Genomic DNA, 56,972 nt, shown 5'->3' on the forward strand with positions numbered 1-56,972 from the left:
TCGACTTCGACGCCCTGGACTGGGACCCGGAGCAGGAGGCCGAATTCCTCGACGGGGTGCTCGGCAACCTGTATCTGCTGACCCTCTCGGAGGCCGGCCCCGACGCCGGCCCCGTGCCGCTGCCCGCCCTCGCCGCGTCCATGGTGGTGCCCGACGACATGGGGGAGCCCACCGACGACGTCCTGGAGCAGGTGTCCGAGGCGATGATGCGGCTGGACGACCAGTTCCGGGTCCTCGAACCCATCGGGATCGTCGAATACCGGCCCGTGGACGAGACGTTGCTGACCGAGGAGGGCGAGGAGGCGACGCCGCCCGCCGACGACGAGGACGTCACCCGCTACGGCATGGTCAAGCTGACACCGCTCGGTCTCTACGGCATCCGGGAGCGGATGCTGGAGGCCGGCGTGGAGGCACCCGCCGTCGGTGACCTCGCCGACAAGGGGGCGGACGTCCTCCTCGACGGCATCGCCTACTACCCCGAGGAGGCCGCGCGTACCGAGGTCGGTCTCTGGCTCGGCCGGCGCGGGGCCGAAGGAGCGCAGGCCGCCGCCGCCGAGCTCCTGGGCGCGGCGCGCGGCGCCGACCGGCGGGCCCCACTGCGCAGGCTCCACTGCCAGCAGGCACTCGCCCTGGTCGGGCAGGAGGCCGAGCCCGAGGTGCGGGCGGTGCTCGACGATCCCGAGCTCGGCGGGCTGGCGCGGGTCTGGCTCGCGGAGCGCGGCGCGGCGGACGTGCCTGCGCCGCCGGAGTCGATGATCTTCTGGCTCGCCGTGGACACGATCGCCGCGCAACTTGACGCCGACGGCGAACTGGACGAGCTCCAGGAGCTGGTCGAGGGGCTCGCCGGCCAGCACAGCGGCTTCTTCGACGAGGCCTGGCGGGTGGAGCACCCCGCCACCGCCGAGGTCCTCGACGCGATGGGCCGACTCCACAGCGACCGCGGCGCCGCGAAGGCCGCCCGTAAGGCCGCCTACAAGGCGCGGTCGCGGCAGAAGGACTGAGGCGGGCACGGGGCGGCGTCGCGGCGTGAGGGCTGCCGCGGCCCGCCCCGGTCGACGGTGAAGCTCCTGAATTTCGCCGTCCGTTCACCCGGCGGACCGTTGGCCATGGCTCACGGCTGCGAGCATCCGGTTCTCAGTGAACCGAACCGGAGGAACGATGCTCCCGAAGAGAACGTGTGCCGCACTCGCGGTTCTGGCCGTGACCGCGGGCACCCTTGTGGGCGCGGGTGCGGCGACCGCGGGTCCGTCGCACGGCGACCACGGGCGGAGCCCGGCGGCCTTCGAACGTACCGCCGTCTACCCGGTCTTCCAGAACCGGCCGGCCGGTGAGGACGCCGCGACGCAGACGGCCGCCGAGATCTCCGCGACCAGCGAGGACGGCCGTACCCTCGTCCACACCGACGCCGCCGCCAAGCGGATCGGCTTCCTCGACATCAGCGACGCCGACCGGCCCGAGGGGCTCGGCACGCTCTCCCTGGCCGAACTGGGTGACGCCGAGGACGAGCCGACCTCGGTGTCGGTCGTGGGCCAGTACGTGCTGGTCGTCGTGAACACCAGCGCGAGCTACACCGAGCCCTCCGGCCGCCTCGACGTCATCTCGCTGCGCACCCGGAAGCGGGTGGCCAGCCACGATCTGGGCGGCCAGCCCGACTCGATCGCGATCAGCAAGGACAAGCGGTACGCCGCCATCGCCATCGAGAACGAGCGGGACGAGGAAGCCACCCCGCCGGGCGGCGACGAGGGCGACCTCCCGCAGGCCCCCGCCGGATTCGTCCAGATCGTCGACCTGAAGTCCTCCTCACCCGCCCGCTGGACCACCCGCGCGGTGCCGCTGACCGGGAAGGACGGGGCCGCGCTGCCCGCACTGGTGGCCGCCGGCATCACCGAGCCCACCGACCCGGAGCCGGAGTACGTCTCCGTCAACAGCCGTGGCCTGCTCGCCGTGACCCTCCAGGAGAACAACGGCGTCGTCCTGATCGACCTCGCGTCGGGGCGCCTCACCAAGGCGTTCACTGCCGGCACGGCCTCCGTCGACGGCATCGACACCGTCGAGGACGGCGTCATCGACCAGACCGGGTCGATCACCCACGTGCCACGCGAACCGGACGCACTCGGCTGGATAGACGACCGCTATCTGGCCACCGCCAACGAGGGCGACTGGAAGGGCGGCACCCGTGGCTGGAGCGTCTTCGACAGCCGCACCGGCAAGGTGGTCCGGGACGCGGGCAACAGCTTCGAGCACCTGGCAGCGAGCCACGGCCTGCTCGACGACGGCCGCTCCGAGAAGAAGGGCACCGAGCCCGAAGGCCTGGCGGTCGCCACCTACGACGGTGTCCGCTACGCCTTCGTCGGCTCCGAGCGCAGCAACTTCGTCGCCGTCTACGACGTCAGCAAGCCCACCCGGCCGGTCTTCCGCCAGGTGCTGCCGACCACCAACGGCCCCGAGGGCATCCTGCCGATCCCCTCGCGCGGACTGCTCGCGGTCTCCAGCGAGGAGGACGACGCCGATGCGGGGGTACGGGCGTCGGTGAGCCTGTTCCGGCTCGGCAGGGGCAAGCCGTCCACCCCCTCGCTCGTCTCGGCCCCCGACTCCAAGGGCACCCCCATCGGCTGGGGCGCGCTCGGCGCGCTGTCGGCCGTGCCGGGACGCGACGACGAGGTGTACACCGTCACCGACGCCGCGTACGACACCACGCGCATCCTCACGATCGACACGAGCGCCGAGCCCGCCGTCATCAGGCGTGAGCTGGCCGTCAAGGACGCCTCGGGCAAGCCCGTGGGTTACGACGCCGAGGGCATCCACGCCCGCCCGCAGGGCGGCTTCTGGCTGGCGGCCGAGGGCGCGACGGGCGCCGGCAACCAGCTGGTGCGCCTGGACCGCCACGGAGTCACCCAGCAGGTCGTGCCGCTCCCCTCGGACGTCGCCGACGGCCTCGGCGCCCAGGGCTTCGAAGGCGTCACGGCCGGCACAGGACGCGACGGCCGCGAGATCGTCTGGGCGGCGCTCCAGCGCGAGGCCGAGGGCGACCCGGACGGCGTGGTCCGCATCGGCCGCTACGACGTCAGGGCGGGCACCTGGAGCTGGTACGGCTACCGGCTCGGCACCACCACCACGGACGGCGACTGGGTCGGGCTGTCCGAGATCACCGTGGTCGGTGACAAGCTCGCCGTCATCGAGCGCGACAAGCTGAACGGCCCGGCCGCGAAGGTCAAGCGGATCTACACCGTCGACCTGCCCAGGGACGCCGCCCCCGGCGGTGAGCTCACCGTGCTGCCCAAGACCCTCGCCCACGACGTGCTGCCCGACCTGCGGGCCACGAAGGGCTGGACGCAGGAGAAGCTGGAAGGTCTCACGGTGGCCGGTGACGGCCATGTCTACGCAGTCACCGACAACGACGGTCTGGAGGACTCCACGGGGGAGACGGTCTTCCTCGACCTGGGAACCGCGCGCAAGGTCTTCGGCCGCCACTGACCGCCCCTCCCGAGGTGGCGCCGCCTCGCCCCGGGGGGAGCGAGAAGCGCCACACCTTCGGGGGGCTTTCCGGGGCGGCGCTCCCGCTCGCCGCCCTTGCGGGAAGCGGGCGGGAGCGCGGACCATGGCCTGGAACCGCTGATTACGAATGCGGCACTACTGCCCGCCCGGAAGCGGTCGGGCATGGCGTCGGGGGCTTACAGGGCGCATACTCGACCGTAATGAAACAGTCAGCCGGTTCCCGGCGTCACCTGCCTTCCAGTCCCTTCAACCGCCCGGCCCAGGCGGCCCCACCGGTCGAGTGCTTCGATGTGGGCGACAGGGTGTCGCACGACCAGTTCGGACTCGGCCGAGTCCTCGCTGTCGAGGGCGACAACGACGCAGTGCTCATCGACTTCTCGGGGCGACAGGGGAGGATCCTGAGCCCGTATTCCAAGCTGACCAAGCTCTGAGGGAGCGAACGAGCACGCACCGCGTCCACCGGAGAGTCTCCGGATCCGGGGCACCTGAGGGGAGAGAACCCGCGGGTGCCCCGGAAGCCGTTCCTGGGGCCGGTGGTGCTACAGGGCCTTCGCGGCGGGCTTGACCATGCCGCGGACGGTCCGCGACTTCACGAACTCGCCGATCGCGGTCATCTCCCACTCGCCGGAGAACTGCCTGATCAGCTTGGCCATCATCACGCCGGTCTGCGGCTCGGCGCCGGTCAGGTCGAAGCGGACCAGCTCCTCGTCGGTGGCCGCGTCGACCAGCCTGCAGTAGGCCTTGGCGACCTCGGTGAACTTCTGCCCGGTGAAGGAGTTGACCGTGAAGACCAGGCCGGTGGCCTCGGCGGGGATCCGGCCGAGATCCACGACGATCACCTCGTCGTCACCCGCGCCCTCGCCTGTGAGGTTGTCGCCGGAGTGCTTGATCGCGCCGTTCAGGATGGAGAGCTTGCCGAAGTAGCAGCTGTCCAGGTGATCCCGGCCGGCGCCGAAGGCGACCACGGAGGCGTCGAGGTCGATGTCCTTGCCGCGGAACGCGGGCTCCCAGCCGAGCCCCATCTTGACCTGCGAGAGCAGCGGCCTGCCGCCCTTGACCAGGGACACGGTCTGATTCTTCTGGAGGCTGACGCGGCCCTTGTCCAGGTTGACCTTGCCGGAGCCGGCGGGGGCCGGCGGCGCGGGAGGCGCAGCGGGTGCCACCGGGGCAGCGGGAGCCACCGGGGCCGGAGGCGCGATCCGGGGGTCGAGCGGCGCGGCGGTCGGCGGCGGCGGGGGAGCGACGGGCGGTGCGAGCGGTGCGGCCGCAGGGGGCGGCGGCGCGGCGGCGGCAGGCTCCTCCACCGACACGCCGAAGTCCGTGGCGATGCCGGCCAGCCCGTTCGCATAGCCCTGGCCGACCGCGCGGGCCTTCCAGGCGCCGTTGCGCAGGTAGATCTCGATGACCACGAGCGCGGTCTCGCTGCCCAGCTGCGGCGGGGTGAAGGTGGCGAGCGCGCTGCCGTCGTCCGCGTTGCGCACGGTGGCGGTGGGCTCGACGCCCTGGAAGGTCTGGCCCGCGGCGTCGGGGCTCGCCGTGACCACGATCTTCTCGATGCCCGGGGGCACGGCCGCGGTGTCCACCACGATCGCGTCGGGCGCCGACCCACCGCCCGAGCGGTAGGTCACCCCGGGGCCCGAGGGCTGGTTGTAGAAGATGAAGTCGTCGTCGGAGCGCACCTTGCCGTCAGCGGTGAGCAGCAGGCCCGAGACGTCGAGCCGCACCGGGGCGGCGACGTCCACCGCCACACGGGCGGCGGAGAGAGGGATGTTCGAGCCGGGGGTCATTGCGGTCATGCACGGAGTAACGAACGACCCGGCTTTGCCGTTCCCTTACCTTTGAAGGCTTGCCCCGTACGGGCGTACGGGACAAGAGGGCCCTCAGTAGGGCCAGATGGGCGGGTTCGTGACGAAGTGGCCGCCGATGCGGGCCTGCTCGGGATTGGCCGGGTCCAGCTCGCCGTGCTCGGCGACGAGCTTCTCGGCGTACTGCTCGGAGTCGTCCTGCGGCTCGTAGCCGAGGGAGCGGGCCGTCGTCAGGTCCCACCACAGCCGGGTGTTGTCGGAGGAGCCGTAGACCACGGTGTGCCCCACGCCATCGGCGGTGAGGGCCGCGTGGAAGAGGCGGGCCCCGTCGCCGGGGCTCATCCACATGGACAGCATCCGCACCGACGTCGGCTCCATGAAGCAGGAGCCGATCCGCACGGAGACGGTCTCCATGCCGTGCTTCTCCCAGTAGAGCTGGGCCAGGTCCTCGCCGAAGGACTTCGAAAGGCCGTAGAAGGTGTCGGGGCGGCGGGGGGTCTCGACCGGGATCAGCGGGTCGCCGTCGCGTGGGTACGGGGTGTAGCCGACGGCGTGGTTGGACGAGGCGAACACGATGCGCCCGACGCCCTCCTCGCGCGCGGCCTCGTAGAGGTTGTACGTGCCCTCGATGTTGGAGTGCAGGATCTTGTCGAACGAGGCCTCGAGGGAGATGCCCGCGAGGTGGATGACCGCGTCCACGCCACGCACCGCTTCCCGCAGCGCGGCCTTGTCGCCGAGGTCGGCGGTGACGGCGTCCGGTTCGCCGTCGATCGGGGTGAGGTCGAGGAGCCGGAGGTCGTAGCCGTACGCGGGAAGCAGCCCCCGCATCAGGGTGCCGAGGCCGCCGGCGGCGCCGGTGAGAAGGACGGTGCGCGGAGCTGGCATACGGGGATCTCCTCGGTGCGGGCGCGGGGGCACGTCTGTGTCGCACGGCCGCCCGACGCGTCAAAGCCATGGGCAGCATTCACATGCGTGGACACGCTAAGAAGTTGCGACGGACCGCGTCAAGTGTCGCTCGGGGTCGGCCGGTTCGCTCCGAGTTCGGATGCTCGTGCCTTGACCGACGCTGCGAGCCTGGCTTAGCGTGGCATCGTTCATAAATATGGACGCCGATCATAATTGTGCACGCCGTACGCGCCGTGCAACGCCCGCATCGCTCAGGGAGCGCCCGTGACCTCAGCCCCCCTAGCCGCCCGACTCACCGACGTCGCCGGGCCGCTCTTCTTCCCCGTCACCGCCTACGGTCCGGACGGCACCATCGATCTCGACGCATTCCGCGCACATGTGCGCAAGGGTGTGGACGCCGGTGCGGCAGCCGTCTTCGCCTGCTGCGGCACCGGTGAGTTCCACGCCCTTGCCCCGGAGGAGTTCCGGCGCGTCGTCGGGGCGGCCGTCGAGGAGACCGCCGGACAGGTGCCCGTGGTCGCCGGCGCCGGCTACGGCACGGCGCTCGCCATCCAGTACGCGAAGCTCGCCGAGGACGCCGGCGCGGACGGGCTCCTCGCCATGCCGCCCTACCTCGTCGTCGCCGGTCAGGAAGGGCTCCTGGCCCACTACGCGGCCCTCGCCGCCGCCACCTCCCTGGAGACGGTCGTCTATCAGCGGGACAACGCGGTCTTCACCCCGGAGACGGTCCTCGCGCTGGCGCGGACCCCGGGGATCATCGGCCTCAAGGACGGCTACGGCGACCTCGACCTGATGCAGCGCATCGTCAGCGCCGTACGCACCGGGCTGCCCGGTGAGGAGTTCCTGTACTTCAACGGGCTGCCCACGGCCGAGCTCACCGGGCTCGCCTACCGGGGCATCGGTGTCGCGCTCTACTCCTCCGCCGTCTTCGCCTTCGCCCCCGACATCGCCATGGCCTTCTACCGGGCGCTGGACACCGGCGACGACGTCCTGGTCAACGCGCTGCTCGACCACTTCTACCGGCCGTTCGTCGAGCTGCGGGCCAAGGGCCGCGGCTACGCGGTCTCGCTCGTGAAGGCGGGCGTCCGGCTGGAGGGCCTGGACGTCGGACCGGTGCGCACCCCGCTCACCGAGCCCCCGGCCGCGCACATCGAGGAGCTGACCTCGATCGTCGCCGACGGCCGCGCGCTGCTGGAGAAGCACCGTGCGGGGGAGGCGAAATGAAGGCATCGGCATTCCTGTACCCCTGGGACGTCGTGGGGGACCCGGACGCCCCGGCACGCCTCGCGGGCCTCGGTGTCCAGCAGGTGACGCTCGCGGCGGCCTACCACTCCACCCGGGCCCTCACCCCACGCCACCCCGGCCACCGGATCGTGACGGCCGAGCACGCGGCGGTGCTCTACCCGCCCGACGCCACGCGCTGGGCGGGGCGTGAACCGCGCCCCTACGCGCAGACCTGGGTGACGGGGGACGACCCGTACGCCGAGGCGGCCGAGGCCCTCGCGGCCGCCGGGCTCCAGGTGCACTCCTGGGTGGTCCTCGCGCACAACTCGCGCCTGGGCGCGGAGCATCCGGACACCTCCGTGGTCAACGCCTACGGCGACCGCTACCCCTGGGCGCCGTGCATCGCGCAGCCCGCCGTCCACGCGTATCTGGTGGACCTGGCGGCCGAGGCCGCCGTGCGCCCCGGGGCGGCGGGCACCGAGCTGGAGTCCTGCGGCTGGTACGGCTTCGCCCATCTGCACGCCCACGACAAGACCTCCGGGGTCGCGCTCGGGGACGCCGCGCAGTATCTGATGTCCCTCTGCTTCTGCGCCGACTGCCGGGCCGGCTACGCCACCGTGGGGCTGGACGCCGAGGAGCTGCGTACCGCCGTACGCCGCGCCCTGGAACCGGTGTTCGCCGGATCCGGATCCGGCGAACAGGGCTGGGCCGCCGTCGAGAAGCTGCTCGGCGCCGGCCTCGCCGACGCCACCCTGCGGTGGCGCGTGCAGGTCGCCAAGGGCCTCCAGGAGGCGGCCGTCGCCGCTGTGCGGGCCGCGGCAGCACCGGACTTCCAGGTCCTGCTGCACGCCGACCCCGCCTCCTACCGCACGGGCGCCAACGTCGGGACCGATCCCGCCCACATCCTGTCGACCGCGGACGGCGTAGTGCTGCCCTGCACCGGCGGCGAGCAGGCGCGCGAGGCCGTACTCGGGCCGTTCGCGGGGCTGTCCGGAGTGCTGGCGGCGAACTTCAACGTGGTGAGCGCGATGGGCGGCAGCCCCGCGACGCTGGCACAGGACGCCGCGCACGCCGCCTCGCTCGGCGCGAACGAACTGCGCCTCTACCACGCGGGCCTGGCCTCGGGGCCGGACCTGAGCGCCGTCACGAACGCGCTCTCCGCCGTCCGCGGCGGCTGACCCCGGGGCGTCAAAGGCCCCCCTTGAAGTGCGGGTCCCCGGTGTGCGGCCGGGGACCTGCGCCATGTTCGGCGAACTTCTTCTGTCAGAAGCGTTGACGAAACATTCCCACCGCTCTAGCTTCATCGCGTCGTACTTCGTACGTCATATATGAGACGCGATACGCGAGATGTGAGAGCTCTTCACCCATGACCTTTGCGCCTGCCCCGATTCCGTCCAGGACCCAGTACGTGCTGGAGGCGATCAAGCACGCCATCCTCACCGCGCAGCTGAAACCGGGACAAGCGCTCGTGGAGACCGAACTCGCCGCGCAGTTCGGGGTGTCGAAGACGCCCGTACGCGAGGCCCTGAAGACGCTCGCGGGCACCGGACTCGTCGTCATGAGCCAGTACAAGGGTGCCACCGTGCGGCTCGTCGACGCGACCATGGCCCGCGAGGTGTACGACGTGCGACTGCTCCTCGAACCGGAGGCGCTGCGCCGCTCCATCACCCGCAAGGCCTCTCTCGAGGCGGCCCAGGAGGCCCTGGAGCGCGCCGACTCGGCGATCGACAAGGCGGACAGGTCGCTCGCCAACCGGGACTTCCACCGGGCGCTCTACGTCCCCTGCGGGAACCCGTTGCTGGCCCGGATGCTCGACGAGATCCGCGACCAGGCCGCACTCGTGTCGACCGTGGCCTGGTCCGCGATCCCCACCTGGGAGCGCGAGGCGGCCGAACACCGCGAGATCCTGCGGCTCGCCCTCGCCGACGACGCGGCAGCCGCAGCGGCCGCTCTGCACGACCACATCGCATCGTTCGTGCGCCGTGCCTTCCCCGACGACGAAGACGGGGGTGACACGGCGTGAAACACCAGCACCTCGACGAAAGGCCAGTCCGCATGGACCTCTCCCCGCTGAAGGCGGCCCTCGCAGACGTTGTGGCGATCCCGGTGACCCCGTTCACACAGGACGGGAGCATCGACATCCCGGCGCACCGCGCGCTGCTGCGGCGGCTCCTCGACGGCGGTGTCCGCATCGTCACCCCGAACGGCAACACCGGTGAGTTCTACGCACTCACCCCCGACGAGCGGCGCACCGTCACCGAACTCACCGTCGAGGAGGCGGGCGGCCGTGCCACCGTGGTGGTGGGGGTCGGCCACGACGTGCCGACCGCCGTGGCCGCCGCCGAGCACGCCAGGGACATCGGGGCCGAGATGGTGATGGTGCACCAGCCGGTGCACCCCTACGTCTCGCAGGACGGCTGGGTCGACTACCACCGCGCCATCGCCGAGGCCGTCCCCGGGCTCGGGATCGTGCCGTACGTCCGTAACCCGCTGCTCGCGGGCGAGCGTCTCGCCGAGCTCGCGGACAGCTGCCCCAACGTCATCGGCGTGAAGTACGCCGTCCCGGACGCCGCCCGCTTCGGCGCGTTCGCCCGGGACGCGGGCCTGGAACGGTTCGTATGGGTCGCCGGTCTCGCCGAGCTGTACGCCCCCTCCTACTTCGCGACCGGCGCCACCGGATTCACCTCCGGACTCGTCAACGTCGCGCCCGGTGTCTCGCTCGCCATGCTGGAGGCACTGCGGGCGGGCGACTACGTCGCGGCCATGAAGGTCTGGGAGCAGATCCGCCGCTTCGAGGACCTGCGCGCCGACCGGCAGTCCGCCAACAACGTCACGGTCGTCAAGGAGGCCCTGGCCTCGCTCGGACTCTGCCGGCGCGACGTACGTCCGCCGAGCCGGGCCCTGCCCGAGCCGCAGCGCGCCGAGGTCGCCCGTCTGGTCGCCGGGTGGTCGATATGAGCGACACCGGCGCGGGGGGAGGCGGCCGCATCGCCCCCGAGGAGCTGCGCAGCCACCAGTGGTACGGCACGGACGGGCTCCGCTCGTTCAGCCACCGCGCCCGCACCCGGCAGCTCGGCTACCTCCCCGACGAGCACCTGGGCAAGCCGGTCATCGCGATCCTCAACACCTGGTCCGACATCAACCCCTGCCATGTACACCTGCGTGAGCGTGCACAGGCGGTCAAGCGGGGCGTCTGGCAGGCGGGCGGCTTCCCTCTCGAATTCCCGGTCTCCACCCTCTCGGAGACCTTCCAGAAGCCCACCCCGATGCTCTACCGCAACATGCTGGCGATGGAGACGGAGGAGCTGCTGCGCTCCTACCCCGTCGACGGCGCCGTGCTGCTGGGCGGCTGCGACAAGTCCACGCCCGCCCTGCTGATGGGCGCCGCGTCCGTCGACCTGCCGACGGTCTTCGTGCCCGCGGGACCGATGCTGCCGGGGCACTGGCGCAACGAGGTCCTGGGCTCCGGCACGGACATGTGGAAGTACTGGGACGACAAGCGGGCCGGTCTGATCGGCGACTGCGAGATGGCCGAGCTGGAGAACGGGCTCGCCCGCTCACCCGGCCACTGCATGACGATGGGCACCGCCTCGACCCTGACGGCCGCGGCCGAGGCGCTGGGCGTCACCGTGCCGGGTGCCTCGTCGATCCCGGCCGTCGACTCCGGGCACGACCGGATGGCGGCACAGTCCGGGATCCGGATCGTCGAGCTGGTGTGGCGGCAGCTGAAGCTGTCGCGCATCCTCACGGCGGACGCGTACGAGGACGCGGTCGCCACCGTCCTGGCGCTCGGCGGCTCCACCAACGCCGTCATCCATCTGATAGCGATGGCGGGCCGTTCCGGGGTGAAGCTCACCCTGGACGACTTCGACCGTATCGCCCGCACCGTGCCCGTCCTCGCCAACCTCCGCCCCGGCGGGAAGTACCTGATGGAGGACTTCCACTTCGCCGGGGGGCTGCCCGGATTCCTGGCGCGGCTCACCGACGTACTCCACCTGGACCGGCCCACCGTCGCGCACGACACCCTGCGTGAACAGCTCGACGGAGCGCTCGTCCACAACGCCGACGTCATCCGGGAACGCGAGGACCCGCTGGCCGACGAGGGCGGTGTGGCGGTCCTGCGCGGCAACCTCTGTCCCGACGGCGCGGTCATCAAGCACATCGCCGCCGAGCCGCATCTCCTGCGCCACACCGGGCCCGCGGTCGTCTTCGACGACTACAAGGAGATGCAGCGCACCATCAACGACCCGGCCCTGGCCCTCACCCCGGACCATGTGCTGGTGCTCCGCAACGCCGGCCCCAAGGGCGGCCCCGGTATGCCCGAGTACGGCATGCTGCCGATCCCCGACTACCTGCTGAAGCAGGGCGTACGCGACATGGTGCGGCTCTCCGACGCCCGGATGAGCGGCACCAGTTACGGCGCCTGCGTCCTGCACATCGCCCCCGAGTCCTTCGTCGGCGGGCCGCTCGCCCTGGTCCGCACCGGTGATCCGATCACGCTGGACGTCGAGGCGCGGCTGCTGCACCTCGACGTGTCCGACGAGGAGCTGGAGCTGCGCAGGGCCGCGTGGACCGAGCCGCCCGCCCGCTACGGACGCGGCTACGGGGCGCTCTACCAGGACCAGATCACCCAGGCCGACACCGGCTGCGACTTCGAGTTCCTGGCCAGGCAGGGAGAAGTGCCCGACCCCTACGCGGGCTGAACCCGGGCTGAACCCGGGCGAAGAGAATTCCGCGCATCGCCCCGTCCGGAATATCGAACGGCATGCGGTAAGCGCTTGCACCATGCACCGAAAGAACGGCACATCCAGCTCATCCAGAGATCGGAGACGCGTCATGGCCCAATCCGCAGCCGTGGCCACACCACCCCCCAAGGGGAAGGCGTCCAGGCGCCGCTCGGCCACCCCCCGCCGACTGCCGTATCTGCTGATCGCGCCGGCCGGCCTGCTGATGCTGGGCTTCATCGCCTATCCGGTGATCAGCGTCTTCTACTACAGCCTGCAGAACTACAACGTCACCAAGCCGTGGCGGAACGGCTTCGCCGGCCTCGACAACTTCACCCGGATCTTCACCGACGACGACAAGTTCTGGCCGACGCTCGGCTTCAGCGCCCAGTGGGTCTTCACCCAGGTGACCCTGCAGCTCGTCCTCGGCCTCGCGCTCGCCCTGATCGTCAACCAGAGCTTCATCGGCCGCGGCATATCCCGCGCCATGGTCTTCTCGCCCTGGGCCGTCTCCGGCGTCCTGACCAGCACCATCTGGATCCTGCTCTACAACTCCTCGACCGGCTTCAGCCGCTACCTCGCGGACGCCGGGATCGGTGAGTACGGCACCTCGGTCCTCTCCGACACCGGGACCGTCTTCTGGGCGGCGACCGTCTCCGAACTCTGGCGCGGAGTGCCCTTCTTCGCCATCCTCATCCTCGCCGACCTGCAGTCCGTCTCCAAGGAGCTGTACGAGGCGGCGTCGGTGGACGGAGCGGGCCGGATGCGGCAGTTCTTCCACATCACGCTGCCGCACCTGCGCGACGCGATCATCCTGGCCACCCTGCTGCGCGGGGTCTGGGAGTTCAACAACGTCGACCTGCTCTACACCCTCACCGGCGGCGGACCCGCGGGCGAGACCACCACACTCCCGCTCTACGTCGCCAACACAGGCATCGAGGGCCACGACTTCGGATACGCCTCCGCGCTCACCACCGTCGCCTTCGTGATCCTCCTGTTCTGCTCGATCGTCTATCTGCGCCTGAGCAAGTTCGGAGGCGACAAGAAGTGACCGCCGCACTCGTGGAGAAGAAGAACGGCGCCCGAACGCCGGGCCCCGACCGGGACGACGCCGCCCCGCCGCCCTCCCCGCCCCGCCGCCCCAAGCGCGAGCGAGCCTTCGACGACGTACCGCGCTGGCAGATCTATGTGCCGCTCGGGATCTACCTGCTCTTCACGCTCATCCCGTTCTACTGGATGCTCCTTTTCGCCGTACGGCCCGCAGGATCCACCTCGCTGGTGCCCTGGCCGATGACGGCGGACCACTTCTCCAAGGTCTGGAACGAGCGCAGCTTCGCCCTCTTCTTCCAGAACAGCATGATCGTCGGGGTCGCGACGCTGATCGCCACGACCCTGGTCGCGCTGGCCGGCGGCTACGCCCTGGCCCGCTTCGACTTCAAGATCAAGGGCGCCTTCATGCTGGCGCTGCTCTGCTCGCAGTTCATCCCGGGCGCCCTGATGCTCGTGCCGCTCTTCGAGATCTTCAAGAACCTCCAGATGATCAACTCCCTGGGGAGTGTCGTCATCGCGGAGACCGTCTTCCAGCTCCCCCTCTCGATCATCCTGATCAGCGGCTTCATCAAGAACGTGCCGGTCTCGCTCGAAGAGGCCGCCTGGGTGGACGGCTGCTCGCGCTTCAAGGCGTTCTGCGCCGTGGTCCTGCCGCTGCTGCGCCCCGGACTGATCGCGGTCGGCTCCTTCGCCTTCGTCCACAGCTGGAACCACTTCCTGTTCGCCCTGATGTTCCTCAGCGAACAGGACAAGCAGACGATCCCGGTCGGCCTCAACACTCTGATCGGCGCCGACAGCGTCGACCTCGGAGCGCTGGCCGCGGGCGGGGTGATCGCCGCCGTGCCCGTGGTGATCGTCTTCGCCTTCATCCAGAAGTGGCTCATCACCGGCTTCAGCGCCGGTGCGGTGAAGGGATGACGGACATGACCCGGACGCACCACCCGACGCGTGCGACCACCCCGGTGCCCCTCGTCCTGGCCGGAGCCCGCGGCCACGGCCGCTGGCACCTCGCCAACATCCGGCGCCTCCAGCACCAGGGCCTGGTCAGGCTGGCCGGGATATGCGAACTGAACCCGCTGACCGAGGACGAACTCGACCAGTTCGCCGGGGAGATGCCCGAGCAGTCCGATGACTTCGGGGCGCTCCTCGACTCCACCGGCGCCCGCGGCGCCGTCATCTGCACCCCCATCCCGACCCACACCGCGCTGGCGCTGACCGCGGCGGCCCGTGGTGTCCATCTCCTCCTGGAGAAGCCGCCGGCCGCGACCTGGGACGACTACGCCCGCATGGCCGAGGGGGTGCGGGAGGCGGGCATCGCCTGCCAGATCGGCTTCCAGTCCTTCGGCTCGCACGCCGTGGGGGCCGTCAAGGACCTCGTACGCTCCGGGGCGATCGGCACGGTCAGGGGCGTCGGCGCCGCCGGTGCCTGGGTCCGCGACGACGCCTACTTCCGGCGGGCGCCCTGGGCCGGGCGCCGCCGGATGGGCGGGACCGACGTGGTCGACGGGGTGCTCACCAACCCCCTCGCGCACGCCGTCGCCACCGCGCTCGAACTCGCCGGCCGGGGGACGGCCAAGGACGTGGCGTCCATCGAGACCGAGCTGTTCAGGGCCCACGACATCGAGTCCGACGACACCAGCTGCGTCCGGGTCACCACCACCGACGGGCTGCCGGTGACCATCGCCGTCACCCTCTGCGCGGAGGAGGCCGACGAACCGTATGTGATCGTCCACGGCGACCGCGGACGCATCACCTTCTGGTACAAGCAGGACCGGATCCTCGTCCAGCGTTCCGGACACGGCCCCGAGGAGACCGTCCACGGACGGACCGACCTCCTGGAGAACCTGCTCGACCACCTGGAGCACGGCACCGAGCTCCTCGTACCGCCCGAGCGGACCGGTGCCTTCATGCGGGTCCTGGACGCCGTACGCACCGCACCCGAGCCCACCGCGCTGCCGGCCACCGCCTGGCACAGCAGGCCCGCCGACCACGGCGACGGCGTACGGCGCATCGTGCGCGGCATCGACGGCACCGTCGCCGCCGCGGCCGACACCCTCACCCTCTTCTCCGAACTAGGCGCCTCCTGGGCGCGACCAAGCGAGGTGAGCACAGCATGACCACCGCACTCCTGAGCTGCGCCGGGCGCCCCGTCGGCCGCTACAGCTACCGGCCCGAGACGGACAGCCGCCCCTATCTGCACCCCGTCACCACGCTCGCCGGCATCCCCGTCACCGAGGAGCGGCCGGCCGACCACCTGCACCACCTGGGCGCCTCGGTCGCGGTGCCCGACGTGGCGGGACACAACTTCTGGGGCGGGCGCACCTTCGTCCGCGACCAGGGCCCCACCGCGCTCGACAACCACGGGACGCAGCGCCACATCGGCTGGAAGCTGCGCGACCCGGACGGCTTCGTGGAGGAGCTCAGCTGGGAGGCCGACGGCGCCGAGCTGCTGCGCGAGCACCGCACGGTCGCCGTCGGCGGGATCTCCGCGACCGCCTGGGCGCTGGACTTCTCCTTCTCCCTCTCCAACCGGAGCGGCAACGACCTGTCCATCGGCAGCCCCGCCACCAACGGCCGCCCCGGCGCCGGATACGGCGGCTTCTTCTGGCGTGCGCCCAAGGAGGACGTCCCGCCCGCCGTCTTCAGCGGAACGCTCGACGGCGAGGAAGCCGTGCACGGCAGGACCGCCGACTGGCTGGCCCTCGCAGGGGACGGCTGGACGCTCGTCTTCGCCGGTGCGACCGACGAGACCCGGCGCGACCCCTGGTTCGTACGGACCACCTCGTACCCGGGGGTCGGCTCCTCCCTGGCCGCCGACCGCCGGCTCCCCGTCGCCGCCGGAGCCACCGTCGTGCGCCGGGTCGTCACCGTCGTCGCCGACGGACGCCTCGACCGGGACGCCGCGGCGGCCCACGTCCGCAAGGCGGTCGCCGCATGACGATGCCCTGGAGACCCGACCTCGGTAACGGCACCTACCGCAACCCGGTCCTGAACTCCGACTGGTCCGACCCCGACGTCGTACGCGTCGGAGACGACTTCTACCTCACCGCCTCCAGCTTCGGCCGCGTACCGGGACTGCCCCTGCTGCACTCCCGCGACCTCGTCAACTGGACGCTGGTGGGTCACGCGCTCGAACGGCTCTCACCGGACGCCGACTTCGCCGTGCCCCGCCACGACTGCGGGGTGTGGGCGCCCTCGCTGCGCCACCACGCCGGGCGCTTCTGGATCTTCTGGGGCGACCCCGACCACGGTATCCAGCAGATCAACGCCGAGGACATCCGCGGCCCCTGGAGCGCCCCGCACCTCGTCAAGTCGGGCAAGGGCCTCATCGACGCGTGCCCCCTGTGGGACGAGGAGACAGGCGAGGCCTATCTGGTGCACGCCTGGGCGAAGTCACGCTCCGGCATCAAGAACCGCCTCACCGGCCACCGGATGAGCCCCGACGGACGTGAGCTCCTCGACGCGGGCACGACCCTCGTCGACGCCGACACGATCCCGGGCTGGTTCACCCTTGAGGGACCCAAGCTCCACCGGCACGACGGCTGGTTCTGGATCTTCGCCCCGGCCGGGGGAGTGGAGACCGGCTGGCAGGGGGCCTTCCGCTCGCGGACGTTCGAGGGGCCCTACGAGGAGCGGGTCGTACTCGCCCAGGGCAGCACCGAGGTCAACGGCCCGCACCAGGGCAGCTGGGTCAGGACCGCCGCGGGCGAGGACTGGTTCCTGCACTTCCAGTCCCGCGGAGCGTACGGCCGTGTGGTGCACCTCCAGCCGATGCGCTGGGAGGGAGGCTGGCCGGTCATCGGTGACGAGGGGGAACCCGTCCTCGTGCACCGCAGCCCCGAGGCCCCTGAGCAGCCCGCAGAAGCGCCGGCCTCCGCCGACGACTTCCCCGGCGGCCGGTACGGCAGGCAGTGGCAGTGGACCGCCAACCCGCGGCCCGGCTGGACGGTCCGGCACGGCGGCGACGGGCTGCGCCTCAGCTGCGTGCGGACCGCGTACGCCCACGACCTGCGCGCCCTGCCCAACGTCCTGGTGCAGCGGCTGCCCGCCGAGGAGTTCACCGCCGAGACCTCCCTCACGCTCGACTCCCGCGAACCGGGGGCCAAGGCCGGGCTCGCCGTGCTCGGGGACGCCTTCTCCTGGATCGGTCTCGAGGCCGGGCCCGACGGGACGGCCAGGCTCGTACACCGCTACGCCGAGGCCGTCGCCGAGCACGAGCGGGACGCCGAACACCCCCGCCCCGCACCCGGGGCCGCCGTCCGCGTCCGTATCGAGGTCACCCGGGGCGCCCGCTGCCGCTTCTACGCCGACACCGGCGACGGGACCGGCTTTCAGGCCTCCGGACAGGTCTTCGCGGCGGCCCCCTGGCGCTGGGTCGGCGCGCTGCTGGGCCTCTTCGCCACCGCGCCGGCCGGGACCGAGCCGTCAGGAACGGCCGGCTTCACCTCGTTCCGCACCACCGGAACTCCTCGCACCGTCTGACCCCGCACCGTCTGACCCGCACCGCTGTAGGAGCCGCGATGACGCACCTGCGTACCACCGACCTCCCCCCACGCACGTGTACAGATTCCGAGAGAGACGAGCTGACATGAACATCTCGAAGGCGTTCCGGGGGCGTGCCGCGACCGCGGTGTCCCTCACGGCGGTCCTGGCCCTCGGAGCCACTGCCTGTGGTGACGACGGCAGCAGCTCAGGCACGGAGGGCAGCGGAAAGGGCGAGATCACCTTCTGGGACAACAACGGCGGTCCACGCACCGCCGTCTGGACCGAGATCATCAAGGACTTCGAGAAGAAGAACCCGGACATCAAGGTCAAGTACGTCCCGATCCCGATCGCCGACGTCCAGTCCAAGTACGACACGGCCATCGCCGGCGGCGGGCTCCCCGACGTGGGCGGCGTCGGCACCGCGTTCCTGGCCGGGATGGTCTCCCAGGAGGCACTGGAGCCGGTCAACGACCGGCTGGAGAAGTCGTCGCTGAAGGGCAAGCTCGTCGACAACATGGTCGAGAGCGTCAGAGCCGCGGCCGGACGGGGCGACGACGTCTACGCCGTGCCGACCTCCGCGAACAACGGCGCGCTCTGGTACCGCACCGACCTGTTCAAGGCGGCGGGCCTGGACGCGCCCTCCACCTGGCCCAAGTTCTACGAGGCCGCGGACAAGCTCACCGACGCGAAGAACAACAAGTTCGGCTACACCATCCGCGGCGGCGCGGGCTCCATCGCGCAGGCCCTGGACGCGATCTACGGCCAGACCGGCATCACGGACTTCTGGGACGGCGACACGACGACCCTGAACGACCCGAAGAACGTCGAGGCGCTGGAGAAGTACGCCGCCCTTTTCAAGAAGACGACGCCGGCCGCCGACGTCAACAACGACTTCACCAAGATGGTCGCCCAGTGGGACACCGGCACCATCGGGATGCTCAGCCACAACCTCGGCTCCTACCAGGACCACCTGAAGGCGCTGGGCGAGGGCAAGTTCGCCGGGATACCCGCCCCGATCGGGGAGGGCGGCACACGCGTCCAGGTCTCCAACCCCGTCGACGGCCTCGGCCTCTTCCGTACCAGCAAGAACAAGACCGCGGCCTGGAAGTTCATCGAGTTCGCGGCCTCCCACGAGTCCAACAGCAAGTGGAACGAGTCCGCGGGCGCCATCCCGGCCAACACCGAGGCGGCCAAGGACCCCTGGATCTCCGAGGCGGAGCCCACCGAGCTCGCCGCGAAGGCCCTCACCGACGGCTCCACCAAGATCGTCGACCTGCCGTACTACCTGCCCGACTGGAACAACATCAGCAAGGCGGACAACGAGCCGGACTTCCAGAAGCTGCTCCTCGGCAAGATCACGGCCAAGGCGTTCCTGGACAAGGTGGCCGGTGAGCTGAACGCCGCCCAGAAGGAGTGGAAGGAACTGGGCAACGGCTGACCTGCCGTCCAGCGAGCCGCCACCCCCGATGACCGGGACCGGCGGCGGTCCGGGTCGCACCCCGCCGCCGGTCCCTCCTCCCCGCGCATCCCTCATGTGTGTTCTCCGAGAGAGGCAGTCATCCTGTGTCACTCACCCGTAGACGGACGGCAGCCGCGCTTCTCGCGCTGCCCCTCGCTCTCAGCGCCACCCCCGTGTCGGCGCACGGTGGCGGTGGCGGGAGCAGACCCCGGCCCCGCACACTCCATATCGCGGGCGACTCCACCGCGGCCCAGAAATACGCCGACGCCGCGCCCGAGACCGGCTGGGGCATGGCCCTGCCCTTCTTCCTCGGTGGTGCGCTCACCATCGCCAACCATGCGGTGAACGGCCGGAGTTCGAAGAGCTTCGTCGAGGAGGGCCGCCTCGCGGCCCTCCTCGACGGTGTCCGCCCCGGCGACCTCGTCCTCATCCAGTTCGGGCACAACGACGAGAAGACCGAGGACCCGGACCGGGGCACCGACCCGTACACCACCTACCAGGACTATCTGCGCCAGTACGTCAAGGGCGCCCGGGACCGGCGCGCCGAGCCCGTGCTGATCACCCCGGTCGAGCGCCGTAGCTTCACCGAGGAGGGCGCCGCCCGGCCCACCCACGGCGAGTACCCCGCCGCGATGCGCGCCCTGGCATCCGACGAGGGCGTCACCCTGCTCGACGTCCAGGCGCTCTCGCTCGCCCGCTGGCAGGAGCTCGGACCCGAGGGAACCGAGGCCCTCTTCAACTGGCTGGTGCCCGGGGAGTCGCCGAACTATCCCGAGGGACAGCAGGACAACACGCACTTCCGGCCCGAGGGTGCCGTCGAAGTGGCCAGGACGACCGCCCGCGCCCTGCTGGACGCGCGCGTGCTCGCGGCGCGCGACGTACGCCGTCTCGACGAGCCGGTGCCCGGTGCGTGGATCACCTGGCCGCAGAGCTGACGCGTCTCTTCTCTTCTTCCTCTCCTCCTTGCCACTTGCCCCTCTTTTCCACACACGACAGTCAAGGATTCGGCATGCCCGCACGCATGAGAAACGTCCGCGCCATCGCTGTGGTGATGGGCTGCGCCTCGCTCGCCCTCGCCGTGAGCCTCCCCGCCCAGGCCTCCTCCCCCCACAGCAGGGGGATCGAGCGCGCCGTACTTCCCTCGGGTGACGGCTGGGCCTCGGCCGACGGCTCCACCACGGGGGGCGCACAGGCCACCCCCGACCACGTCTACACCGTCACCGACCGGGCCGAGCTCATCGCCGCGTTCGAGGACGCCGGGGACGCGCCGAAGATCATCAAGATCGCCGGGACCGTCCACGGCAACGCCGACGAGACCGGCACCCCGATCGGCTGCGAGGCCTACCAGCAGGACGGCTACACCCTGGAGAAGTACCTCGCCGCCTACGACCCGGAGGTCTGGGGCACCGACGAGGTGCCGTCGGGCCCGCTGGAGGACGCCCGCGTCGCGTCAGCGAAGCTGCAGGCCGCCGCGGTCAACGTGAACGTCCCGTCCAACACCACGATCATCGGCGTGGGCAAGGATCCGACGGTCATCGGCGCCAGCCTCCAGGTGAAGAACGTCTCCAACGTCATCATCCGCAACCTCTCCTTCGAGGACACCTACGACTGCTTCCCCCTGTGGGACCCGACCGACGGCGACACAGGGCACTGGAACTCCGAGTACGACAACCTCGTCGTGTACGGCTCCGACCACGTCTGGGTCGACCACAACACCTTCAGCGACGGTGACCGGCCCGACGCCGACCAGCCCAGCTACTTCAACGAGGTGTTCCAGCAGCACGACGGGCTCTTCGACATCGTCCGGGGCGCCGACCTGGTCACCGTCTCCTGGAACGTCCTCAGGGACCACGACAAGACGATGCTCATCGGCAACAGCGACAGCGCCGGGGACGACGACCGGGGCAAGCTCCGTGTGACGCTGCACCACAACCTCTTCAAGGACGTCAACGAGCGCGCGCCCCGGGTGCGCTTCGGACAGGTCGACTCGTACAACAACCACTTCGTCGCGTCCAAGGGCGCCGCCTACGGCTACTCGTACGGCATCGGAGCCGAGTCCCAGCTCGTCGCCGAGCACAACGCGTTCACCGTGCCCAAGGGCTTCGACAAGGCGACCATCCTCAAGAAGTGGTCCGAGTCCTCCCTCTCGGCCGGGGACAACTACGTCAACGGACGCCGGACCGATCTGATCGCCGTGCACAACGCGGGTGTGCCCGAGGAGCAGCTCACCGAGGGCGCCGGCTGGACCCCGGCGCTGCGGGCGAAGGTCGACCACCCGCTGGCCGTCCCGCTGCTCGTCGGCCTCGGCGCGGGCGCGGGCAGGGCCTCGCTCCGCTGACCCACCCCCCCCGAACGGCCGGAGCGGCACCGCACGCTCTCCATCACCCCGGAGAGCGCCGCTCCGGCCCCATCCGTCCCCTCCGGACCTGTCCCCTCCGGACCCGTCCCCTCCGGACCCGTCCCCTTCGGACCTGTCCCCTCCCGCCTTGCCCCTTCCGGCAGACCCCGTCCAAAGGAGTACCGCCATGCCCAGCAGACGCCGTGCGCTGACCCTGCTCGCGGGCGCGGGCACCGCCCTCACCCTCGGCGCGCCCGCAGCCCTGGCCGGGCCCGCGCGCCCGCGCCCCTTCGGCCGCTACGGTGCGCCGTCCCGGCGGCTCGACGCCCTGACGCTGTACGTCGACCCTCGCGGCAGGGGCGACCACACCGACGTACAGTCCGCCGTCGACGCCGCGTCCGGACCCGGGCACACCCTGGTGCTCGCCCCGGGCACCTACCGAGGCCCTGTCCTCGTCACCGCCGACCGGGCGGAGCTCACCCTGATCGGCGCGAGCGGCGACCCGCGCGACACCGTCATCGTCCACGACAACGCGGCAGGGACGCCGAAGCCCGACGGGTCCGGCACCTACGGCACGAGCGGATCGGCCACCGTCACTGTCGCGGCCGCAGGTTTCACCGCCCGCGACGTGACCTTCGCCAACGACTGGCTGCGCTCCGACAACCCGGAGTACACCGACACACAGGCCGTCGCGATCAAGGTGCAGGGCGACCGATCGGCGTTCCACGGCTGCCGCTTCCTCGGCCACCAGGACACCCTGTACGCCGACTCCCTCGCCCTCACCGACTTCGCCCGCCAGTACTACCGCGACTGCTACGTGGAGGGGGACGTCGACTTCGTCTTCGGCCGCGCCACCGCCGTCTACGACCGCTGCCACTTCCGCACCCTGACCCGCACCGACCTGGCCTCCGCGCCGTACGGCTTCGTCTTCGCACCCAGCACCGCCGGAGCCAACCCGCGCGGCTACCTGGTCCTGGGCTCCCGGGTCACCAGCACCGCCCCTGACGCGTACTACAAGCTGGCCCGCCCCTGGGTGCCCTCGTCGGACCTCACCGCACACCCGATGCTGACCGTCCGCGACAGCCATCTCGGCGCGGGCATCGACGCGGTCACGCCGTACGGCACGATGTCCTCGGGCTTCCCGTGGCAGGACCAGCGCTTCGCCGAGTACCGCAACACCGGCCCCGGCGCACGCGTCACCGTCCCCGGCCCCGGCAACCGGCCCCAGCTGACCGCATCCGAGGCCCGCGCGCACACGGCGGCCCGGTACCTCGGCGACTGGCGTCCCTACGCGTGAACCTGGGGATCACCGGGCGGGTCCTTCCCGCCTTCTACGAGCGGCTGAGGGACGAACTCACCTTCCCGCTCTCCTGGGAGAGGTCCGTGGCCCATGACTTCCCGGCCTGGCGCGCGGAGGCGCGCGCCGTGGTCGGGGAGTCGCTGCTGCAGCCGACGGGCTCCCGGCCCCGAGCCCTTCGGCCCCGAGCCCTTCGACCCCGTGACCGTCGAGGAGCGTGACGCGGGGACGTACACCGCGCGCACGAGCGCATCGAATCGACTCCGGTGTTCGGGAAGATCACGCTGCATCCCTGATGTGCGGGCCCGGACCGCGGTGCGACCGCGGTCCGGGCCCAGCGTGATCCGGACGAGAGGCCCTAGTCGTAGCTGATGTCGGACTCCGAGTAGAGGCAGTACGTGCCGTCGGGGCCGCTGCCCACCTCGTCCGGCTCGTCACCGGTGTCGTTGCCCTCGTAGCGGACGCACGGCTTGATCTTCTTGCTGCTGTCGCCGTGGATCCTGATCGAGCTCAGCGTGGCGGTGTCCCCGTAGTTGCTGTTGATGCCGACCAGGGACTTGCCGGGTGCCGTGACGTCGACGTCCTTCACGACGATGTCGCGCTTGTACATCGTGGAGCAGTTGCCGCAGGACCGGACGAGCTTGCCGAAGTCCTCGACCTGGAACCCCGAGACGGTCAGCGTGCCCGTGCCGTTGAACTGGAACACCTTGTCCTCGGCACCCTTGGCGCCGCCGCCCTTCACCGTGTACACGGAGCTCGACGACTTGCCCTTGAACGTGGCGGCGTCCTCGCCGACGTCGGTCCACCAGACGTTCTCAAGGGTGCAGCTGCCGGAACAGTGGACGCCGTCGGCGGCGGGGGAGCCCAGGACGACGTTCTTGAGGGTCGCGCCGTCGGCCAGTTCGAACAGCGGGTCCTGGCCCTCGTCCTGACCGTCGCCGCCGAGGTCTCCCTCGCCGTAGAACTCCTTGAGACCGCCGTCGTAGCTGCCCGAGACCTCGATGGTCTCCGAGACGGCCTCGCTGCCGCTGGGGGTGGGCCATTCGGCCACCGCGGCGGCTGTCGCGTCCGCCGGTGCCGCGCCTGCGGGCTGGAGCATCATGTTCGTGGCCAGGGCGGCGCCGGTGAGGCCCAGGGCCGCGGTCAGCGCGGTGGCCATGCGGCGCTTGCCGACGCGGCGGCGGTGTGTGTGCGCTCGTTCACTCATGTCGATCGATCCCGTTCTGGAAGGTGGGGGGAGCGTCCTGCACTCCTCCAGTCGCCGCCGTCCACGGAACGGTTGCCGGGGTTCCGGATTGTTCTCGCTCAGCGCCCGGTGCCGAAGTCGCCGCCCACCGAGGTCAGTTCACCCGCCGCACGCCCCCGCGCCGTGTAGTCGTCCCGCCCGATGTCGCGGGTGCCCTCCGCGTGGTTGTACTGCCCCGCGAAGGTGTGCGTCCCGGCCGGTACGCTCCGCCCCTGCTTCAGGGTCCAGCGGTAGACGAGGTGGCCGTCCTCCTCGCGCGCCGACACCACGAAGTCCTTCTCGGGCAGCGAGCGCCAGGAACCGGTGCTGTTCACCCCGCCGTTCAGCGCGATCCGCAGTTCGACGGTGAGCGTGGACAGTGTCCGGGCCGTCGTGACCGTCACCTCGCTCTGCGCCCAGTAGTCGTTGCTGTCCGGATTCAGCGAACCCTTCGACGTCAGCGGTCCGTCCTCGGCGGGCAGCACACCGCCCCGGCCAGGGGGCGGTGTCGCGGAGGCGGACGTCGAGGGCTCGGCGGCCACCCGCTGCCCGCCCGCAGGCTGCTCACGGCCGGCCGTCGATGTGACCGCGAACGCCCCGGCCGTCAGCACCCCGCACACCGCCGCCGTCGCGCCGACGACCCGCAGCCACGGCATCGGCGTACGAGGCGGGCGGGCGGGACGGGCCGGTGGCTCCTGCGCCATGCCGCGCTCGACCCTGGCCAGCATCCGTGCCCGGTCGGGGCGGTGCGAAGCGGCGGCTGCGCGCAGCCGCTCCCGCAGGTCCTCGTCCATCAGTGCCTTCCTCCGGTGCGCTGTCCGGCGGCGGCCACCTGCACCTGTGCCGCCGGGGCCTCGGGGCCGAGCAGCCGCTGGAGTTCCGCCACACCGCGCGAGGTCTGGCTCTTCACCGTACCCACCGAGATCCCGAGGACCAGAGCGGTGTCGCGTTCGGACAGATCGAAGGCGTGCCGCAGAACCACGCACGCACGCTTACGGAACGGCAGTCTGCGCAGTGCCCCTTGGACGTCCACCACGGCCGGCACATCGGGCCCGTCCGCCGCATAGCCGTCCCCGGCGCCGCGCGGAGCCCAGAACAGCGCGATTCTTCGGCGCTCCCGGACCGCGCTGCGGATGCGCGTACGGGCCAGGTTGGCGACGACCCCCCTGGCGTACGCCACCGGGTGGTCGGCACCCCTGACGCGGTCCCAGCGGTGCCAGAGCGCCATGAGCGCGTCGGCCGCCAGATCGTCCGCCGCATCCGCCTCACCCGTCAGCAGATGGGCGAGCCGGGCGAGTTCGGCGTAATGCGCCTCGAAGAACGCGTGGAACTCGGCGGCAGCGGCATCATCCACGACGGTGCCCACGTGTACCCCTTCTCCGGCACTGGATCCCTGCGCGCTCGGACGGACTGTGTACGTTCCCAAGTCCGTTCGCGGGGCGAGAGCGTACCAATGAGGACCCCGGAAGCGCTTCGACGTGTGCGATTCCCAGTAAGGCGCAACACGGGGGAAACGTGAAGCCCTGGTGCCGAAGAAACCGCCGCACAGGGCGATCAGCCCGTTGCTGAGAGCGGAGGTGTGCGGCCCCGCTCGCTCCCTCAGTCCGCCAGGGCCGCCTTCATCATCTTCTGTGCGATCGGCGCCGCCAGGCCGTTGCCGCTGACCTCGGAGCGGGCCGCGCCGGAGTCCTCGACGACCACCGCGACCGCGACCTGCTTCCCTGTGGAGTCGTCCTTCGCGTACGAGGTGAACCAGGCGTACGGGGTGTTGCTGTTGTCCACGCCGTTCTGCGCGGTTCCCGTCTTGCCGCCGACCTCGGCGCCGTCGATCTTCGCGTTGCTGCCGGTGCCCTTCTCCACGACGGTGACCATCGCGCTGCGGAGCTGCTCGGCGGTGGACGCCTTCACGACCTGCTCGGTGTCACCGTCCGGATACTCCTGCAGCGTGGAGCCGTCGGCGTCCGTCACCTTGGAGACCATGTGCGGCGAGGCCAGCTCGCCGTCGTTGGAGAGGGCGGCCGAGACCATGGCCATCTGCATCGGGGTCGCGGTCACCTCGAACTGACCGATGCCGGTCAGCGCGGTCTGTGCCTTGTCCATGCCCTTCGGGTACACGCTCTGCGAGGCCCGCACCGGCACGTCCAGCTTCTCGGTGTCGAAGCCGAAGGCGTCGGCCATCGCCTTCAGCTTGTCCTGGCCGAGATCGGCCGCCACCTTCGCGAAGACGTTGTTGCAGGAGTACTGGAGGGCCGTGCGCAGTGTGGCGTTCTTGCAGGGGGCCGAAGGGTTCTCGTTGGACAGGGGCGTGGTCGTGTTCGGCAGGGTGTACGGGTCGGGGCTGTCCGTGGGGTCGTCGACCGAGTCGTACAGGCCGTTCTCCAGCGCCGCCGACGCGACCACCAGCTTGAACGTCGAGCCGGGCGGCAGCGGCTGCCGCAGTGCCCGGTTGACCAGCGGCTTGCTCGTGTCGTCCAGCAGCTTCTGCCAGGTGTCGCCGTCCGCCGTCCCGCTGATGTCGGAGGGGTCGTAGGAGGGGGACGAGACCATGCCCAGGATCTGCCCGGTCTCCGGGTCCATCGCGACCGCGGCTCCCCGGTCGTCACCGAGCGCCTCGTAGGCGGCCTTCTGCACGCTCGGGTCGATCGTCGTCAGGACGTTGCCGGGGGCGGTCTGCTTCCCGGTGATCACGTCGGTGGGATTCTTCAGCCGGTCGTCGGTGCCGTCGAGGACATCGCTGTAGATGCCCTCCAGCTGGGTGGCGCCGTAGGCCTGCGAGCTGTAGCCGGTGACCGACGCGTACAGCTCACCCTGGGTGTAGGTGCGCTTGTACCGGAGGTCGTCGCCGTCCGTCTCCTTCGAACCGGTGACCGGGGAGCCGGCCACGATGATGTCACCGAGCGGCTGCGCGTACTGCGCGATCGTGTTCCGCCGGTTGTGTTCGTCGTCTGCGAGCGCCCGTGCCTCGTACGCCTGCACCCAGGTCGCCCGCACCAGCAGTGCGAGAACCATCAGCAGGCAGAAGACCGAAGCGCGCCTGATCGTCTTGTTCATCCCGCTTGAGGGACGAACGGGGGCGCCGGAGACGTTCCCGTCCGTGTTCCTTCTCACCGGTTTCTCAGGCGCACCGCTCCGGTGCCTCTCCCGCTCCGGGCGCTCAGAGCCTGCGGGTCGCCAGGGTGAGCCGGTCGCGGGCGTCGAACAGTGCGTCCTTGACCATCTGCTCGTGCGCCGGCGTGAGCCGGGCGACCGGCACCGAGCAGCTGATCGCGTCGCGCGCCGGAGTGCGGTACGGGATCGCGACGCCGAAGCAGCGCAGCCCCAGGGTGTTCTCCTCGCGGTCCACCGCGTAACCCTGCTCGCGGATGAGGTGCAGCTCCTCGATCAGCTTCTCGCGGTCGGTGAGGGTGTGCTCCGTCAGCCCCGGCAGCGTCTCGGGCAGCATCTTGCGGACCTGCTCGTCGCTGTGGGTCGCCAGCAGCGCCTTGCCGAGCGAGGTGGAGTGCGCGGGCAGCCGGCGGCCGACCCGGGTGAAGGGGCGCAGATAGTGCTGGGACTGCCGGGTGGCGAGGTATACCACGTTCGTCCCGTCCAGCCGGGCCAGGTGGATGGTCTCCGTGGTGTCGTCGGAGAGCCGGTCCAGGGTGGGGCGCGCGGCGGCGACGACCTCGTCACCGTCGATGTACGAGGTGCCGACGAGCAGGGCGCGGACGCCGATCCCGTACCGCGTGCCCGTGGCGTCGGTCTCCACCCAGCCGAGCTCCACCAGCGTGCGCAGCAGCATGTAGAGGCTGGACTTGGGGTAGCCGACGGCCTCCTGCACCGCGGCCAGGGAGTGCATACCGGGCCGCCCCGCGAAGTACTCGAGGAGTTCCACCGTCCTCACAGCGGACTTGACCTGCGCCCCACCGGACTCGCCAACCGACATGCCTCATGCCCCTTCCACCCTGCTTGTACGACCCTGCAACTTCTTGCCAACACTGAGCGCCCGGAAATAGAGTTCCTGTGTATTCACGATCAGGAACGCTGTTCAGAATACCGAACAACTTCTCCTGTGTGGCAGTGGACCGGAAGGAATCACGGTGGCAGCAGCACCAGTCTGGAGCGTCGACCCCCGAACGGGGAACCCGCGTGAGCAGGTTGCGGTGGAGGCGACAGCGGAAGAGGTCGACCGTGCGGTCCGGGCGGCGCACGCCGCGCGCGGGGCGCTGGCCGACCGCACCGTACGCGCCGCGTTCCTCCGTACCGCGGCCGACCTGCTCGCCGGGGCCGAGGAACACGTCATCGAGGCGGCCGACGCGGAGTCCGCGCTCGGCCCGGCCCGGCTGACCGGCGAACTCGCCCGTACGGCGGCCCAGTTGCGGGCCTTCGCTGAGGTCGTCGACGAGGGCGCCTACCTCGACATCCACATCGACCACGAGGACGGCAGCAGGACCCCGCCCTGGCCTGACCTGCGCCGCTACAAGATCCCGCTCGGCGTCGTCGCCGTCTACGCCGCCAGCAACTTCCCGCTCGCCTTCTCCGTCCCCGGCGGCGACACCGCGAGCGCGCTCGCCGCGGGCTGCCCCGTCGTCGTCAAGGCGCACCCCGACCACCCCGCGACCTCGGAGCTCTGCGCCTCGCTCCTGCGCAGGGCCGCGGCGCAGCACGGCCTGCCCGAGGACGTCCTGACCGTGGTCCACGGCTTCGAGGCGGGTGTGGAGCTGGTGAAGCACCCGCTCGTCTCCGCCGCCGGTTTCACCGGCTCGGTCCGTGGCGGCCGCGCCCTGTTCGACGCCGCGGCCGCCCGGCCCACCCCGATCCCCTTCCACGGCGAGCTCGGTTCGCTCAACCCGGTCGTGATCACGGAGGCCGCAGCCGCCGAGCGCGGTGAGCAGATCGGTGCCGGGCTCGGCGGTTCGATGACCATGGGCGTCGGGCAGTTCTGCACCAAGCCCGGCTTCGTGTTCGCCCCGTCAGGTCCGGCGGGCGACCAGCTGCTGAAGTCGCTGACCGAGACAGTGAGCGGCACGGGCTCCGGGGTCATGCTCGACCACCGGATGCGCGACGCCTTCGTCCAGGGGGTGGCCGAGCGGGCCGCGCTCCCGGACGTGGATGCCCCGGTCACCCCGGGCGCGGGCGGCGAGCACACGGTCTCGGCCGGTTTCCTGACCGTACCGGCGGGGCGGCTGGCCCAGGAGGGACCGCACGACGCGCTCCTGGAGGAGTGCTTCGGCCCCGTCACCGTCGTCGCGCGCTACGACTCCGCCGACGAGATCACAGCCGTGCTGTCCCGTCTGCCGGGCAACCTCACCGCCACCCTCCAGATCGCCACGGATGAGGCCGCGGGCGGCGCAGCGGGCCTGCTGGCCGAGCTCACCCCGGTGGCCGGCCGTGTCCTGGTCAACGGCTGGCCGACCGGTGTCGCCGTCGCTCCCGCCCAGCACCACGGCGGGCCCTACCCGGCGACCACCTCCACCTCCACCTCGGTCGGCGCCACCGCGATCGAGCGCTGGCTGCGTCCGGTGAGCTACCAGTCGACCCCCGAGGCGCTGCTGCCGCCCGAGCTCCGCGAGGACAACCCGCAGCACCTGCCGCGACGGGTCGACGGGCGGCGCGCATGACGACCGTGCGACTCCCCGAGCTCCCCTTCCCTCTGGAGCCCGCCGGGCCCGAGGGCGGATGGGCGTACGGAGAAGGTGTGCTGACCGGCACGGCAGGGGCGGAGCAGGACCGTTTCGTCCCGCCCGGCGGCGGCCTGGAGCCCGCCACCGACGCACCGCGTCTGCTGGGCCCGGCCCCGGAGGGCGACTTCCAGCTGATCGCCCGGGTTCGCGTCGGCTTCGCCGCCCCCTTCGACGCGGGGGTGCTCTACCTCCATGTCGGCGAGCGGGAGTGGGCCAAGCTCTGCCTCGAGCTCTCCCCGGAGCACCCGACGATCTGCACCGTCGTCACCCGGGGCCACTCCGACGACGTGAACTCCGCCGTGGTGGAAGGGGACAGCCACTGGCTGCGGCTCAGCCGCATCGGCAGCTCCTTCGCCTTCCACGCCTCGCCGGACGGTGAGCACTGGACCTTCGTCCGGCTGTTCACCCTCGGCACGGACGAGGCACGGGCGGCGGCCCGTATCGGTTTCCTCGCCCAGTCGCCCACCGGCGACGGCTGCACGGTGACATTCGACCGGATCGCCTTCAGGCCCATCGGCCTCGGCGACCTGCGCGACGGCAGCTGACGACCCCGTACACCCACGAAGGGCCCGGATCCGAGAGGATTCCGGGCCCTTCGTCCGTGGAGCCCCGGTCTGCCGCGTGCCGCCTGGTGTTCATCCGTATGTCACCCAGGATCCTCCTGCAATCAACCCGTGTTTCTCACGGCTTCCTCATGCGCCCTTGATTGCGTGTCCGTGCCGGCCAGGTCCGGCACTCAGACGCAAGGAGGCGCAAGGTGTCGCGACCCGACACGGCCGCACCCCGTGGGTCCCGGGACGGCGACGCCCCGGCCCCCGAGGGCGACCAGCCGCTGCACGTGGCGAGCAGGCTGCACGCGTTCAACCGGTTCGAGCTGAAGTACCTCGTGCCCGTGGAACAGGCCGCCGGGATCCGGGAGGAGCTCGGCGAGCGGATGGACCGCGACCTGAACAGCCCGGTGGGCGGTTACGGGGTCTGGAGCCTGTACTACGACAGCCCCGAGCTGCGGTTCTACTGGGAGAAGATCGAAGGCCTGAAGTTCCGGCGCAAGCTGCGGATCCGGCATTACGGAGACCTCGACGGTGTCACCGAGGAGTCACCGGTGTGCGTGGAGATCAAGCAGCGCGTGAACCGGGTGACGCAGAAGCGCCGCATCACCCTGCCGTACGCCACCGCCAGAAGGCTGTGCGACGCACGGGAGATGGTGGAGCACTCGCCCCAGGAGGGGCCCTTCATCCAGGAGGTGCTGGACCTCGTCATCCGGCTGAACCTCCGCCCGACGGCGATCACCGGATACCAGCGAGAGGCGCTGGTCGGCCGAGCGTCCGACACCGGGCTGCGAGTCACCTTCGACCGGCGGATCCGGGGCCGTGACCGCGATTTCCACTTCGGGACCGAGACACCGGAGAACAGGTTCACCATCCCGCCCCACATGACGGTGATGGAGATCAAGGTCAACGAGCGCACACCGTACTGGATCACGGACCTGGCCGCGCGCCGGAACCTGAGCCTGGTGCGGGTCAGCAAGTACGTGCAGTCCATCGAAGCGTTCGGCCTGGCGCCCAGGTCGGTCTTCCACGTGGCCGAGGCGGACTGTCCGCCCCCCACCCCCCACACCCGACTGCCGCTGGGGCAGCCGGCGGCGCCGCACGCGCCGGTGAAAGCAGGAGCACAATGAACTTCGATCTGCAGGAACTCAGCGGGACGTTCAGCGTCGCCGACGTGGTCGCCGCCATGGCGCTGTCGTTCATCCTGAGCACGGTGATCGGTTACACCTACCGGTACACGCACCGCAACGTCTCGTACAGCCAGTCCTACGTCCAGACGCTGGTCATCGTCGGCATGATCGTCGCCCTGATCATGCTGGTCGTCGGCTCGAACCTGGCACGGGCGTTCTCCCTGGTCGGCGCCTTGTCCGTCGTCCGCTTCCGGAACGCGGTGAAGGAGACGAGGGACGTCGGCTTCATCTTCCTGGCGATGGCCATCGGGATGGCCTGCGGCGCCCGCTTCTACACGCTGGCCGCCGTCGGCGCCGTCGTGATCTGCGTCGTGATCCTCGTGATGTTCAAGTTCAACTGGTTCGCACTGAACGTCCAGCGCCAGGTCGTCAAGGTCCAGGTCCCCGCGGGCGAGGACTACACGCCGGCCATCCGTGACGTGCTGATCAAGTACACCAGCGAGTTCGAGCTGGTCAGCACCGAGACGATCCGCGGCGGAGCGCTCAACGAGGTGTTCTACACGGTCCGGATGAAGAAGGGCACCGAACCCGGTGACCTCGTCACGGCCCTGCAGGAGCGCACCTCGGGGCAGCGGGTGACGGTACTGACCGGTTACGACACGACCGACCTGTGATGAGCGGCGGTACGACGCCGGTGCGCCGCAGGCGGCTGAAGGACCGCCTCCCGGTGCGGCTGCGGCATCACTGGAAACCGGCCGGAGCGCTGTGCGTGGGCCTCGCCGTCATGGTGTACGCCTTCGGTGACGCCCGCATCTCGCCCTACGTCACCTCGGCCTCGCAGGTGGAGGCCAACACGATCACCGACGACGTCAAGGGCTCGGTCGACCTCTACGACACCACCGTCAAGCACTCGATCCATCTGTCGTACGAGCAGACCGACTTCGACAAGATGATGAAGGAGTTCAAGGACGACGGGACCAAGGACCCCATCAAGGCGGACGTCACCATCGACGGGGTCTACCTCCAGGACGTGGGGATCCGGCTGAAGGGGAACTCCACGCTGATGTCCCTGCGCGGCAACAAGGGCGGCGCAGGCGGCGGAATGCCGGGCGGAGCGGGGCAGGGCCGCGGACAGGAACGCGGCCAGGCCGCGGGTGGCGGTGACAAGGCCGCCGGCGGTGCCGGTGGTGCGGGTGCCGCTGGTGGTGCCGGAGCTGCGGGTGGTGACAAGGCCGCGGGTGCTGCCGGAGCTGCGGGTGGCGACAAGGCCGCGGGTGGTGGCGGAGCTGCGGGTGGCGACAAGGCCGGGGCTGGTGACGCCGCCGCCGGTGGTGACAAGGCAGCTGCCGGTGGCGCCGGGCGCGGCGGCGGGATGACGCAGTACGACCTCTCCGCCGACAAGCCGGAAGAGCTCCCCCTGCTCATCAAGATCGACGAATTCGTCGAGGGCCGCGCCTACCAGGGCGAGCGGGAGATCTCGCTGCGCCCGGGACCCGACGAGCAGGTTCCGCTCAACGAGGCGCTGGCGCTGTCGCTGACGGACGAGAGCGGGGAGAAGGCCGAGCGGTACGGCTTCACGACGGTGACCGTCAACGACCGTCCGGCCGTCACCCGGCTCATGGTCGAGAATCCCGACACCGAGTACGCCGAGGACGTCGACGGCAACGGGGTGCTGTACAAGGCCCGGGCGGGCGGCAGCTTCGCCTACAAGGGCGACGACCCCTCCGGCTACGAGACGTCGTTCCGGCAGCTCAACAAGGTCGGAAGCCAGGACCTCGAACCCGTCATGAAGTTCATCAAGTGGGTCGACGAGGCGTCCGACAAGGAGTTCGCCGCGGACCTCGACAAGCACGTCGACGTGGAATCGTTCGCCAAGTACGTCGCCACGCAGAACCTGCTGATGAACTTCGACGACATGGCAGGGCCGGGTAAGAACTACCTGCTCTGGTACGACCTGGACACGAAGAAGTTCTCCGTACTCGGCTGGGACTACAACCTCACCTTCAGCGGAGACACCGACGCGGGGCCCGACGACCAGATGAGCATGGGCGGCGGCGGCCGGCCCGGCCAGGCGACCGAGGGCCAGGACGAAGGCGGTCAGGCCACCGGCGGCCAGGCCGCCGGCGGGCAGGACGCCGGCGGCCGGCAGGACGGTCCGCCGCAGGGCATGCCCGAACTGCCGGAGGGCATGGAGCTGCCCGACGGCATGGAGCCTCCGGACGGCGCCGGGATGCCGGGCGGAGGCGAGGGCGGCCCCGGTGGCGCCGGCGGTGGCATGGGCGGCCACGCCCTCAAGGAGCGCTTCCTGAAGCTGGACGCGTTCGACGGCGTCTACAGGAAGGCGTACAGCGAGCTGTACGAGAAGTACTTCGGCTCGGGCGCCGCGACCAAGGCGTTGGACGACATCGCCGGACAGGCCGAGAAGGCCGGTGGCGACGCGACGGCCCTGAAGAAGGCCGTGGCCACGCTGCGTACGACCGTCACCGCGCGCACCGAGGCACTGGCGAAGAACAAGGAGGTCACCGGCTGACCACCGGCGCCCCGGACCCGGATGTGCCCGACCCGGTCCGGGGCGCCACCACGCCCACGTATCCGCAGGTCGCGGCGGGCGCCCAGTACGGTGGAAGCCGTACCGCGCGCCCCCGCCCGGCCGACGCATGAACCGCCCGTACCACCCGAGGTGAACCAGCCGTGACGGCCGCATCAGCCCGGCACACCGTTCTGGTCGTCGAGGACGACCCGAGCATCCGCACCCTGCTCACCTCCGCCCTGCACGCCGCCGGGTACGCCGTCACATCGGCCGGAACCGGGCAGGACGCCCTGTCCGAGACCGGCCGGGGCGGGCCTGACCTGATCGTGCTGGACGTGATGCTCCCCGACACCGACGGCTTCACCGTGACGCGCGAACTGCGCGCCCGGGGCGTCTACACCCCGGTCCTCTTCCTCACCGCGCGCACCGAGGTCGAGGACCGCATCATCGGCCTCAGCTCGGGCGGGGACGACTACGTCACCAAGCCGTTCCACGTCCAGGAGATCCTGCTGCGGGTGCGCGCCATCCTCCGCCGCAGTGCCGGACCGCACGCACCGCCGCCGGCCGAGCGCCCACCGCTGCGCTACGCCGACCTCACCCTCGACGAAGAGGCCCACGAGGTGCACCGTGCCGGGCAGCGGGTGCCGCTGTCACCGACGGAGTTCCGGCTGCTGGCCTGCCTCATCGCACAGCCGGAGAAGGTGCTGGAGAAGCAGCAGATCCTGCAGAAGGTCTGGCACCACGACTTCGCCGGTGACACGCGCATCGTCGACACGTACATCAAGAACCTGCGCCGCAAGATCGACCGCACGGAGCCGCTGCTCATCCACACCGTGCGTGGCGTCGGTTACTGCCTGCGCCTGCCACGGGACACGACGGCGTGAGGGGAGTACCGAGGCGTCTGCGCCCCCGTTCTCTGCGCCCCCGCTCCCTCCGTACGCGCCTGGTCCTGATCGCCACGGTCCTCGCCACCGCGGCGGTCCTGGTGTGCCAGGCCACCGGGCTGACCCTGATGCGCTCCTGGCTCGTCGGGCAGGTCGACGAGCGGCTCACCGACTTCCGCCCGCCCAAGCCCGTCTACCGGGACATCGCCAACGGCACCGCGCCCGCCCACCGGCCGCCCGCGCACGAGACCCTGCCCTCGGACTTCCGTGTCTACTTCTACGACGCCGATGGCCGCCTCCTGCCCGACTCGCTCGGCACCGGCCGGGGCGAACCGCACCTGGCCGAGGACATCGCCGCGCGCGATCCCGTGGACGGACGCCCCGCGACTGTGCCCGCCAAGGACGGTGGAGGCAGCTGGCGCGTCGTCGCCGACTCCGGGCCCGACGGGATGGGCGCCGTCGTCGCCCTCCCCCTGGACTCCGTGGAGGAGGCGACGTCCAAGCTGCTCTGGTTCAGCCTGGCCATCGGCGCGTTCGCCGCGGGCGCAGTCATGCTGCTGGGCGGCGCCGCCGTACGCCTCGGCCTCCGGCCGCTGACCCGCGTCGAACACACCGCCCGCAGCATCACGAGCGGTCAGCTGGAACAGAACGTCGCCGACACCAGCCCTGACACCGAGGTCGGCCGCCTCGGTATCGCCTTCAACACCATGCTGGACCAGCTGCGCGCCGCCCTGTACCGCAAGGACAGGACGGAACGGCGGCTGCGCCGCTTCATGGCGGACGCCGGGCACGAACTGCGCACCCCCCTGACCTCCCTCCAGGGCTTCGCCGAACTCCTGCTGGACGACCCGCACATGTCCCCGGCCCGCCGGCGTGAGGCCCATGAGCTCATCGCGCAGAACGCCGACCGGATGAGCCGCCTGGTCGACAGCCTCTTCCTGCTGGCCAAGCTCGGCGACGCCCCCACCACCGAGCACGGGTCCGTCGACCTGCTCTCGCTGGCCGCCGACGGCATCGCCGCCTCCGCCGCACGCCACCCGGCCCGGCGCATCGCCCTCGCCCCCCTCGGGGCCGGGCCCGGCGGCGGCCCGGCGGAGCTGGACGTCGTGGAGGCCTCCGGCGACCCCCACCAGCTGGCCCAGGTGCTGGCCAACCTCCTGGACAACGCCTGCACCCATACCCCGCCGGGCACCCGGCTCCAGGTACGCGTCGGGAGCCTGCGCGCAGGCCCGCGCACCGGAGGCACCGACCGCCCCGGCCGTACCAGCACAGGGTCGGCCCTGCCCGCCGGCACCCTGGCCCATGTCATCGAGGTGGCGGACAACGGCCCCGGTCTGTCGCCGGAGGAAGCGCAGCAGGTCTTCGACCGCTTCTACCGTGTCCCGTCGGCTTCCGGCGCCCCACACGACGGCGGCTCCGGCCTGGGCCTCGCCATCGCCTCGACGATCGCCGAGGCCCACGGGGGCCGCCTGGAACTCGACACAGGCCCCGGCGAAGGCTGCACCTTCCGGCTGCTGCTCCCGGCCGGCAGCGGGGCTTGACGCACCCTCGGCGTCAGGACCCGGCGGCGTACCGAAGGAAGTGCGTCCAGCGGGCGGGGGCGACGGTCAGGTGGGGGCGGGTGACGTCCTTGGAGTCGCGGACGAGGACGGCGTGTTCGGTGGTGGCCACCTCGACGCACTCGCCGCCCTCGTTGGAGCTGTAGCTGCTCTTCCACCACGAGTGAGCGGAGGGGTTCTGCTCGCGCGATTCGGCATTCATCGCTCTTCCAGCAACCTTTCGATCAGGATCAAGGACTCACGTGGCGAGAGTGCCTGAGCCCGAACGCATCCGTAGCGTGCGGCCAAGATGCGGACTTCCGCCAAGTCGGTGACCAACCGGCTGATGTTCTGCACCTCAAGGTAACCGACCTGGGGCCTGCCCTCCGGGGTGAGCAGGATGAACGGGCCTCCCATGCCTGCGTGTTCAGGCCGGTCCAGCGGCATGACCTGGAGCTCCACGTTGCGCAGTCGACCGAGTTGGAGCAGTTCCTCCAACTGGGATCTGTGGATGTCCCACTCTCCGATCGGTCGGCGGAGGGCGCCCTCCTCGATCACGCAGCTCACCATGGGAGCAGGCCGGCTGGTCAGCAGCGTCTGCCTGGCCAGCCGGGCCGCCACGCGCTGCTCGATCGTCTCGTCGTCCAGCAGCGGCTTGCGCATGGCGTAGAGAGCGCGCGCGTGTGCCTCGGTCTGGAACAGCCCGGGAACGGTGTGGTTGCTGTAGTAGCAGAGTTCCACCGCGTCCGCTTCCAGGCGCGCATAGTCCCGGAACCACGCCGGATGCTTCACCCGCGCCCGTGCCTTCGCCCTGGCCATGTCGTCCTTCGCGGCCCGAAGCAGCCCGCCCGCACCCAGCAACTCGTCCGCCGCGTCCAGGAATTCCGGCTGCGCCGTGCGGCGGCCCCGCTCCAGGGACCGGATCAGGTCCTCGCTGTAGCCGAGCCGCTCACCGAGCTCCCGCTGGGTGAGGTCCGCGCGCTCCCTGAGCCGGCGGAGCTGGCGGCCGATGACCCGGAACAGGTCCGCCGCGTCCTGCGAGCCGTCGTCGTCGCCGATCGTGTCTTCCAGAACCACCGGTACCTCCGGTACCCGTCGTCGTACGTACTGGTACGCGCTGGTCACGTACCGCGATCACCCCTGGTAAGCGTACGGTTACGCGGCCACCCTGAGTGGCGTGAAGAGCGAATCCGTACAGATCCCCGCGCCCGCACAGCAGTTCACCCAGTTGCTCAGCCCCGCCGAGCCGTGCCTCGGTTGAGGTCCGCGTAGGGGAGACTGCGGACATGGAAATCGGGCATATCGCCCGGGTTTTGGTCCGCAACCTCCTGGCGGATGCAGCCGACCTCACTGCGGCCATGCCGGGGCCGTTCGACGTTCACCTTCTGACGCGAGTCTCCTCGTGCGGCCCGCGCGGCACACGCGTAGCCGGCGGTACCGATCCATCGCCAGCGGTCATCAGCCATGAGGAGCGTCATGGGACACGGACACGGACACGGGCATCACCATCACGATCACGACCACAGTCACCCCCACCAGCACGAGACGGCGCCCCTGCCCGCCGCCTTCGACACCTCCGTCCCTGACGAGGCGCTGAATCCCGAACAGCAGTCCCGCCGCACCCTGTTGCGCCGGGCCGGGCTGCTCGGTGCCGGTGTGGCCGCGGGCAGCGTGCTGGCCGGTGCGGCGAGCGCTCCCGCGTACGCCGCCGGGACCCGCTCAGACCGCCGCGGCTCCAAGGGCTTCCTGTGGCTGGCGGGCGACCACCACATCCACACGCAGTACAGCAGCGACGGCAAGTACCGTGTCGTCGACCAGGTCCGCCAGGGCGCAAGGCACGGTATGGACTGGCTGGTCATCACCGACCACGGCAGCGAGACGCACGCCAGGATCGGTGTGGAGAAGGTCAACCCGGACATCAGGGCGGCCCGTTCCGCCTACGAGGACACCCTTGTCTTCCAGGGTCTGGAATGGAATATCCCGGCCGCCGAGCACGGCACCGTCTTCGTCCACCCGGGCAGGAACGAGGTCTCCGTACTCAAGCAGTTCGAGACCGGCTACGACGGCGCCGTGAAGGAGGCCACCGGCTCGACCCCCGCCAACGAGGCGCTCGCCGTCGCCGGCCTGACCTTCCTCTCCGAGCAGGTCAAGCGCCGCAAGGTCAAGGACGCCTTGATGCTCGCGAACCACCCGGCGCGCAAGGGCATCGACTCCCCGCACGAGATCCGCGCCTGGCGCGACGCCACCTCCGGCGGACACCGCATCGCGGTCGGCTTCGAGGGCGCACCCGGCCACCAGGCGGGCGGCCTGCCCGAGCCGCTCGGTCCCGGTGGCGCACGCGGCATTTACAACAACAGCCCCGGCAGCGACTCCTTCGCCGGCTACCCGCTGGAGAGCTACCGCACCTGGGGCGGCTTCGACTGGATGACGGCCACCGTCGGCGGACTGTGGGACAGCCTGCTCGCCGAGGGCAAGCCGTGGTGGATCACCGCCAACTCCGACTCGCACCAGATCTACGGCGACACCGCGGCCCGCGGCGGTGGCGACTTCGACGCCGACGGCCGTTACGGCGACCCGGTCTACGGCGGACGGATCGACATCACGGAGAACGACTTCTGGCCCGGCTACTACAGCCGTACGCACGTCGGCGCCGAGGACTTCTCCTACGCCTCCGTCATGGACGGCATCCGAGCCGGCCGTGTCTGGGTCGACCACGGCCAGCTCATCAGCGGCCTCGACGTCCGGGTGTCGGGCGGCAGCCGCTGGGCGACCCTGGGCGGTGCCCTCCAGGTCAAGAAGGGCACCCGTGTCACCCTCACGGTGGAGGTGACTCCGGCCGGCGGCCCCAACTGGGCCGGTTTCCAGCCCACGCCGGCCCGCGTCGACGTCATCCAGGGCGATGTCACCGGTGTGGTGAAGGACAAGGACACGTTCACCGCCCCGAGCGCGAAGGTCGTCAAGTCCTACGAGGTGAAGAAGTCCACCGGCACCATCCGCGTCACCTACGACCTGGGCCGCGTCGACCGCCCCGTCTACCTCCGGCTGCGCGGCACCGACGGCAACCGTTCCGCCGTCGGTGCGATGGGCGCGTCCGTCGACCCGGCGGGCCCGGCCATCGACGTCGTCGGTGACGCCGACCCGTGGCGCGACCTGTGGTTCTACTCCAACCCGGTCTGGGTCCTGCCGTCGTGAACCCACCGCCGTACGCCATCGGCATCGACACCTCGGTGACCCGGCTGCACGAGGCGGACCAGCTGCTGCGGGACCTTGCCGCCGGACTCGCGCTCCCTCCCGACGCGTTCGGCTGCACCCATCTGGTGCGGGACGCCGACGGTGGCCGGCCACGGGTGGCACTGTCCCTGGCCGCCGGGTCCGAGGCCGTCATCGAGAGCGCCAGGGGCCGCCTCACGGGTCAGGGGCACCAGGTGAAGGACGGCGCCTGGGACGGGGCGGGGCGTGCGGTGCTCTATCCGGGCGCGGACGGCCTGACGGGCACCCTCACGGTCGCCGAGCTGGTGAGCGGTTCGGCGATCGAGCGCGTCCGGGTCCTCGGGGCGCCGGACGGGCCGGACCCGGCGACCCGCGTGGTCACCCGGGACTTCGTCCGGCCGCAGTGGCGGGACGGCGAGCTGGTGCTCGCCGCGATGCCCGCGGTGGGCGGCACCCTGGTCCCGTTCGAGGTGCCGGACCCGACTCCTTGCTGCGCGGACCATTGAGGGCCCGGCGGGCCCGTACGGCACTGAGCCGGCCGGGCCCGCCCCCGCGCCGGGAATCAACCGCTCCGTCCGCACGTTGAACCGGCCGCGGAGGCACCCTCCGTACCGGTACGGCGGAACTGGAGAGCGGAAGAGTCATGCGCGTCGAGATATGGAGCGACATCGCCTGCCCGTGGTGCTACGTCGGCAAGGCCCGCTTCGAGAAGGGCCTGGCCGGGTTCGCCCACCGCGACGACGTCGAGGTGGTCCACCGTTCCTTCGAGCTCGACCCGGGCCGGGCCAAGGGCGACACCGAGCTGGTGATCGACATGCTGGCCCAGAAGTACGGGCGCAGCCCCGAGCAGGCCCGTGGCATGGAGGCCAGCGTCGCGGCGAACGCGCAGGCGGAGGGGCTCGGCTACCGCGCCGACGGGCGTGACCACGGCAGCACCTTCGACATCCACCGGCTGCTGCACCTCGCCAAGGCACGCGGACGCCAGGACGAGCTGCTGACGCGCGTCTACCGGGCGAACTTCGCCGAGGAGCGCTCGGTCTTCGACGACGCGGTGCTGGCCGACCTGGCCGTCGAGGCGGGACTCGACGCCGACGAGGCACGCGCGGTGCTGGCCGACCCCGGGGCGTACGCCGACGGCGTGCGCGCCGATGAGCGCGAGGCGGCCGAGCTGGGCGCCGACGCCGTCCCGTTCTTCGTGCTCGACCGGCGCTACGGCATCTCGGGCGGGCAGCCCGCCGAGGTCTTCGCCCAGGCTCTGGAGCAGGCGTGGAAGGACCGTGAGGCCCCCGGCCTCACCCCGGTCGGCGGGGACGCGGCGGCCTGCGACGCGGACGGCGCCTGCGACGTGGACCGGTCGGAGGCGTCCGACCAGCCCGTATAAGGGCTTCTTGGCCGCGCAACTCAAACTCGTGTGATTGACGCGAGGTGGGGCGGCCGTCAGGCTGTCCCGCATGGAGACTTCTGCGATCGACCGGGTCAGGGCCACCGAATTCGCATCCGGGACCACCTATCTGAACACCTCCAGCTGCGGGTTGCTGCCGCGTCGCGCCGTGGAGGCCGTCAAGTCCCTTGCCGATGACTGCGGCGCCGGTGTCAGGGGTGGTGCGGGAAGCTTCGATTCGGTGGACGCGGCCCGTGCCGGGTTCGCCCGGATCGCCGGGGTCGCACCCGCGCGGGTGGCCTTGGGCGGATCCGTCGCCGCGCATGTGGGACTCATCGCGGCCTCCCTGCCGCCGGGTGCCGAAGTCCTCGCGCCCACGGGGGAGTTCAGCTCCGTCGTCAGCCCCTTCGCCGTACGTGGCGACCTGGAGATGCGGTACGTCCCGCTCGAAGGGCTGGCCGACGCCGTGCGGCCCGGTACCGCGCTCGTCGCCTTCTCGGCCGTCCAGTCCTCCGACGGCCGGGTCGCCGACCTGGACGCGGTCCGCGCGGCAGCCGCCGCGCACGGGGCCCGTACGCTGCTCGACGCCAGCCAGTCGGCCGGATGGCTGCCGCTGGACGCAGGCGCCTACGACTACACCGTCACCGGCGGATTCAAGTTCCTGCTGAGCCCCAGGGGTACGTCGTTCCTGACGGTGACCGAAGAGGCGCAGCAGGCCCTGCGCCCGCTCTACGTGGGCTGGGTCGCCGCCGAGGACCGCTGGAACAGCACCTACGGGCCTGTCGAGAAGCTCGCCGCCGACGCCCGGCGCTTCGACGAACCGGTCGCGTTCCTCTCCTACCACGCGGCCGAGCAGTCCCTGGCCCTGCTCTCCGAGGTCGAGGTGGACGCCGTGTACACCCATGCCACCGCGCTCGCCGCCCGCTTCCGCGAGGGGCTCGCGTCGATCGGGCGCGAGGCCGTGCCCGGCACCTCCGCCATCGTCGCCGTGCCCGGCCTGGGCGGCCGGGAGCCCGACCTGGCCGCCGCCGGGGTGATGGTCTCGGCCCGGGCGGGGAACCTGCGGGCCGCCTTCCACCTGTACAACACCGAGGCCGACGTCGACCGTGCACTGGGCGTCCTGGCCGGCTGAGCTACTGCGCGGGGTAGTCCCCGGTCTCCTGGCAGAGGTTGGCCTCCACCTTGGCCAGCAGCCGGGTCAGCTCCGCGCGTTCGGCGGATCCGAGCCCCGCGAGGGTGTGCTCCTCCAGGCCCGACCAGGCGCCGCGCACCTCGGCGTACAGGGCGCAGCTCTCCTCGGTCGCCTCCACCAGGACGGCCCGCCGGTCGTCCGGGTCGGGGCGGCGGCGCACATGCCCGGCCTGTTCGAGGCGCTGGAGCATCTTGGTCACGGTGGACGGGTCGAGGTCCACGGCCTTGATCAGCTCGGCCTGGCGGACCGCCCCGGTGTCCCACAGATGCATCATCAGGAACTCCTGCCCGGGGTAGAGCCCGAGCCCCTTGAGCAGTCGGCCCGCCGTGATCCTGTGCAGCCTGGCCACCCGTGAGACCGCGTGACTGACGGGGCCGCCGAGGGCCGCCCCGGGCAGCACGCCGAGGCCTGCGGGATCGGCGGAGGCGGTGCGGTCGGCCTTCATCGGCACTCCTCGGTGCGGCGCGGTGCGGGTTCATGACGTCCTCATGAACTTTACCTTGGTCGGCCAATTAGTGGGTTACAGTGAGCCGCACGTTGATTACTTGGCCGACCATGTAAATGCCTCGGAGGCTTTCATGACCACCGTGTTCGATCCCGTCGACCTCTCGGGTACGCAGCTCTCCAACCGCATCGCCCTGGCGCCGATGACCCGCAGCAGGGCGGGCGAAGGGGGCACGGCCACCGACCTCACCGTCGACTACTACACTCAGCGCGCCTCTGCCGGACTACTCATCACCGAGGGAATCCAGCCGTCCGTGGTGGGACAGGGCTATCCCTCGACCCCCGGTCTGTACAGTGCCGAGCAGGTTGCCTCCTGGCGTAGGGTCACCGACTCCGTGCACGCGGCGGGCGGGCGGATCTTCGCCCAGATCATGCACGCGGGCCGGATCGGCCACCCCGTCCTGCTGCCCGACGGGCTCGTCCCGGTCGCGCCCTCTCCCGTCGCGGCGCCCGGCCAGGTCTACACCCAGGTGGGGCCGAAGGACTTCGTGGAGCCGCGGGAGCTCACCGACGCGGAGATCCGCGTGACCGTCGATGATTTCGTCACCGCCTCCCGCAACGCGGTCGACGCGGGCTTCGACGGTGTCGAACTGCACGGCGCCAACGGGTATCTGATCCACCAGTTCCTGGCCCCCAACACCAACCTGCGCACCGACGCGTGGGGAGGCTCGGTCCAGGGCCGCATCCGCTTCGCCACCGAGGTGGTCAAGGCGGTCGCCGCCGAGATCGGCGCCGAGCGGACCGCGCTGCGCATCTCGCCCGGAAACCCCTACAACGGCATCGAGGAGCCCGAGCCTGACGACGCCTACACCGCGCTCGTCACGGAACTGGAGCCGCTCGGGCTCGCCTACCTCCACGTCCTGGAGCAGGTGGACATCCGTGAGCTGACGCTCGCGCTGCGCAAGAAGTTCACGGGCACCCTCGTGATCAACGTGTTCTCGGACGGGCCCACAGGACCCGAGCACCACACGGTCATCGACGACGGGATCGCCGACATCATCACCTACGGCGCCCTGTTCCTCGCGAACCCGGACCTGCCGGCCAGGCTGAAGGCCGGCGGGCCCTTCAACGCCCCGGACCCGTCGACCTTCTTCGGCGGCGGCGCGAAGGGCTACACCGACTACCCGGCGCTGGACGCCTGACCCGGCGGCCCGTCCCTGCGCGGGATCCACGCGGAGGGCCCCTACGCCGAGTCCCGGCGCACCAGCTCGGTGGGGAGAATGACCGCGGCCGGGTCCTCGCCGCCGATCTGCGCCAGCAGCACCCGTACCATCTCGGCGCTGATCCGGTCCCACGGCTGGCGGACCGTCGTCAGCTCCGGGCGCGCCGCGAGCGCAGCCGGTGAGTCGTCGAAGCCTCCGACCGCGATGTCCTGCGGCACCCGCCGGCCCGCCTTCTCCAGCGCGCTCAGCACGCCCTGCGCCATCAGGTCCGACGCGACGAAGACCGCGTCGACGTCAGGGGCCCGCTCCAGCAGCAGCGAGGCCGCGGCCTCACCGCCCGCACGGCTGTAGTCGCCCGGCACGACCAGTGCGTCGTCGTAGGGGAGCCCGCACTCGGCGAGCGTCGCCCGGTAGCCCGCAAGCCGCTCCACACCGCCGGGGGTGTCCAGCGGCCCGGCGACCGTGGCGATCCGGCGGCGCCCCGACCCGTGGAGGTAGCGCACCATGTCCCGGGCGCCGCCCTGGTCGTCCGCCGCCACATAGCTGACCTTCGACCCCTGCCCCAGCGGCTTCCCGCACGCCACCAGCGGTACGCCGGCGTCGTGCAGCTGTGCGGCGACCGGGTCGCCGGAGTGGCTGGAGACCAGCAGCACCCCGTCCACGTGCCCGGCGATGTAGCGCATGTTCCTCCGGCGTTCCGCCTCCGTCCCCGCGATCATCAGCAGCAGCGGGACGTCGTGCGCGGCGAGCGCCGTGGTGCAGCCGCGCAGCAGCACGTTGAAGTTCGGGTCCTCGAAGAAGCGTTCCTGGGGTTCGGTCAGCAGGAACGCCACCGAGTCGGAACGGCCGGTGATCAGCGACCGTGCGTGCCGGTTCACGGTGTAGCCGGTCCTGCGTATGGCGGACTGCACCGCGTCGAGCGCGGCCGGGCTGACGTTGTGACCGCCGTTGAGAACCCGGGAGACCGTGCCCCGGGAGACCCCGGCCTCCCGGGCGACATCGTGGATCGTCGGCGGCCGGGGACGACCCGTGCCGTTGTGTTCTGTGCGGCTCATGGTGCGATCTTTCATCACTGTGGGAAGCCCTGTTGAGGAGCTGTCAGGACTTTACGGCGCCGGAGAGCAGGTCGAGGCTCCAGAACCGCTGGATCACCAGGAACAGCGCGATCAGCGGGACGATCGCCAGCAGCGCTCCGGTGATGACCAGGGTGTAGAGCGCCGGGGTGTTCGAACCCTGCTGGAGCAGCGTGTAGAGCCCCAGGGTCACCGGGAACTTCTCGTCGTCGCCGAGCATGATGTAGGGAAGCAGGAAGTTGTTCCAGACCGCCACGAACTGGAACAGGAACACCGTCACAAGACCCGGCAGCATCATCGGCAGCGCGATGGTCCGGAAGATCCGCCACTCGCCGCCGCCGTCCATCCGCCCCGCCTCGATCACATCGGCCGGTACGGCGGCCGCCGCGTAGATCCGGGCGAGGTAGACACCGTACGGGGAGAGGATCAGCGGCAGCAGGACCGAGAGGTAGGAGTCGGTCATGTCGGCCTCGGCCAGCAGCAGGTACTGCGGTACGGCCAGGATCACCGGAGGCATCAGCACCCCGGCGAGCAGGATGTTGAAGACGGTCTCCTTGCCGCGGAAGCGGTACACGGCCAGCGCGTACCCCGAGACCGCGGACACCGCCGTGGACAGCAGGGCGCCCACCCCGGCGTAGAAGGCCGAGTTGGCCATCCACTTCCAGTACACCCCGTCGCGGTACTCCGTGAGGTCGGCGACGTTGTCGGAGAAGCCGGAGCCGGGCAGGAAGGTGAAGGTCGAGAACAGCTCGCTGCCGGACTTCGTCGACGCGACCAGCACCCAGACGACGGGCAGCAGGCAGTACACGGCGCCGAGGAGCAGCGCGGCCGTGGGGGCGAGGGGGAGACGCCGGCGCCCGGGGGCTGCGAGTGGCTGGGTGCTCATCGGGAGTCTCCCTGCTTCGTACGGGAGTTGGCCGCCTTGAGGAAGCCGAAGGACAGGGCGAGGGTGGCGACGGCGATGATGACGGCCTGGGCCGCCGCCGCGTGGATGTCGTTGTTGACGAAGGCGTCCTGGTAGACCTTCATCAGCGGACTCCAGGTGGTGGAGAGCGAGTTGGTGAGGGGCTTCAGCGTGGTGGGCTCGCTGAACACCTGGAGCGTCGCGATGATCGAGAAGAAGAACGTCAGGATCAGCGAGGGCATCACCATCGGGATCTTGATCCGCAGCGCGATCTGGAGCTGGGAGCAGCCGTCGATCCGCGCGGCCTCGAAGATCTCGGCGGGGATCGCCCGCAGGGACGTGTAGATCACGATCATGTTGAAGCCGGTGCCGCCCCACACCGCGATGTTGGCCAGCGAGAGGTACAGCGGCCCGCCGTCCAGCAGATCGGGCTGCGGGAGCCCCAGCGCGTCGAGCATGTACAGGAAGGGGCTGACGTCGGGCAGATACAGGAAGCCCCACATCAGCGCGGCGATGACGCCCGGGATCGCGTACGGCAGGAAGATCGCCAGCCGGCTGAAGCCGCGCGCCCGCAGCCCGTCCGTGTCGAGCAGCAGGGCGAAGAGCAGGGCCAGGCCGAGCATCACCGGGACGACGATCGCGCCGTAGCCGAGGATGCGCAGCGCGCCGTGCAGCAGCTCCGAGTCGGTGAGCGCGTCGGTGTAGTTGGAGAGACCGGCCCAGATCTCGTCGCGGGCGCCCTTGCCGAGGCCGAGTCCCTTGACCTCGGTCCTGCGGAAGCTGAGGTACACCGCGTAGCCGATGGGCAGGGCGAAGAAGAGCAGGAAGAGGACGGTGGCGGGGACCAGGAAGGCGTACGGGGCGCTCCTGACCCCGGACGCCTTCCCGCGGGGCGTACGTGTCACTCCGAGACTCCGAAGCCCTGCTTCTTCAGGTCGGCGACGGTCGCGTCCTGCATGGCGGTCAGCGCGGTGCCGAAGTCCGACCTGTCCTTGGCCGCGGCGGCGAAGTTGTCCTTGAAGGCGCTGTACGCCACGTTGACGTTGGGGCCCCAGGCGGCCGGGGCGGTGCCCTGGGCGATCTTGGCGGCCTCGGTGTAGAAGTCGGGCTGTTCGGAGAAGTAGTCCGGCGCCTCCGCGAGCGCGTCACCGGTCTGGGCGGCCGTGGCGGCGGGGTAGATGCCGCCCTCCTTCACCAGCGCGGCCAGCGCCTCGGGGTCGGTGTTCAGCCACTTGGCGAAGGTCGCGGCTGCCTTCTTGTTCTTCGAGTCGTTGGTGACCGCCGTGGAGGAGCCACCCCAGCTGCCGGTGACGTTGTCGCCGGCCGTCCACTGGGGGAGCGGCGCCATGGCCCACTTGCCCTTCGTCTCGGGCGCGGCCGTGGTCAGGGTGCCCGGCGCCCAGACGGCGCTGACCCAGGCGACCTGCTTGCCGGTGTTGAGCGCCTTGTTCCAGGCCGGGGTGTACATCGGCTGGTTGTCGATGGCCCCCTCCTTGACCAGGCCGCCCCAGAAGTCGGCGACCTTCTGCGTGGCCGGGTCGTCGATGGCGACCTTCCACTTGTCGCCGCCGGTGGTCCACCACTTGGCGCCGGCCTGCTGGGCGAGGCCCGCGAAGAGGCCCGAGTCGTTGGAGGAGAAGGTGGTGAGGTCCTTGTCCGGCGCCTTCTCCTTCAGCGCGCGGGCCGTCCCGGCGAACTCGTCCCAGGTGGTGGGCACGGTCAGGCCGTACTTCTTGAAGAGGTCCTGGCGGTAGTAGAACATCAGCGGGCCCGAGTCCTGCGGCAGGGCGTACAGGGCGTCGGAGCCCAGCGTCGTCTGCTGCCAGATCCCGTCGGCGAACTGGCTCTTCGCGTCGCCCGCCTCGTCGGATATGTCGGCGAGTACGTCGTTGGAGACCAGGGTGGGGAGCGCCTGGTACTCGGCCTGGACCAGGTCGGGGGCCTTGTGGGCCTTCGCCGCCGTGATGATCTTGGTGACCAGGTCGTCGCCCGACGCCTGCTTCTTCACCGTGACGGTGATGCCGGCCTCCTTGCCGGGGCCCTTGTTCCAGATGTCCGCGACCTTGTCGAGGCCGGGCGCCCACGCCCAGTAGGTCAGCGAGGCGGGTCCCGATGCGGCGGGCTCGTCGCCCCCGTCGTCCGACGAACCGCAGCCCGAGAGCAGGGCGGTGGCGGCGAGGGCTGCGGCGGTGGACACCGCGACGGTGCGGTATTTCATGGGTTTCTCCCCTGGCGAGACGAACAGGCGCTTCGACGGACCGGCCGGAAACGGACTGTGAGCGTTCACAGTAGAGAAACGAAACCGACACTTGTCAATGGTTGTTGCTGTGCGGTTATGTTGGCCCTGCGCCGCCGAGAGTGTGTGTGCACGTTCCCAGAAATTGCCCCGAAGAGCCAGGAGCTGTCCATGCCGCACTCAGAATCCGCGCCGTACCCGGTCGGCCTGCGCAAGCTGGCCTTCGGCGGCGACTACAACCCGGAGCAGTGGCCCGAAGAGGTCTGGCACGAGGACGTACGCCTGATGCGGGAAGCCGGCGTGACCATGGTCAGCATCGGGATCTTCTCCTGGGCCCTGCTGGAACCCGAACCGGGCGTCCACGACTTCGGCTGGCTCGACCGCCTGCTGGACCTGCTGCACGTCAACGGCATCCGCGCCGACCTCGGCACCCCCACCGTCGCCCCGCCGGCCTGGTTCTACCGCGCCCACCCCGAAGCCCTGCCCGTCACCCCGGACGGGGTCCGCCACGCCTTCGGCTCACGCGGCGCCATCTGCCACAGCTCGCCCGCCTACCGCGCGGCGGCGGCGGACATCACCGAACAGCTCGCCCGCCGCTACGCGGGCCACCCCGCCCTCGCGATGTGGCACGTCCACAACGAGTACGGCGTCCCCGTCAGCGCCTGCTACTGCGACACCTGCGGCGCGCACTTCCGCCGCTGGCTCACCGCCAGGCACGGCTCCGTCGAAGCGGTCAACGAGGCCTGGGGCACCGCCTTCTGGGGCCAGCGCTACCGGAGTCTCGACGACATCGACCCGCCCCGCACCACCCCGACCGTCGGAAACCCCGCGCAGCAGCTGGACTACGCCCGTTTCGCCGACGCCACCATGCGGGAGAACTTCACCGCCGAACGCGACATCCTGCACCGCCTCGCCCCCGGCATCCCCGTCACCACGAACTTCATGACGGCCCTCAGCCAGTGCGAGTCCGTCGACTACTGGGCCTGGGGCCGCGAGGTCGACATCGTCTCCAACGACCACTACCTGATCACCGACGGCCGCCGCACCCACGTCAACCTCGCCATGGCCGCCGACCTCACCCGCTCCGTGGCGGGCGGCGCGCCCTGGCTGCTCCTCGAACACTCCACCAGCGGCGTCAACTGGCAGCCACGCAACCCCGCCAAGCGCCCCGGCGAGATGGCCCGCAACAGCCTCGCCCATGTCGCCCGGGGGTCCGAGGGCGCGATGTTCTTCCAGTGGCGGCAGTCCAGGCGCGGCGCCGAGAAGTTCCACTCCGCGATGGTCCCGCACGCCGGAACCGACTCACGGATCTGGCGCGAGGTGAGCGCGCTCGGCGCCGGGATCGGCCGGCTCGACGGCATCAGGGGCACCCGTACCGTTGCCGATGTGGCGGTGCTCTGGGACTGGGAGTCCTGGTGGGCGCAGCGCCTGGAGTGGCGTCCGAGCGAGCAGCACGACGCCCGCGAGCGCGCGGACACCTTCTACGCCTCGCTCTACGACCAGCACCTCACCGTCGACTTCGCCCACCCGGACGCAGACCTCTCCGGCTACCCGCTGGTCGTCGTCCCCGCCCTCTACCTCACCACCGAGGAGAGCGGCCGCAATCTGCGCCGGTACGTCGAGAACGGCGGCACTCTCGTCGTCTCGTACTTCTCCGGCATCGTCGACGCCGACGACGCGGTGCACCCCGGCGCCTACCCCGGCCCGCTGCGGGACGTACTCGGCCTGACCGTCGAGGAGTTCTCCCCGCTCGGCGAGGGCGAGACCGTCCGCCTGATCACCCCCGACGGCGCCCCCGAAGGCCCCGAGCTGACCGGCGACCTCTGGTCGGACGTGGTGATCCCGCGCGGCGCCGAGACCCTCTGGGCGTACGCCGACGGCATCCCGGCCGGCCGCCCCGCCGTCACCCGCAACCGGCTCGGCGAGGGCGCCGCCTGGTATCTCTCCACCCGGCTCTCCGGGCCCGCCCTGGACGCCGTCCTCTCGCGTGCCGCCGCCGAAGCGGGCATCGAGCCCCGCACGGCCCTGCCGTACGACGTCGAGGTGGTGCGCCGCACCGGGGAGTCCGGCAGCTACCTCTTCGTGATCAACCACAGCGACACCGACGCCGACGTGGCGCTTGGCGCCGCAGGCACCGAACTCCTCACCGGCGAGCCCGCCGTGGACAAGCTCGCCGTACCGGCGGGCCAGGTCCGCGTCGTGCGTCTCGGCTGAGGCACTGCAAGGGCCCGCACACCTGTCGAAGGGACATCGACGATGTACGGAACGAAGCACACCCGGGCGAGCACCCGGCTGAGCCACTGGTCGGACTCGGCTCCGGCTCGTGACCTCGGTCCGGGTGACCGGCGGGGCGTGCACGATCGGCCTCAGCTCCGACGCCCACGCGGGGGAGTGGGCCAACTTCGACGACATCACCTTCACCCCGGGGAGCACCGGGCTGAGCGTCAGGGGCGGCGACCTCTCCACCCTCCCGAAGAACGAGGCGTACGGCGCCACGTACAGCGACGCGAGCGGCGCTGCCGGGGACGCCCGCCCGGGGACACCCGCCAGGGGGCGGCCGTCAGACGGCGCCCGGCCCCCCGGCGTTGGCCACCATCGTGCGGAGCACCTTCAGCGCGGCGACGTACTCCGCGTCGCCGATGCCCCGGTGCACCTCGGCGCGGAGGTCGGTCACCAGCTCACGCAGCCGCACCCGGGCGGCCTCCCCCTCGTCGGTGAGGCGCAGCCGCTGCCCGTCGCCGGCATCGAGCCAGCCGCGGTGGAGCAGCTGGTCGACGACCCGTGCGATGTCGTGCGGCCCGTCCGCGAGCGGCGTGAGCTGGGCGACGACCTCCTCGCGGGTCGGTGCGGCGGGGCCGCCGTGCACCCGGTTGAGCACCCAGTACTGCGGCTGTGTGACGTCGATCCTGGCCATGGCGTCCCGCAGATGGCGGGTGACCGCCGAGTGGGCCAGGCCGCTCCAGTACCCGATGGGCTGTGAGGCCAGCATGTCGTCGGTGGCCGCCGGGTCTGCCGGTGCCTGGTCGGTGAGATCGGTTCCGGTCGACTGTTCCATGGCCGCGAGACTACCGCCGTACCCCGCCCCGGGGAGCCTCGGGAGCCTCGGGAGCCGCGGGGCCGCGTACGGCTCACCGGGCCGGCGGCGCACCGTGCCACTTCCACGCGGTGACACGGTCGCGGCCCGGCAGGTCCGCGCGACCGGTGGACCAGAGCAGCACGGCCCACCGGTCCTCGTCGTCCGGGGCGTCGGGGAAGAGCCGGGCCAGCACCCGGTCGCAGAGGTCACGGGGCGGGGTCCAGGAGAGCGAAAGGCCGGCGGAGACGTCGTGGGTGTGCACCAGGGTCTCGACGATGCCCATCGCGCCGAAGCCCTCCGGGTCGGAGACACCGTACGAGTGGTAGGAACGGAGACCGGGGGACGTCGTCCGCACCATCGAGGCCAGGAGCGCGCCACTGGCCTCCAGCGTCTGGAGCAGCCCGGCGGTTCCCGCCTCCGGATTCGCGAAGACCGAGTTCGAGGGGCCACCGTCGCGGTCGGCGCGCCAGCGGTAGGGGACCTCGCTCTCCAGGGAGGGCGTACGCGGGCCGAGCTGGACGGCGTACGCGAAGAGGTCGTCGCTGAGGTGTTCCACGGTCTCCCAGCAGTCCCAGGTCAACGACCCCGCCGGGACACGCCAGTCGTCCGCCGGGGACGTCGCGAGGGTATCGACCGCGAGCCGCACCGCCAGCGTCACGTCGTCGGCGGTGACGGGCAGCCTGACGCCGGTCAGTGCGGCACGCTCCGCCGCGCCGCACTCCAGGCAGAACTCGTTGCCCTCGGGATCCGCCAGGGTCGCCCAGCCCCGCCCGTTCGGCTTGCGGTGGTCGGCGACGAGCGTCGCGCCGAGAGCGAGCAGCCGTTCGACCTCCGCGTCGCGGGTGCGGTCCTCCGGCCGGACGTCCAGGTGGACGCGGTTCTTGGCACGCTTGGGTTCGGGCACCGTGACGAAGAGCAGCGCCGCCCCCGGCGTCTCCACGAGCGCCTCGGGATCGCCTGGTGCGTCGTCGTCGGAGACGGCGGAGCCGAGCACCTCGGCCCAGAACCCGGCCAGCTGGTAGGCGTCGGCACAGTCGATGGTGATGTGCTGCACGAGGGAGGTCATGGGCGCCACTGTCGCCGCTGACCACGCCGAGGTCCAGCGAGTTGAGCGAGGGAGCGGCGCAACAGGTCGTTGGGAGGTCAAGGACGGAAAGCGGATCGATATGGGCGATTCGGGTGTCCGTAACTTCCCGCGACCTCCACGCGGGTGGGGGCGGGACGCGTCGCGCGTCTCGCCCCCACCCGCGTGTCGTACGTGTCTACTTCACCGGGGTGAAGTCACGCGCCCCGATGAACTCGGGCCGGCGGATCGGAGCCGAGAAGGGCTCCTGGGCCGGGTTGTCCACGCTGTTGAACACGATGAACACGTTGCTGCGCGCGTACGGGGTGATGTTGTCACCCGATCCGTGCATGGCGTTGCAGTCGAACCAGGTCGCCGAACCGGCCTTGCCCGTGAAGAGCTTGATGCCGTGCCGGTCGGCCATCTTCGTCAGCGCCTCGTCCGACGGGATGCCGGCGTCCTGCATCTGGAGCGACTTCTTGTAGTTGTCCTTCGGCGTCTCGCCCGCACAGCCGAGGAACGACTTGTGCGAGCCGGGCATGATCATCAGCCCGCCGTTGGTGTCGAAGTTCTCCGTCAGCGCGACCGAGATGGACACGGTCCGCATGTTCGCCAGACCGTCCTCGGCGTGCCAGGTCTCGAAGTCCGAGTGCCAGTAGAAGCCCGAGGCCCCGAATCCCGGCTTGACGTTGATCCGGGACTGGTGGACATAGACGTCCGAGCCGAGGATCTGGCGGGCCCTGCCCACCACGCGCTCGTCGCTGACCAGCTTCGCGAAGACCTCACTGATCTTGTGGATCTCGAAGACGGACCGCACGCTCTGCGATTTCGGCTCGATGATCGAGCGCTCGTCGGCGCGGACGGCCGGGTCGGCGATCAGCCGTTCCAGCTCGGCCTGGTAGACGGCCACCTCGTCCGGCGTGATGAGCTGTTCGATGGCGAGGAAGCCATCGTGTTCGAAGGACTGCAGGTCCTTCGCGGCGATCGGTCCCGGCGCGCCCGGCGCGGACCAGATGACCGGGTCCTGGCGGGGAGTGGTCATCTCGGCGGCGCCGCGCGAGGGGTACAGGTCGGCGCGTACATCGGTGGTCATGGTTCAGCCCTCCTCTGTCAGCAGCGGGTATGCACCGTTCTCGTCATGGTCCTCCCGTCCGGTGACAGGGGGATTGAAGACGCACACGCAGCGGAAGTCGGTCTTGGGCCGCAGCGTGTGGTGCTCGTGCCCGTTCAGCAGGTACATCGTCCCGGGGGAGATCCAGTGCTTCTCGCCGGTCTCGTCGTTCGTGAGCTCGGCCTCGCCCTCGGTGCACAGAACGGCCTCGATGTGGTTGGCATACCACATCGACGTCTCCGTGCCCGCGTACAGCACGGTCTCGTGGAGCGAGAAGCCGACCTTCTCCTTGGCGAGCACGATGCGCTTGGTTTCCCAGGTACCAGAAGCGGACTTCAGGTGCCGGTCGGTGTTCTCGATGTCACTGAAAGATCGGACGATCACGGTGGGATGGTGCCTTTCTCTTCTGTCCTGCTCTTTGGTGCCTGCCGGGGGGCGTACCCCGCTCAGGCGGTCTCGCGGACGGAACGGGCCAGCGTGCGCAGGCCCTCGTCCAGCTCTTCGGGGGTGACGGTCAGCGGCGGGAGCAGCTTCACGACCTCGGACTGCGGGCCGGAGGTCTCCAGCAGCAGGCCGAGCTCGAAGGCGCGTGCACAGACGGCGGAGGCACGCGCGGGCTCGCTGAACTCCAGACCCCAGACCAGGCCACGGCCACGGAACTGCGCGGTCGGCTCCTCGGCGCAGATCGCCAGCATCGTCTGCTCGACCTGCTCGCCGCGGGCCAGCGTCTGCTTCTCCATCTGGCCGTCGGCCCAGTAGGCGTCGAGCGTGGCGGCGGCGGTCACGAAGGCCGGGTTGTTGCCACGGAACGTGCCGTTGTGCTCGCCCGGCTCCCAGATGTCCAGCTCGCCCTTGAAGAGGCAGAGCGACATCGGCATGCCGTAGCCGCTGATGGACTTCGACAGCGTGACGATGTCCGGGACGATGCCGGCCTCCTCGAAGGAGAAGAAGCCGCCGGTCCGGCCGCAGCCCATCTGGATGTCGTCGACGATCAGGAGCATGTCCTGGCGGTGGCACAGGTCCTGGAGGGCGCGCAGCCACTCGGCGCGGGCGACGTTGATGCCGCCCTCACCCTGCACGGTCTCCACGATCACGGCGGCGGGCTTGTTCAGCCCGGAGCCCTGGTCCTCCAGGAGCCGCTCGAACCAGAGGAAGTCGGGGACCGTGCCGTCGAAGTAGTTGTCGAACGGCATCGGGGTGCCGTGCACCAGCGGGATGCCGGCGCCGGCGCGCTTGAAGGCGTTGCCGGTCACGGCGAGCGAGCCGAGCGACATGCCGTGGAAGGCGTTGGTGAACGAGACGACGGACTCGCGGCCCTTGACCTTGCGGGCGAGCTTCAGCGCCGCCTCGACGGCGTTCGTGCCGGTCGGGCCGGGGAACATCACCTTGTAGGGCAGGTCACGGGGGCGCAGGATCACGTTCTCGAAGGTTTCGAGGAACGCTCGTTTGGCCGTCGTGGCCATGTCCAGGCCGTGGGTGATGCCGTCGCGCTCGATGTAGTCGATCAGCGCGCGTTTCAGCACCGGGTTGTTGTGGCCGTAGTTGAGTGATCCGGCACCGGCGAAGAAGTCGAGGTACGAGTGTCCGTCCTCGTCGGTCAGCCGGGCGCCCTGCGCGCGGTCGAAGACTGCGGGCCAACCGCGGCAGTAGCTACGTACTTCCGACTCCAGGGTCTCGAAGACACTCAGGGCGGGCGGGGTGATGGTCACAGCTGATCTCCTGCTCGAGGGGGGTGTGACGGGCGGCGGGTCAGGCATGCCCGGGAAAGCCGCGCCCGGGCGGGGCGCGGGAGGGCGCTGAGAGGCCCTAGAACGGACCGATGCGGTAGAGGACCTCCGGCAGGTGCGTCGTCCCCTCGGGGAACAGCGCCCCCTCGAAGAGCACCTCGCGCTCCAGTGGCACGTCGTGCCGCTGCGCGAAGGACGTGAACAACCGGTCGGAGGCGGTGTTGTCCGGGGTGACGGTCGTCTCGACCGATGCCAGGCCCTGGTCGGAGGCGACACGGGCGGTCAGCGCGTCCAGCAGCTCGGCCGCCAGTCCCTTGCCTCGGTGGGCCTGGTCGACGGCTACCTGCCAGACGACGAGAGTCTCGGGGCGGTCGGGGCGGATGTATCCGGTCACGAAGGCGATCGGGTCGCCGTTCTCGTCGCGGGCGACCACGGAGGTCGCCGCGAAGTCACGGCACCACAGCAGGTAGCTGTACGAGGAGTTGAGGTCCAGGACCTCGGAGTCGCGGGCTATGCGCCAGATCGCGGCTCCGTCCTCCACTCGCGGGGTGTCGATTCTGAGGAATTCGCTTCGGGCACTTGCAAAATCTGCTGGTGCGGCGGTCATGGGAATTGAATTTACCCAGCAAAAATCGAAATTGCATCGCCGTAGGGGGTTGGGTGAACGTGCTCGTTGTGTTATCACGCGGGCGCGGGTCCGGCCCGACCGGAGGGAGATTTCCATAGGTTTGTACGGAATTTATCGCCCATTACGGGCGTGATGTGTAGTCGGTCACATCCTCGTAACTCTCCTGACACCCGTTCGGATTGTGTGGATGGATCCACCCGAAACTGTGGTGTTTAGCCTCGGGGAACGGGGGAAGAAGAATGCGGGGAGCTGCTCCCGATAAAGCAGCCCCCCTTTTCGCGTGGATAAAATCGGTCGCTGCGCCGTGCAATTAATTCAGTTGTTCGGCCAGGTTTCCGCGACGGCCTCGCGGGCAGCATCGATATCGGTCCGTCGGCCCGCGCCGTCGAGCACTTCGCCCAGGGCGGCCAGCGAGGACAGCACCGCGTCCCTGCTCGCGTGCACGCCGTAGTGGTTGACCCGGATCATCTCCTTGGCCAGCGCCCCGCCACCCGCGATCAGCGGCAGCGACGAGTCGGCCGCGAGCGCCCGCCCGACCAGTGCCGTGGCATCGAGATCCGCCGGCACGCGCAGGGTCGTGGCGACCGGAGCCGCGTCGCGGGCGTCGTGGACGTACGGCCCGAGCCCGCCGCCGAGCGCCGTGGCGCCCGCGCGGGTGGCGGCCGCCGCCGACGCGTGGCGCGCCATGACGGCATCGAGGCCGTCCGTCTCGATCCGGTCCAGGCACGCGTCGAGCGCCAGCATCTCCAGCTGGGCGGGCGCGTGCGGCAGCGCCCTGCGGCCTCCGTCGATCCAGCGGGCCTTCCAGTCCAGCAGCGAGAGGTACGACTGGCGCGGGGCGCGCGGGTTGGCGGCCATCCGCTCCCACGCCCGCTCGCTCACCGACACGGCGGACACCCCGGCCGGGCCGCCCATGGCCTTCTGCGCGCCGACGACGCACAGATCCACCCCCCAGGCGTCCACCAGCAGCGGCTCGGCGCCCACCGAGGCGACGGCGTCCACCATGAACAGCGCGCCGTGTGCCCGGACGACCTCGCCGATCTCGGCGACCGGGTTGGTGTTCCCGGTCGCCGCCTCGGCGTGCACGAGCGACACGAAGTCGGTCTCCGGGTGCTCGGCCAGCGCCTGGGCGACCTGCTCGGCGGTGACCGCGGTGTGGAACGGCACCGCGAGGTCGACGACCTCCGCCCCGCAGTCACGCAGCCAGTTGCCGAAGGTCTGGCCGTACGGCCCTGTGACGACGTTCAGCGCGGTCGAACCGGGCCGGGCGCCGCCCCGGATGCAGCCCTCGAGCGGCAGCAGCGCCTCGCCCTGCATGATGACGACGTCCTGCCCGGTGGCGAGGAGGCCGGCCACCCGTCGCTCGATCGCCGCGAAACGGGCGGCGGTGAGCGGGGCGAGGT

At 70.8% G+C, this 56,972-nt stretch carries 52 protein-coding genes (2 of these 52 cut by a window edge); 31 read left to right on the plus strand and 21 right to left on the minus strand.

From position 1 onward, the window contains the following. From AB0C75_RS05680 to AB0C75_RS05690, 3 genes are all read left to right on the plus strand, one after another. Positions 1 to 1,001, plus strand: the 3' portion of a protein-coding gene (locus AB0C75_RS05680) for a hypothetical protein (RefSeq protein ID WP_362887391.1). The gene continues 502 nt to the left of window position 1, outside the view; 1,001 of the gene's 1,503 nt are visible here — the last part of the coding sequence; its start codon lies off the left edge, out of view; the stop codon is at positions 999 to 1,001. Between the two features lie 157 nt (positions 1,002 to 1,158). Further along, positions 1,159 to 3,474 (plus strand): esterase-like activity of phytase family protein, encoded by a 2,316-nt coding sequence (locus tag AB0C75_RS05685; RefSeq protein WP_362887393.1) that lies wholly within the window; start codon positions 1,159 to 1,161, stop codon positions 3,472 to 3,474. Positions 3,475 to 3,695: 221 nt separating this feature from the next. Continuing rightward, a complete protein-coding gene (locus AB0C75_RS05690; RefSeq protein WP_014156926.1) occupies positions 3,696 to 3,926 on the plus strand; it encodes a hypothetical protein in 231 nt (76 codons plus the stop codon). Between the two features lie 108 nt (positions 3,927 to 4,034). Here the strand turns inward: AB0C75_RS05690 and AB0C75_RS05695 are convergent, their stop codons facing one another. Further along, the gene (locus AB0C75_RS05695) at positions 4,035 to 5,291 is read right to left on the minus strand and encodes a TerD family protein (protein WP_362887395.1); all 1,257 of its coding nucleotides are present in this window, start codon (positions 5,289 to 5,291) and stop codon (positions 4,035 to 4,037) included. An 84-nt stretch (positions 5,292 to 5,375) separates the two neighbouring features. Beyond that, positions 5,376 to 6,185: an NAD(P)-dependent oxidoreductase gene (locus AB0C75_RS05700; protein ID WP_362887397.1), complete on the minus strand. Its 810-nt coding sequence runs from the start codon at positions 6,183 to 6,185 to the stop codon at positions 5,376 to 5,378. Between the two features lie 285 nt (positions 6,186 to 6,470). On the opposite strand from AB0C75_RS05700, the gene AB0C75_RS05705 reads away from it, so the two are divergent. The 15 genes from AB0C75_RS05705 (at position 6,471) to AB0C75_RS05775 (ending at position 23,004) form a co-directional block, all read left to right on the plus strand. Further along, entirely contained in the window at positions 6,471 to 7,430 is a 960-nt protein-coding gene (locus AB0C75_RS05705) for a 5-dehydro-4-deoxyglucarate dehydratase (protein WP_362887399.1), read from the plus strand. Continuing rightward, positions 7,427 to 8,608 (plus strand): hypothetical protein, encoded by a 1,182-nt coding sequence (locus tag AB0C75_RS05710; RefSeq protein WP_362887401.1) that lies wholly within the window; start codon positions 7,427 to 7,429, stop codon positions 8,606 to 8,608. The genes AB0C75_RS05705 and AB0C75_RS05710 overlap by 4 nt, the downstream gene beginning before the upstream one ends. A gap of 188 nt (positions 8,609 to 8,796) precedes the next feature. Beyond that, positions 8,797 to 9,453 (plus strand): GntR family transcriptional regulator, encoded by a 657-nt coding sequence (locus AB0C75_RS05715; protein WP_362887403.1) that lies wholly within the window; start codon positions 8,797 to 8,799, stop codon positions 9,451 to 9,453. Between the two features lie 32 nt (positions 9,454 to 9,485). Then, positions 9,486 to 10,388 (plus strand): dihydrodipicolinate synthase family protein, encoded by a 903-nt coding sequence (locus AB0C75_RS05720; protein ID WP_362887613.1) that lies wholly within the window; start codon positions 9,486 to 9,488, stop codon positions 10,386 to 10,388. Next, on the plus strand, positions 10,385 to 12,133 hold the full coding sequence (gene araD, locus AB0C75_RS05725) for an L-arabinonate dehydratase (protein WP_362887404.1): 1,749 nt from the start codon (positions 10,385 to 10,387) through the stop codon (positions 12,131 to 12,133). The genes AB0C75_RS05720 and araD overlap by 4 nt, the downstream gene beginning before the upstream one ends. A 133-nt stretch (positions 12,134 to 12,266) precedes the next feature. Then, a complete protein-coding gene (locus AB0C75_RS05730; RefSeq protein ID WP_362887406.1) occupies positions 12,267 to 13,205 on the plus strand; it encodes a sugar ABC transporter permease in 939 nt (312 codons plus the stop codon). Positions 13,206 to 13,216: 11 nt separating this feature from the next. Next, entirely contained in the window at positions 13,217 to 14,122 is a 906-nt protein-coding gene (locus tag AB0C75_RS05735) for a carbohydrate ABC transporter permease (RefSeq protein ID WP_362887615.1), read from the plus strand. Then, complete coding sequence (locus AB0C75_RS05740) at positions 14,119 to 15,321, plus strand: Gfo/Idh/MocA family oxidoreductase (RefSeq protein WP_362887408.1); 1,203 nt, start codon at positions 14,119 to 14,121, stop codon at positions 15,319 to 15,321. Before AB0C75_RS05735 ends, AB0C75_RS05740 begins: the two co-directional genes overlap by 4 nt. Continuing rightward, complete coding sequence (locus AB0C75_RS05745) at positions 15,318 to 16,142, plus strand: PmoA family protein (protein WP_362887409.1); 825 nt, start codon at positions 15,318 to 15,320, stop codon at positions 16,140 to 16,142. The genes AB0C75_RS05740 and AB0C75_RS05745 overlap by 4 nt, the downstream gene beginning before the upstream one ends. After that, the gene (locus AB0C75_RS05750) at positions 16,139 to 17,686 is read left to right on the plus strand and encodes a glycoside hydrolase 43 family protein (protein WP_362887410.1); all 1,548 of its coding nucleotides are present in this window, start codon (positions 16,139 to 16,141) and stop codon (positions 17,684 to 17,686) included. The genes AB0C75_RS05745 and AB0C75_RS05750 overlap by 4 nt, the downstream gene beginning before the upstream one ends. Before the next feature lie 106 nt (positions 17,687 to 17,792). Continuing rightward, complete coding sequence (locus AB0C75_RS05755; RefSeq protein WP_362887411.1) at positions 17,793 to 19,127, plus strand: sugar ABC transporter substrate-binding protein; 1,335 nt, start codon at positions 17,793 to 17,795, stop codon at positions 19,125 to 19,127. Positions 19,128 to 19,252: 125 nt separating this feature from the next. After that, a complete protein-coding gene (locus tag AB0C75_RS05760) occupies positions 19,253 to 20,083 on the plus strand; it encodes a rhamnogalacturonan acetylesterase (RefSeq protein ID WP_362887412.1) in 831 nt (276 codons plus the stop codon). Between the two features lie 74 nt (positions 20,084 to 20,157). Then, entirely contained in the window at positions 20,158 to 21,486 is a 1,329-nt protein-coding gene (locus tag AB0C75_RS05765) for a polysaccharide lyase family 1 protein (protein WP_362887413.1), read from the plus strand. A gap of 187 nt (positions 21,487 to 21,673) precedes the next feature. After that, complete coding sequence (locus AB0C75_RS05770; protein WP_362887414.1) at positions 21,674 to 22,783, plus strand: pectinesterase family protein; 1,110 nt, start codon at positions 21,674 to 21,676, stop codon at positions 22,781 to 22,783. Beyond that, positions 22,780 to 23,004: a hypothetical protein gene (locus tag AB0C75_RS05775; protein ID WP_362887415.1), complete on the plus strand. Its 225-nt coding sequence runs from the start codon at positions 22,780 to 22,782 to the stop codon at positions 23,002 to 23,004. The genes AB0C75_RS05770 and AB0C75_RS05775 overlap by 4 nt, the downstream gene beginning before the upstream one ends. Positions 23,005 to 23,141: 137 nt before the next feature. On the opposite strand, the gene AB0C75_RS05780 is transcribed toward AB0C75_RS05775, so the two are convergent. The 5 genes from AB0C75_RS05780 to AB0C75_RS05800 form a co-directional block, all read right to left on the minus strand. Continuing rightward, a complete protein-coding gene (locus AB0C75_RS05780; protein ID WP_362887417.1) occupies positions 23,142 to 23,990 on the minus strand; it encodes a pectate lyase in 849 nt (282 codons plus the stop codon). A 98-nt stretch (positions 23,991 to 24,088) separates the two neighbouring features. After that, entirely contained in the window at positions 24,089 to 24,802 is a 714-nt protein-coding gene (locus tag AB0C75_RS05785; RefSeq protein ID WP_362887419.1) for a hypothetical protein, read from the minus strand. After that, the gene (locus AB0C75_RS05790) at positions 24,802 to 25,374 is read right to left on the minus strand and encodes a SigE family RNA polymerase sigma factor (protein ID WP_362887421.1); all 573 of its coding nucleotides are present in this window, start codon (positions 25,372 to 25,374) and stop codon (positions 24,802 to 24,804) included. Before AB0C75_RS05790 ends, AB0C75_RS05785 begins: the two co-directional genes overlap by 1 nt. A gap of 233 nt (positions 25,375 to 25,607) precedes the next feature. Beyond that, positions 25,608 to 27,059, minus strand: coding sequence for a penicillin-binding transpeptidase domain-containing protein (locus AB0C75_RS05795; protein WP_362887423.1), 1,452 nt, complete (start codon positions 27,057 to 27,059; stop codon positions 25,608 to 25,610). A gap of 103 nt (positions 27,060 to 27,162) precedes the next feature. Continuing rightward, positions 27,163 to 27,933, minus strand: a complete 771-nt coding sequence (locus AB0C75_RS05800; RefSeq protein ID WP_362887425.1) for an IclR family transcriptional regulator — start codon at positions 27,931 to 27,933, stop codon at positions 27,163 to 27,165. Between the two features lie 154 nt (positions 27,934 to 28,087). Between AB0C75_RS05800 and AB0C75_RS05805 the strand changes: the two genes are divergently transcribed. The 7 genes from AB0C75_RS05805 to AB0C75_RS05835 all read left to right on the plus strand — a co-directional run bounded on the left by AB0C75_RS05805 (position 28,088) and on the right by AB0C75_RS05835 (position 36,304). Further along, complete coding sequence (locus AB0C75_RS05805; RefSeq protein WP_362887427.1) at positions 28,088 to 29,608, plus strand: aldehyde dehydrogenase (NADP(+)); 1,521 nt, start codon at positions 28,088 to 28,090, stop codon at positions 29,606 to 29,608. Beyond that, complete coding sequence (locus tag AB0C75_RS05810) at positions 29,605 to 30,216, plus strand: DUF1349 domain-containing protein (RefSeq protein WP_362887429.1); 612 nt, start codon at positions 29,605 to 29,607, stop codon at positions 30,214 to 30,216. The genes AB0C75_RS05805 and AB0C75_RS05810 overlap by 4 nt, the downstream gene beginning before the upstream one ends. A gap of 293 nt (positions 30,217 to 30,509) precedes the next feature. Further along, positions 30,510 to 31,349: a polyphosphate polymerase domain-containing protein gene (locus AB0C75_RS05815; RefSeq protein WP_362887617.1), complete on the plus strand. Its 840-nt coding sequence runs from the start codon at positions 30,510 to 30,512 to the stop codon at positions 31,347 to 31,349. Continuing rightward, positions 31,346 to 32,023 carry a DUF4956 domain-containing protein gene (locus AB0C75_RS05820; RefSeq protein ID WP_099176060.1) on the plus strand — a complete coding sequence of 226 codons (678 nt, stop codon included), beginning with the start codon at positions 31,346 to 31,348 and terminating at the stop codon, positions 32,021 to 32,023. The genes AB0C75_RS05815 and AB0C75_RS05820 overlap by 4 nt, the downstream gene beginning before the upstream one ends. Then, positions 32,023 to 33,879 (plus strand): CotH kinase family protein, encoded by a 1,857-nt coding sequence (locus AB0C75_RS05825; protein WP_362887431.1) that lies wholly within the window; start codon positions 32,023 to 32,025, stop codon positions 33,877 to 33,879. Before AB0C75_RS05820 ends, AB0C75_RS05825 begins: the two co-directional genes overlap by 1 nt. A gap of 161 nt (positions 33,880 to 34,040) precedes the next feature. Beyond that, positions 34,041 to 34,763 (plus strand): response regulator transcription factor, encoded by a 723-nt coding sequence (locus tag AB0C75_RS05830; RefSeq protein WP_362887433.1) that lies wholly within the window; start codon positions 34,041 to 34,043, stop codon positions 34,761 to 34,763. Beyond that, entirely contained in the window at positions 34,760 to 36,304 is a 1,545-nt protein-coding gene (locus AB0C75_RS05835) for a HAMP domain-containing sensor histidine kinase (protein ID WP_362887435.1), read from the plus strand. The genes AB0C75_RS05830 and AB0C75_RS05835 overlap by 4 nt, the downstream gene beginning before the upstream one ends. A gap of 13 nt (positions 36,305 to 36,317) precedes the next feature. On the opposite strand, the gene AB0C75_RS05840 is transcribed toward AB0C75_RS05835, so the two are convergent. Further along, a complete protein-coding gene (locus tag AB0C75_RS05840; protein ID WP_362887437.1) occupies positions 36,318 to 36,524 on the minus strand; it encodes a DUF397 domain-containing protein in 207 nt (68 codons plus the stop codon). Next, positions 36,521 to 37,378: a helix-turn-helix transcriptional regulator gene (locus tag AB0C75_RS05845; RefSeq protein WP_362887439.1), complete on the minus strand. Its 858-nt coding sequence runs from the start codon at positions 37,376 to 37,378 to the stop codon at positions 36,521 to 36,523. Before AB0C75_RS05845 ends, AB0C75_RS05840 begins: the two co-directional genes overlap by 4 nt. 399 nt (positions 37,379 to 37,777) lie before the next feature. On the opposite strand from AB0C75_RS05845, the gene AB0C75_RS05850 reads away from it, so the two are divergent. The 4 genes from AB0C75_RS05850 (at position 37,778) to AB0C75_RS05865 (ending at position 42,024) form a co-directional block, all read left to right on the plus strand. Beyond that, positions 37,778 to 39,493 carry a PHP domain-containing protein gene (locus AB0C75_RS05850; RefSeq protein WP_362887441.1) on the plus strand — a complete coding sequence of 572 codons (1,716 nt, stop codon included), beginning with the start codon at positions 37,778 to 37,780 and terminating at the stop codon, positions 39,491 to 39,493. Continuing rightward, positions 39,490 to 40,017 carry a hypothetical protein gene (locus AB0C75_RS05855; protein ID WP_362887443.1) on the plus strand — a complete coding sequence of 176 codons (528 nt, stop codon included), beginning with the start codon at positions 39,490 to 39,492 and terminating at the stop codon, positions 40,015 to 40,017. The genes AB0C75_RS05850 and AB0C75_RS05855 overlap by 4 nt, the downstream gene beginning before the upstream one ends. 137 nt (positions 40,018 to 40,154) lie before the next feature. Further along, entirely contained in the window at positions 40,155 to 40,892 is a 738-nt protein-coding gene (locus AB0C75_RS05860) for a DsbA family oxidoreductase (RefSeq protein ID WP_362887445.1), read from the plus strand. Between the two features lie 70 nt (positions 40,893 to 40,962). Then, entirely contained in the window at positions 40,963 to 42,024 is a 1,062-nt protein-coding gene (locus AB0C75_RS05865) for an aminotransferase class V-fold PLP-dependent enzyme (RefSeq protein ID WP_362887447.1), read from the plus strand. A gap of 1 nt (position 42,025) precedes the next feature. Here AB0C75_RS05865 and AB0C75_RS05870 read toward each other — a convergent pair whose 3' ends face one another. Then, on the minus strand, positions 42,026 to 42,529 hold the full coding sequence (locus AB0C75_RS05870) for a MarR family winged helix-turn-helix transcriptional regulator (RefSeq protein ID WP_362887449.1): 504 nt from the start codon (positions 42,527 to 42,529) through the stop codon (positions 42,026 to 42,028). A 133-nt stretch (positions 42,530 to 42,662) separates the two neighbouring features. Between AB0C75_RS05870 and AB0C75_RS05875 the strand changes: the two genes are divergently transcribed. Next, positions 42,663 to 43,730: an alkene reductase gene (locus AB0C75_RS05875; RefSeq protein WP_362887451.1), complete on the plus strand. Its 1,068-nt coding sequence runs from the start codon at positions 42,663 to 42,665 to the stop codon at positions 43,728 to 43,730. 41 nt (positions 43,731 to 43,771) lie between these two features. On the opposite strand, the gene AB0C75_RS05880 is transcribed toward AB0C75_RS05875, so the two are convergent. From AB0C75_RS05880 to AB0C75_RS05895, 4 genes are read right to left on the minus strand one after another with little or no spacing between them, the layout of a single operon-like run. After that, a complete protein-coding gene (locus AB0C75_RS05880) occupies positions 43,772 to 44,806 on the minus strand; it encodes a LacI family DNA-binding transcriptional regulator (protein WP_362887453.1) in 1,035 nt (344 codons plus the stop codon). Positions 44,807 to 44,849: 43 nt separating this feature from the next. After that, positions 44,850 to 45,710: a carbohydrate ABC transporter permease gene (locus AB0C75_RS05885; protein ID WP_362887455.1), complete on the minus strand. Its 861-nt coding sequence runs from the start codon at positions 45,708 to 45,710 to the stop codon at positions 44,850 to 44,852. Further along, the gene (locus AB0C75_RS05890) at positions 45,707 to 46,633 is read right to left on the minus strand and encodes a sugar ABC transporter permease (protein ID WP_362887457.1); all 927 of its coding nucleotides are present in this window, start codon (positions 46,631 to 46,633) and stop codon (positions 45,707 to 45,709) included. Before AB0C75_RS05890 ends, AB0C75_RS05885 begins: the two co-directional genes overlap by 4 nt. After that, complete coding sequence (locus AB0C75_RS05895; protein ID WP_362887459.1) at positions 46,630 to 47,946, minus strand: extracellular solute-binding protein; 1,317 nt, start codon at positions 47,944 to 47,946, stop codon at positions 46,630 to 46,632. The genes AB0C75_RS05890 and AB0C75_RS05895 overlap by 4 nt, the downstream gene beginning before the upstream one ends. 189 nt (positions 47,947 to 48,135) lie before the next feature. Here AB0C75_RS05895 and AB0C75_RS05900 point away from each other — a divergent pair, with 189 nt between their 5' ends. Continuing rightward, the gene (locus tag AB0C75_RS05900; RefSeq protein ID WP_362887461.1) at positions 48,136 to 50,178 is read left to right on the plus strand and encodes a beta-galactosidase; all 2,043 of its coding nucleotides are present in this window, start codon (positions 48,136 to 48,138) and stop codon (positions 50,176 to 50,178) included. Between the two features lie 346 nt (positions 50,179 to 50,524). Here the strand turns inward: AB0C75_RS05900 and AB0C75_RS05905 are convergent, their stop codons facing one another. The 7 genes from AB0C75_RS05905 to AB0C75_RS05935 form a co-directional block, all read right to left on the minus strand. Further along, the gene (locus AB0C75_RS05905; RefSeq protein ID WP_362887463.1) at positions 50,525 to 51,019 is read right to left on the minus strand and encodes a MarR family winged helix-turn-helix transcriptional regulator; all 495 of its coding nucleotides are present in this window, start codon (positions 51,017 to 51,019) and stop codon (positions 50,525 to 50,527) included. 73 nt (positions 51,020 to 51,092) lie between these two features. Beyond that, positions 51,093 to 52,106: a VOC family protein gene (locus AB0C75_RS05910; RefSeq protein ID WP_362887465.1), complete on the minus strand. Its 1,014-nt coding sequence runs from the start codon at positions 52,104 to 52,106 to the stop codon at positions 51,093 to 51,095. A 196-nt stretch (positions 52,107 to 52,302) separates the two neighbouring features. Continuing rightward, positions 52,303 to 53,196, minus strand: a complete 894-nt coding sequence (gene thpD / locus AB0C75_RS05915) for an ectoine hydroxylase (RefSeq protein WP_362887467.1) — start codon at positions 53,194 to 53,196, stop codon at positions 52,303 to 52,305. A gap of 3 nt (positions 53,197 to 53,199) precedes the next feature. Beyond that, a complete protein-coding gene (locus AB0C75_RS05920; protein WP_362887469.1) occupies positions 53,200 to 53,598 on the minus strand; it encodes an ectoine synthase in 399 nt (132 codons plus the stop codon). A gap of 62 nt (positions 53,599 to 53,660) precedes the next feature. Beyond that, positions 53,661 to 54,923, minus strand: coding sequence for a diaminobutyrate--2-oxoglutarate transaminase (ectB, locus tag AB0C75_RS05925; RefSeq protein WP_362887471.1), 1,263 nt, complete (start codon positions 54,921 to 54,923; stop codon positions 53,661 to 53,663). Positions 54,924 to 55,020: 97 nt separating this feature from the next. Then, complete coding sequence (ectA, locus tag AB0C75_RS05930) at positions 55,021 to 55,548, minus strand: diaminobutyrate acetyltransferase (RefSeq protein ID WP_362887473.1); 528 nt, start codon at positions 55,546 to 55,548, stop codon at positions 55,021 to 55,023. A gap of 336 nt (positions 55,549 to 55,884) precedes the next feature. Next, positions 55,885 to 56,972: the 3' portion of an aminotransferase class V-fold PLP-dependent enzyme gene (locus AB0C75_RS05935; protein ID WP_362887475.1), read on the minus strand. Its footprint extends 19 nt past the window's final position; 1,088 of the gene's 1,107 nt are visible here — the last part of the coding sequence; the start codon falls outside the window, past its right edge — the gene reads right to left on this strand; the stop codon is at positions 55,885 to 55,887.

The organism is Streptomyces sp. NPDC048565, from assembly GCF_040650935.1.
Lineage (GTDB): Bacteria > Actinomycetota > Actinomycetes > Streptomycetales > Streptomycetaceae > Streptomyces.

Bases quoted from the DNA above. Each gene is read 5' to 3' on its own strand.
- AB0C75_RS05685 (WP_362887393.1), top strand. From the start codon at position 1,159: ATGCTCCCGAAGAGAACGTGTGCCGCACTCGCGGTTCTGGCCGTGACC.
- AB0C75_RS05690 (WP_014156926.1), top strand. From the start codon at position 3,696: ATGAAACAGTCAGCCGGTTCCCGGCGTCACCTGCCTTCCAGTCCCTTC.
- AB0C75_RS05695 (WP_362887395.1), bottom strand. From the start codon at position 5,291: ATGACCGCAATGACCCCCGGCTCGAACATCCCTCTCTCCGCCGCCCGT.
- AB0C75_RS05700 (WP_362887397.1), bottom strand. From the start codon at position 6,185: ATGCCAGCTCCGCGCACCGTCCTTCTCACCGGCGCCGCCGGCGGCCTC.
- AB0C75_RS05710 (WP_362887401.1), top strand. From the start codon at position 7,427: ATGAAGGCATCGGCATTCCTGTACCCCTGGGACGTCGTGGGGGACCCG.
- AB0C75_RS05715 (WP_362887403.1), top strand. From the start codon at position 8,797: ATGACCTTTGCGCCTGCCCCGATTCCGTCCAGGACCCAGTACGTGCTG.
- AB0C75_RS05720 (WP_362887613.1), top strand. From the start codon at position 9,486: ATGGACCTCTCCCCGCTGAAGGCGGCCCTCGCAGACGTTGTGGCGATC.
- araD (WP_362887404.1), top strand. From the start codon at position 10,385: ATGAGCGACACCGGCGCGGGGGGAGGCGGCCGCATCGCCCCCGAGGAG.
- AB0C75_RS05730 (WP_362887406.1), top strand. From the start codon at position 12,267: ATGGCCCAATCCGCAGCCGTGGCCACACCACCCCCCAAGGGGAAGGCG.
- AB0C75_RS05740 (WP_362887408.1), top strand. From the start codon at position 14,119: ATGACGGACATGACCCGGACGCACCACCCGACGCGTGCGACCACCCCG.
- AB0C75_RS05745 (WP_362887409.1), top strand. From the start codon at position 15,318: ATGACCACCGCACTCCTGAGCTGCGCCGGGCGCCCCGTCGGCCGCTAC.
- AB0C75_RS05750 (WP_362887410.1), top strand. From the start codon at position 16,139: ATGACGATGCCCTGGAGACCCGACCTCGGTAACGGCACCTACCGCAAC.
- AB0C75_RS05755 (WP_362887411.1), top strand. From the start codon at position 17,793: ATGAACATCTCGAAGGCGTTCCGGGGGCGTGCCGCGACCGCGGTGTCC.
- AB0C75_RS05765 (WP_362887413.1), top strand. From the start codon at position 20,158: ATGCCCGCACGCATGAGAAACGTCCGCGCCATCGCTGTGGTGATGGGC.
- AB0C75_RS05770 (WP_362887414.1), top strand. From the start codon at position 21,674: ATGCCCAGCAGACGCCGTGCGCTGACCCTGCTCGCGGGCGCGGGCACC.
- AB0C75_RS05780 (WP_362887417.1), bottom strand. From the start codon at position 23,990: ATGAGTGAACGAGCGCACACACACCGCCGCCGCGTCGGCAAGCGCCGC.
- AB0C75_RS05785 (WP_362887419.1), bottom strand. From the start codon at position 24,802: ATGGACGAGGACCTGCGGGAGCGGCTGCGCGCAGCCGCCGCTTCGCAC.
- AB0C75_RS05795 (WP_362887423.1), bottom strand. From the start codon at position 27,059: ATGAACAAGACGATCAGGCGCGCTTCGGTCTTCTGCCTGCTGATGGTT.
- AB0C75_RS05800 (WP_362887425.1), bottom strand. From the start codon at position 27,933: ATGTCGGTTGGCGAGTCCGGTGGGGCGCAGGTCAAGTCCGCTGTGAGG.
- AB0C75_RS05810 (WP_362887429.1), top strand. From the start codon at position 29,605: ATGACGACCGTGCGACTCCCCGAGCTCCCCTTCCCTCTGGAGCCCGCC.
- AB0C75_RS05820 (WP_099176060.1), top strand. From the start codon at position 31,346: ATGAACTTCGATCTGCAGGAACTCAGCGGGACGTTCAGCGTCGCCGAC.
- AB0C75_RS05825 (WP_362887431.1), top strand. From the start codon at position 32,023: ATGAGCGGCGGTACGACGCCGGTGCGCCGCAGGCGGCTGAAGGACCGC.
- AB0C75_RS05840 (WP_362887437.1), bottom strand. From the start codon at position 36,524: ATGAATGCCGAATCGCGCGAGCAGAACCCCTCCGCTCACTCGTGGTGG.
- AB0C75_RS05850 (WP_362887441.1), top strand. From the start codon at position 37,778: ATGGGACACGGACACGGACACGGGCATCACCATCACGATCACGACCAC.
- AB0C75_RS05860 (WP_362887445.1), top strand. From the start codon at position 40,155: ATGCGCGTCGAGATATGGAGCGACATCGCCTGCCCGTGGTGCTACGTC.
- AB0C75_RS05865 (WP_362887447.1), top strand. From the start codon at position 40,963: ATGGAGACTTCTGCGATCGACCGGGTCAGGGCCACCGAATTCGCATCC.
- AB0C75_RS05870 (WP_362887449.1), bottom strand. From the start codon at position 42,529: ATGAAGGCCGACCGCACCGCCTCCGCCGATCCCGCAGGCCTCGGCGTG.
- AB0C75_RS05875 (WP_362887451.1), top strand. From the start codon at position 42,663: ATGACCACCGTGTTCGATCCCGTCGACCTCTCGGGTACGCAGCTCTCC.
- AB0C75_RS05880 (WP_362887453.1), bottom strand. From the start codon at position 44,806: ATGAGCCGCACAGAACACAACGGCACGGGTCGTCCCCGGCCGCCGACG.
- AB0C75_RS05885 (WP_362887455.1), bottom strand. From the start codon at position 45,710: ATGAGCACCCAGCCACTCGCAGCCCCCGGGCGCCGGCGTCTCCCCCTC.
- AB0C75_RS05895 (WP_362887459.1), bottom strand. From the start codon at position 47,946: ATGAAATACCGCACCGTCGCGGTGTCCACCGCCGCAGCCCTCGCCGCC.
- AB0C75_RS05900 (WP_362887461.1), top strand. From the start codon at position 48,136: ATGCCGCACTCAGAATCCGCGCCGTACCCGGTCGGCCTGCGCAAGCTG.
- AB0C75_RS05905 (WP_362887463.1), bottom strand. From the start codon at position 51,019: ATGGAACAGTCGACCGGAACCGATCTCACCGACCAGGCACCGGCAGAC.
- AB0C75_RS05910 (WP_362887465.1), bottom strand. From the start codon at position 52,106: ATGACCTCCCTCGTGCAGCACATCACCATCGACTGTGCCGACGCCTAC.
- thpD (WP_362887467.1), bottom strand. From the start codon at position 53,196: ATGACCACCGATGTACGCGCCGACCTGTACCCCTCGCGCGGCGCCGCC.
- ectA (WP_362887473.1), bottom strand. From the start codon at position 55,548: ATGACCGCCGCACCAGCAGATTTTGCAAGTGCCCGAAGCGAATTCCTC.